47 protein-coding genes, 4 tRNA genes and 4 pseudogenes (1 of these 55 only partly in view) are annotated in these 57671 nt (G+C 70.4%); 34 read left to right on the top strand and 21 right to left on the bottom strand.

The features are described from left to right. From dnaA to ABTX62_RS01180, 11 genes and pseudogenes are all read left to right on the top strand, one after another. A pseudogene (dnaA, locus tag ABTX62_RS01230) lies at window positions 1-472 on the top strand (chromosomal replication initiator protein DnaA) (its annotated part extends 1130 nt beyond the left edge of the window); the annotation flags it as partial. 1026 nt (window positions 473-1498) lie between these two features. Beyond that, a complete protein-coding gene (dnaN, locus tag ABTX62_RS01225; protein WP_352114233.1) occupies window positions 1499-2629 on the top strand; it encodes a DNA polymerase III subunit beta in 1131 nt (376 codons plus the stop codon). A 205-nt stretch (window positions 2630-2834) separates the two neighbouring features. Continuing rightward, window positions 2835-3710, top strand: a complete 876-nt coding sequence (gene gnd, locus ABTX62_RS01220; RefSeq protein ID WP_283972205.1) for a phosphogluconate dehydrogenase (NAD(+)-dependent, decarboxylating) — start codon at window positions 2835-2837, stop codon at window positions 3708-3710. A gap of 31 nt (window positions 3711-3741) precedes the next feature. Next, window positions 3742-4863 carry a DNA replication/repair protein RecF gene (gene recF / locus ABTX62_RS01215; RefSeq protein WP_352114232.1) on the top strand — a complete coding sequence of 374 codons (1122 nt, stop codon included), beginning with the start codon at window positions 3742-3744 and terminating at the stop codon, window positions 4861-4863. Beyond that, a complete protein-coding gene (locus ABTX62_RS01210) occupies window positions 4860-5396 on the top strand; it encodes a DciA family protein (protein ID WP_352114231.1) in 537 nt (178 codons plus the stop codon). Before recF ends, ABTX62_RS01210 begins: the two co-directional genes overlap by 4 nt. Window positions 5397-5804: 408 nt before the next feature. Further along, window positions 5805-7877, top strand: a complete 2073-nt coding sequence (gene gyrB / locus ABTX62_RS01205) for a DNA topoisomerase (ATP-hydrolyzing) subunit B (RefSeq protein ID WP_352114230.1) — start codon at window positions 5805-5807, stop codon at window positions 7875-7877. A 42-nt stretch (window positions 7878-7919) separates the two neighbouring features. Next, on the top strand, window positions 7920-10511 hold the full coding sequence (gyrA, locus tag ABTX62_RS01200) for a DNA gyrase subunit A (RefSeq protein ID WP_352114229.1): 2592 nt from the start codon (window positions 7920-7922) through the stop codon (window positions 10509-10511). A gap of 19 nt (window positions 10512-10530) precedes the next feature. After that, window positions 10531-11319 (top strand): DUF3566 domain-containing protein, encoded by a 789-nt coding sequence (locus tag ABTX62_RS01195; protein WP_352114228.1) that lies wholly within the window; start codon window positions 10531-10533, stop codon window positions 11317-11319. 99 nt (window positions 11320-11418) lie between these two features. Next, window positions 11419-11495, top strand: a tRNA-Ile gene (locus ABTX62_RS01190). 62 nt (window positions 11496-11557) lie between these two features. Further along, a pseudogene (locus ABTX62_RS01185) lies at window positions 11558-11884 on the top strand (UTRA domain-containing protein); the annotation flags it as partial. A gap of 114 nt (window positions 11885-11998) precedes the next feature. Continuing rightward, the gene (locus ABTX62_RS01180; RefSeq protein ID WP_352114410.1) at window positions 11999-12664 is read left to right on the top strand and encodes a YdcF family protein; all 666 of its coding nucleotides are present in this window, start codon (window positions 11999-12001) and stop codon (window positions 12662-12664) included. 472 nt (window positions 12665-13136) lie between these two features. On the opposite strand, the gene ABTX62_RS01175 is transcribed toward ABTX62_RS01180, so the two are convergent. Continuing rightward, complete coding sequence (locus tag ABTX62_RS01175) at window positions 13137-13547, bottom strand: VOC family protein (protein WP_352114227.1); 411 nt, start codon at window positions 13545-13547, stop codon at window positions 13137-13139. 102 nt (window positions 13548-13649) lie between these two features. Between ABTX62_RS01175 and ABTX62_RS01170 the strand changes: the two genes are divergently transcribed. Both ABTX62_RS01170 and ABTX62_RS01165 read left to right on the top strand, forming a co-directional pair. Continuing rightward, window positions 13650-13785, top strand: a tRNA-OTHER gene (locus ABTX62_RS01170). 127 nt (window positions 13786-13912) lie between these two features. Continuing rightward, window positions 13913-14266: a VOC family protein gene (locus ABTX62_RS01165; RefSeq protein ID WP_352114226.1), complete on the top strand. Its 354-nt coding sequence runs from the start codon at window positions 13913-13915 to the stop codon at window positions 14264-14266. A 168-nt stretch (window positions 14267-14434) separates the two neighbouring features. On the opposite strand, the gene ABTX62_RS01160 is transcribed toward ABTX62_RS01165, so the two are convergent. Then, complete coding sequence (locus ABTX62_RS01160; protein WP_352114225.1) at window positions 14435-14797, bottom strand: DUF6344 domain-containing protein; 363 nt, start codon at window positions 14795-14797, stop codon at window positions 14435-14437. A 337-nt stretch (window positions 14798-15134) separates the two neighbouring features. On the opposite strand from ABTX62_RS01160, the gene ABTX62_RS01155 reads away from it, so the two are divergent. Further along, window positions 15135-15263, top strand: a complete 129-nt coding sequence (locus tag ABTX62_RS01155; RefSeq protein ID WP_003999697.1) for a DLW-39 family protein — start codon at window positions 15135-15137, stop codon at window positions 15261-15263. 182 nt (window positions 15264-15445) lie between these two features. After that, the gene (locus ABTX62_RS01150) at window positions 15446-16753 is read left to right on the top strand and encodes a hypothetical protein (RefSeq protein ID WP_352114224.1); all 1308 of its coding nucleotides are present in this window, start codon (window positions 15446-15448) and stop codon (window positions 16751-16753) included. A 90-nt stretch (window positions 16754-16843) separates the two neighbouring features. On the opposite strand, the gene ABTX62_RS01145 is transcribed toward ABTX62_RS01150, so the two are convergent. Both ABTX62_RS01145 and ABTX62_RS01140 read right to left on the bottom strand, forming a co-directional pair. Beyond that, complete coding sequence (locus ABTX62_RS01145) at window positions 16844-18334, bottom strand: serine/threonine-protein kinase (protein WP_352114223.1); 1491 nt, start codon at window positions 18332-18334, stop codon at window positions 16844-16846. Window positions 18335-18583: 249 nt separating this feature from the next. Then, the gene (locus ABTX62_RS01140) at window positions 18584-19132 is read right to left on the bottom strand and encodes a helix-turn-helix domain-containing protein (protein WP_283972196.1); all 549 of its coding nucleotides are present in this window, start codon (window positions 19130-19132) and stop codon (window positions 18584-18586) included. Between the two features lie 181 nt (window positions 19133-19313). Here ABTX62_RS01140 and ABTX62_RS01135 point away from each other — a divergent pair. Beyond that, window positions 19314-19386: transfer RNA gene (locus tag ABTX62_RS01135), tRNA-Ala, on the top strand. A 155-nt stretch (window positions 19387-19541) separates the two neighbouring features. Here the strand turns inward: ABTX62_RS01135 and ABTX62_RS01130 are convergent. Beyond that, window positions 19542-20243: a DUF5324 family protein gene (locus tag ABTX62_RS01130; protein ID WP_352114222.1), complete on the bottom strand. Its 702-nt coding sequence runs from the start codon at window positions 20241-20243 to the stop codon at window positions 19542-19544. Window positions 20244-20581: 338 nt separating this feature from the next. Between ABTX62_RS01130 and ABTX62_RS01125 the strand changes: the two genes are divergently transcribed. Together ABTX62_RS01125 and ABTX62_RS01120 are read left to right on the top strand one after the other, a co-directional pair. Beyond that, window positions 20582-21109, top strand: coding sequence for a peptidylprolyl isomerase (locus ABTX62_RS01125; RefSeq protein ID WP_352114221.1), 528 nt, complete (start codon window positions 20582-20584; stop codon window positions 21107-21109). An 88-nt stretch (window positions 21110-21197) separates the two neighbouring features. Next, complete coding sequence (locus ABTX62_RS01120) at window positions 21198-22088, top strand: rhomboid family intramembrane serine protease (protein ID WP_352114220.1); 891 nt, start codon at window positions 21198-21200, stop codon at window positions 22086-22088. A 254-nt stretch (window positions 22089-22342) separates the two neighbouring features. Here ABTX62_RS01120 and crgA read toward each other — a convergent pair whose 3' ends face one another. Continuing rightward, window positions 22343-22597 carry a cell division protein CrgA gene (gene crgA, locus ABTX62_RS01115; RefSeq protein WP_352114219.1) on the bottom strand — a complete coding sequence of 85 codons (255 nt, stop codon included), beginning with the start codon at window positions 22595-22597 and terminating at the stop codon, window positions 22343-22345. Window positions 22598-22735: 138 nt separating this feature from the next. Here crgA and ABTX62_RS01110 point away from each other — a divergent pair, with 138 nt between their 5' ends. From ABTX62_RS01110 to ABTX62_RS01085, 6 genes are read left to right on the top strand one after another with little or no spacing between them, the layout of a single operon-like run. After that, complete coding sequence (locus tag ABTX62_RS01110; protein ID WP_352114218.1) at window positions 22736-23515, top strand: DUF881 domain-containing protein; 780 nt, start codon at window positions 22736-22738, stop codon at window positions 23513-23515. Between the two features lie 22 nt (window positions 23516-23537). Then, window positions 23538-24215 carry a class E sortase gene (locus tag ABTX62_RS01105; protein WP_352114217.1) on the top strand — a complete coding sequence of 226 codons (678 nt, stop codon included), beginning with the start codon at window positions 23538-23540 and terminating at the stop codon, window positions 24213-24215. Window positions 24216-24232: 17 nt separating this feature from the next. Next, the gene (locus ABTX62_RS01100; RefSeq protein ID WP_175430195.1) at window positions 24233-24430 is read left to right on the top strand and encodes a hypothetical protein; all 198 of its coding nucleotides are present in this window, start codon (window positions 24233-24235) and stop codon (window positions 24428-24430) included. After that, window positions 24427-25065 carry an aminodeoxychorismate/anthranilate synthase component II gene (locus ABTX62_RS01095; RefSeq protein WP_352114216.1) on the top strand — a complete coding sequence of 213 codons (639 nt, stop codon included), beginning with the start codon at window positions 24427-24429 and terminating at the stop codon, window positions 25063-25065. The genes ABTX62_RS01100 and ABTX62_RS01095 overlap by 4 nt, the downstream gene beginning before the upstream one ends. Further along, window positions 25062-26261, top strand: coding sequence for a class E sortase (locus ABTX62_RS01090; RefSeq protein ID WP_352114215.1), 1200 nt, complete (start codon window positions 25062-25064; stop codon window positions 26259-26261). The genes ABTX62_RS01095 and ABTX62_RS01090 overlap by 4 nt, the downstream gene beginning before the upstream one ends. 13 nt (window positions 26262-26274) lie before the next feature. After that, complete coding sequence (locus tag ABTX62_RS01085; protein ID WP_352114214.1) at window positions 26275-27024, top strand: class E sortase; 750 nt, start codon at window positions 26275-26277, stop codon at window positions 27022-27024. 211 nt (window positions 27025-27235) lie between these two features. Here ABTX62_RS01085 and pknB read toward each other — a convergent pair whose 3' ends face one another. From pknB to ABTX62_RS01055, 6 genes are all read right to left on the bottom strand, one after another. Then, window positions 27236-29260, bottom strand: a complete 2025-nt coding sequence (pknB, locus tag ABTX62_RS01080; protein WP_352114213.1) for a Stk1 family PASTA domain-containing Ser/Thr kinase — start codon at window positions 29258-29260, stop codon at window positions 27236-27238. Window positions 29261-29428: 168 nt separating this feature from the next. After that, on the bottom strand, window positions 29429-30907 hold the full coding sequence (locus ABTX62_RS01075) for a peptidoglycan D,D-transpeptidase FtsI family protein (protein WP_352114212.1): 1479 nt from the start codon (window positions 30905-30907) through the stop codon (window positions 29429-29431). After that, entirely contained in the window at window positions 30904-32361 is a 1458-nt protein-coding gene (locus ABTX62_RS01070) for an FtsW/RodA/SpoVE family cell cycle protein (RefSeq protein ID WP_352114211.1), read from the bottom strand. Before ABTX62_RS01070 ends, ABTX62_RS01075 begins: the two co-directional genes overlap by 4 nt. A gap of 22 nt (window positions 32362-32383) precedes the next feature. Further along, the gene (locus ABTX62_RS01065) at window positions 32384-33937 is read right to left on the bottom strand and encodes a Stp1/IreP family PP2C-type Ser/Thr phosphatase (protein WP_352114210.1); all 1554 of its coding nucleotides are present in this window, start codon (window positions 33935-33937) and stop codon (window positions 32384-32386) included. Window positions 33938-34077: 140 nt separating this feature from the next. Continuing rightward, on the bottom strand, window positions 34078-34587 hold the full coding sequence (locus tag ABTX62_RS01060; RefSeq protein WP_283968366.1) for an FHA domain-containing protein FhaB/FipA: 510 nt from the start codon (window positions 34585-34587) through the stop codon (window positions 34078-34080). A gap of 10 nt (window positions 34588-34597) precedes the next feature. After that, a complete protein-coding gene (locus tag ABTX62_RS01055) occupies window positions 34598-35461 on the bottom strand; it encodes an FHA domain-containing protein (RefSeq protein ID WP_352114209.1) in 864 nt (287 codons plus the stop codon). Between the two features lie 471 nt (window positions 35462-35932). On the opposite strand from ABTX62_RS01055, the gene ABTX62_RS01050 reads away from it, so the two are divergent. Next, window positions 35933-36019: transfer RNA gene (locus tag ABTX62_RS01050), tRNA-Leu, on the top strand. A gap of 273 nt (window positions 36020-36292) precedes the next feature. On the opposite strand, the pseudogene ABTX62_RS01045 reads toward ABTX62_RS01050, so the two are convergent. Beyond that, a pseudogene (locus ABTX62_RS01045) lies at window positions 36293-36581 on the bottom strand (flotillin family protein); the annotation flags it as partial. Window positions 36582-36655: 74 nt separating this feature from the next. Then, a pseudogene (locus tag ABTX62_RS01040) lies at window positions 36656-36910 on the bottom strand (hypothetical protein); the annotation flags it as partial. A 359-nt stretch (window positions 36911-37269) separates the two neighbouring features. Between ABTX62_RS01040 and ABTX62_RS01035 the strand changes: the two are divergent. Beyond that, complete coding sequence (locus ABTX62_RS01035; RefSeq protein ID WP_352114208.1) at window positions 37270-39222, top strand: NAD-binding protein; 1953 nt, start codon at window positions 37270-37272, stop codon at window positions 39220-39222. A gap of 155 nt (window positions 39223-39377) precedes the next feature. Here ABTX62_RS01035 and ABTX62_RS01030 read toward each other — a convergent pair whose 3' ends face one another. After that, a complete protein-coding gene (locus ABTX62_RS01030; protein ID WP_352114207.1) occupies window positions 39378-39743 on the bottom strand; it encodes a hypothetical protein in 366 nt (121 codons plus the stop codon). Window positions 39744-39777: 34 nt separating this feature from the next. After that, window positions 39778-40284 carry a hypothetical protein gene (locus tag ABTX62_RS01025; protein WP_352114206.1) on the bottom strand — a complete coding sequence of 169 codons (507 nt, stop codon included), beginning with the start codon at window positions 40282-40284 and terminating at the stop codon, window positions 39778-39780. Window positions 40285-40753: 469 nt separating this feature from the next. Between ABTX62_RS01025 and ABTX62_RS01020 the strand changes: the two genes are divergently transcribed. Beyond that, a complete protein-coding gene (locus tag ABTX62_RS01020; protein ID WP_352114205.1) occupies window positions 40754-42334 on the top strand; it encodes an alpha/beta hydrolase in 1581 nt (526 codons plus the stop codon). Window positions 42335-42452: 118 nt separating this feature from the next. On the opposite strand, the gene ABTX62_RS01015 is transcribed toward ABTX62_RS01020, so the two are convergent. Both ABTX62_RS01015 and ABTX62_RS01010 read right to left on the bottom strand, forming a co-directional pair. Beyond that, complete coding sequence (locus ABTX62_RS01015; RefSeq protein WP_352114204.1) at window positions 42453-44891, bottom strand: FtsX-like permease family protein; 2439 nt, start codon at window positions 44889-44891, stop codon at window positions 42453-42455. Beyond that, entirely contained in the window at window positions 44885-45610 is a 726-nt protein-coding gene (locus tag ABTX62_RS01010) for an ABC transporter ATP-binding protein (RefSeq protein ID WP_352114203.1), read from the bottom strand. The genes ABTX62_RS01015 and ABTX62_RS01010 overlap by 7 nt, the downstream gene beginning before the upstream one ends. 156 nt (window positions 45611-45766) lie before the next feature. Here ABTX62_RS01010 and ABTX62_RS01005 point away from each other — a divergent pair, with 156 nt between their 5' ends. The 3 genes from ABTX62_RS01005 (at window position 45767) to ABTX62_RS00995 (ending at window position 49402) form a co-directional block, all read left to right on the top strand. Beyond that, window positions 45767-47038 carry a sensor histidine kinase gene (locus ABTX62_RS01005; RefSeq protein WP_352114202.1) on the top strand — a complete coding sequence of 424 codons (1272 nt, stop codon included), beginning with the start codon at window positions 45767-45769 and terminating at the stop codon, window positions 47036-47038. Then, window positions 47028-47687 (top strand): response regulator, encoded by a 660-nt coding sequence (locus ABTX62_RS01000; protein ID WP_352114409.1) that lies wholly within the window; start codon window positions 47028-47030, stop codon window positions 47685-47687. Before ABTX62_RS01005 ends, ABTX62_RS01000 begins: the two co-directional genes overlap by 11 nt. Window positions 47688-48076: 389 nt before the next feature. Further along, entirely contained in the window at window positions 48077-49402 is a 1326-nt protein-coding gene (locus ABTX62_RS00995; RefSeq protein WP_352114201.1) for a cytochrome P450 family protein, read from the top strand. Here ABTX62_RS00995 and ABTX62_RS00990 read toward each other — a convergent pair. Next, on the bottom strand, window positions 49350-50270 hold the full coding sequence (locus ABTX62_RS00990) for an NAD-dependent epimerase/dehydratase family protein (protein ID WP_352114200.1): 921 nt from the start codon (window positions 50268-50270) through the stop codon (window positions 49350-49352). The two genes, ABTX62_RS00995 and ABTX62_RS00990, sit on opposite strands and share 53 nt — an antisense overlap. Continuing rightward, on the bottom strand, window positions 50267-51475 hold the full coding sequence (locus ABTX62_RS00985) for a ScbA/BarX family gamma-butyrolactone biosynthesis protein (RefSeq protein ID WP_352114199.1): 1209 nt from the start codon (window positions 51473-51475) through the stop codon (window positions 50267-50269). The genes ABTX62_RS00990 and ABTX62_RS00985 overlap by 4 nt, the downstream gene beginning before the upstream one ends. A 265-nt stretch (window positions 51476-51740) precedes the next feature. On the opposite strand from ABTX62_RS00985, the gene ABTX62_RS00980 reads away from it, so the two are divergent. From ABTX62_RS00980 to ABTX62_RS00965, 4 genes are all read left to right on the top strand, one after another. After that, entirely contained in the window at window positions 51741-52421 is a 681-nt protein-coding gene (locus ABTX62_RS00980; RefSeq protein ID WP_352114198.1) for a ScbR family autoregulator-binding transcription factor, read from the top strand. A gap of 250 nt (window positions 52422-52671) precedes the next feature. Then, window positions 52672-54111, top strand: a complete 1440-nt coding sequence (locus tag ABTX62_RS00975; RefSeq protein ID WP_352114197.1) for a DUF2252 domain-containing protein — start codon at window positions 52672-52674, stop codon at window positions 54109-54111. Between the two features lie 262 nt (window positions 54112-54373). Continuing rightward, window positions 54374-55201: a hypothetical protein gene (locus ABTX62_RS00970; protein WP_352114196.1), complete on the top strand. Its 828-nt coding sequence runs from the start codon at window positions 54374-54376 to the stop codon at window positions 55199-55201. Window positions 55202-55289: 88 nt separating this feature from the next. After that, entirely contained in the window at window positions 55290-55619 is a 330-nt protein-coding gene (locus ABTX62_RS00965; RefSeq protein ID WP_352114408.1) for a rhodanese-like domain-containing protein, read from the top strand. 46 nt (window positions 55620-55665) lie between these two features. On the opposite strand, the gene ABTX62_RS00960 is transcribed toward ABTX62_RS00965, so the two are convergent. Continuing rightward, a complete protein-coding gene (locus ABTX62_RS00960; protein ID WP_352114195.1) occupies window positions 55666-56799 on the bottom strand; it encodes an acyl-CoA dehydrogenase family protein in 1134 nt (377 codons plus the stop codon). Between the last annotated feature and the right edge of the window lie 872 nt (window positions 56800-57671).

Here is a 57671-nt window from a genome sequence, read left to right as displayed (position 1 = left end):
GAACGCTCCGCCGGAGGTGCTGGAGTTCATCGCGTCCCGGATCTCGCGGAACATCCGTGAGCTGGAGGGCGCGCTGATCCGGGTCACGGCGTTCGCCTCGCTCAACCGGCAGCCGGTGGATCTGGGGCTGACGGAGATCGTCCTGAAGGACCTCATCCCCGGTGGCGACGATTCGGCGCCCGAGATCACGTCGACGGCCATCATGGGCGCGACGGCGGACTACTTCGGTCTGACGGTCGAGGACCTGTGCGGCACCTCGCGCGGCCGGGCCCTCGTCACCGCCCGCCAGATCGCCATGTACCTGTGCCGTGAGCTGACGGATCTGTCGCTGCCGAAGATCGGCGCGCTGTTCGGTGGGCGCGACCACACCACCGTCATGCACGCGGATCGCAAGATCCGCAATCTGATGGCCGAGCGCCGCTCCATCTACAACCAGGTCACGGAGCTCACCAACCGCATCAAGAACGGCTGACGCGAGGGCGCAAGGTCGCTGACGGTGCAAGACCCATGAGGCCGCTGAGACCGCTGAAGCCGTGAGGCCGTTAGGCCGCCGCTGAGGGGCGCTCCCGGATTCTTCCGGGAGCGCCCTTCTCGTTTCCGGGCCCATCGGCGCCAGGGACCCCGGATCCGGGGTCCCTCCCGCGGCCGTGCGGACCGGTTTCCGAGCCCTCGGGGCGGTCCAGCGACCCTCGCGTCACGCACCGAGCCGCAACCCGGTGTTCGATTAGTCGCCGGGTTACGGCCTCCCTCCACAGATTCGGGGACTTTCTGCCGTCCACATCCTGGGGACTGGGGAGTTGTCCAGATCGTGTCCACAGGCACCGCTGTTGAAAGACCATCAGACCAGCTCAGGTGCCTGTGGATTGGTGGACGAAGGATCTCCACAGACTGTGGACGAGGGAATGATCCACAGGCTGTGCACCGAGTTGTCCACCGGCCGCCCACAGGCTGGGGGCGGTTGTCCCCAGCGATCGGCCCCTTCTCCACATGCCTGTCCACTGTTCGGCAACGCGACGCGCCTCCTCACCGGGTCGAGTGAAAGGCGTCACATGAAGGTGCCGGATTGGGCTGTGGGAAACGTGGGTAAACCTGGGGACGACGTTGGGGAGAACTCGCCTCACCCTGTGCACGGCGTGTGCAGAACTTTCTGTTCTCCACAGATACGCCCGGTTGTCCACCGCCTCCACCCACAGGGTCCGTGGACAAAATTCCCGCTCTGAGCTGGGCAAACGAGGTTATCCACGGTATCCACAGGCCCTACTACTACTCCCAACTAGAGAGAGCTGGGAATCCGTTTCGAAGCGGGCCCTGTGCACAACTCGCTCTTCGGTGCCCGGCCGCCCCTCGTCACGACTTGACCCCGAGAGGCACCTACTGTCAGTGCCGTGCGTCAGACTGGTCCCCGGTGTCCTCCCCCTCACAGGGACCGTCGACACCACGACAGACGACGAGGGCCAGGCAGAGCGAGAAGCGCCGGCAACAGCAGGAGGCGGCAACAGTGAAGATCCGGGTGGAACGCGACGTACTCGCGGAGGCAGTGGCCTGGGCGGCACGCAGCCTCCCGGCCCGTCCGCCGGCGCCTGTCCTCGCCGGCCTGCTGCTGAAGGCCGAGGAAGGCCAGCTGAGCCTGTCCAGCTTCGACTACGAGGTCTCGGCGCGGGTGTCCGTGGAGGCCGAGGTCGACGAGGAGGGCACGGTCCTGGTCTCCGGCCGCCTGCTCGCGGACATCTGCCGCGCGCTCCCCAACCGGCCGGTGGAGATTTCCACAGACGGTGTACGGGCGACCGTGGTCTGCGGCTCCTCCCGGTTCACACTCCACACCCTGCCTGTGGAGGAGTACCCGGCCCTGCCGCAGATGCCGAACGCGACCGGCACGGTCCCCGGCGAGGTCTTCGCCTCCGCCGCCGCCCAGGTCGCCATCGCGGCCGGCCGTGACGACACGCTGCCCGTCCTCACCGGTGTCCGCATCGAGATCGAGGGCGACACCGTCACGCTGGCGTCCACCGACCGCTACCGCTTCGCGGTCCGCGAGTTCCTGTGGAAGCCGGAGAACCCGGAGGCCTCCGCGGTCGCCCTGGTCCCCGCCAAGACGCTGCTGGACACCGCCAAGGCCCTGACCAGCGGCGACCAGGTGATCCTGGCGCTGTCCGGCGGGGGATCGGGCGAGGGCCTGATCGGCTTCGAGGGCGCGGGCCGCCGTACGACGACCCGCCTGCTGGAGGGTGACCTCCCGAAGTACCGCTCGCTGTTCCCGACGGAGTTCAACAGCGTCGCCGTGATCGAGACGGCCCCCTTCGTGGAGGCCGTCAAGCGCGTGGCCCTGGTCGCCGAGCGCAACACCCCGGTGCGGCTCAGCTTCGAGCAGGGCGTGCTCATCCTGGAGGCCGGTTCCAGTGACGACGCACAGGCTGTGGAAAGGGTTGACGCCCACCTGGAGGGCGACGACGTCTCGATCGCCTTCAACCCGACGTTCCTGCTGGACGGCCTGAGCGCCATCGACTCCCCGGTGGCCCAGCTGTCCTTCACGACGTCCACCAAGCCCGCGCTGCTCAGCGGCAAGCCGTCGCTGGACGCCGAGGCGGACGAGGCCTACAAGTACCTGATCATGCCGGTGCGCCTCAGCGGATGAGCCCGCCCGACGGTCGGCGGGACGCCGTGGATCACTTGCTCTGTCCCCAGGCTGAGGACAAAGCCGCAGGTGAGGGCCTACGAGTGAGCGCGTATGCCCACAGATGTGCGCGAGCGTCCGGGTTTAGGCTCGGACGCGGGTACGAAAGTGCCTGGCGGTACGCACGTGCCGCCACGCCACGTCGCAGAACCTAAGGACACAACTGATGGAGCTCGGTCTCGTCGGCCTCGGCAAGATGGGCGGCAACATGCGCGAGCGGATTCGCCGCGCAGGTCACACCGTCCACGGATACGACCGCAACCCGGACCTCGCCGATGTCCACAGCCTGGAAGAGCTTGTGGGCAAGCTCAGCGCTCCGCGCGTGATCTGGGTGATGGTCCCGGCGGGCGAGCCCACGCAGTCCACCATCGACGAGCTCGCCGAGCTGCTGGAGCCGGGCGATGTCGTCGTGGACGGCGGCAACTCCCGCTGGACCGACGACGAGAAGCACGCCGAGGAACTGGCGGCGAAGGGCATCGGCTTCGTCGACTGCGGTGTCTCCGGCGGCGTCTGGGGCCTGGAGAACGGCTACGCGCTGATGTACGGCGGCGACAAGGAGAACGTCGCCAAGGTGCAGCCGGTCTTCGACGCCCTCAAGCCGGAGGGCGACTTCGGTTCGGTGCACGCCGGCAAGGTGGGCGCGGGTCACTTCGCGAAGATGGTCCACAACGGCATCGAGTACGCGATGATGCAGGCTTACGCCGAGGGCTGGGAGCTGCTGGAGAAGGTCGACTCGGTGACGGATGTCCGGGAGGTCTTCCGCTCCTGGCAGGAGGGCACGGTCATCCGTTCCTGGCTGCTCGACCTCGCGGTCAACGCGCTCGACGAGGACGAGCACCTGGACGAGCTCCGGGGTTATGCACAGGACTCCGGCGAGGGACGCTGGACTGTGGAAGCCGCCATCGACAACGCGGTGCCGCTGCCGGCGATCACCGCGTCGCTGTTCGCGCGGTTCGCCTCCCGGCAGGAGGACTCGCCCCAGATGAAGATGATCGCGGCGCTGCGGAACCAGTTCGGCGGCCACGCGGTCGAGAAGAAGTAACCGAGCACCTAGGGAGGTCGGCGAAACGACCATGCACGTCACGCATCTGTCGCTGGCCGACTTCCGCTCGTACCCCCGGGTCGAGGTCCCGCTCGACCCCGGGGTGACGGCCTTCGTCGGGCCGAACGGGCAGGGCAAGACCAACCTCGTCGAGGCCGTCGGCTATCTCGCCACCCTCGGCAGCCACCGGGTCTCCTCCGACGCCCCCCTGGTCCGCATGGGCGCCGATCGCGCGATCATCCGGGCCCAGGTCCGGCAGGGCGAACGGCAGCAGCTCGTCGAACTGGAGCTCAACCCGGGCCGTGCCAACCGGGCTCGTATCAACAGGTCCTCGCAGGTCAGACCGCGTGATGTGCTGGGGATCGTCCGGACGGTGCTGTTCGCTCCCGAGGATCTCGCACTGGTCAAGGGCGACCCCGGTGAGCGGCGCCGCTTCCTCGACGAGCTGATCACCGCCCGCTCCCCGCGCATGGCAGGGGTCCGTTCCGACTACGACCGGGTCCTCAGACAGCGCAACACTCTGCTGAAGTCGGCCGCGCTGGCCCGTCGGCACGGCGGCCGCACCATGGACATGTCCACCCTGGACGTGTGGGACCAGCATCTCGCGCGCGCCGGCGCCGAGTTGCTCGCCCAGCGCCTGGACCTGATCGCCACGATCCAGCCGCTGGCCGACAAGGCCTACGAGCAGCTCGCCCCCGGCGGCGGCCCGATCGCGCTGGAGTACAAGCCGTCCGCGCCGGGCGAGGCACACACCCGTGAGGACCTCTTCGAACAGCTGATGGCGGCGCTCGCCGAGGCCCGCAAGCAGGAGATCGAGCGTGGCGTCACCCTGATCGGCCCGCACCGGGACGACCTCCAGCTCAAGCTCGGCCAGCTCCCCGCCAAGGGCTACGCCTCCCACGGCGAGTCCTGGTCCTACGCGCTGGCGCTGCGCCTGGCCTCGTACGACCTGCTCAGGGCAGAGGGCAACGAGCCGGTGCTGCTGCTCGACGACGTCTTCGCCGAGCTGGACACCCGTCGCCGGGAGCGCCTCGCCGAGCTGGTCGCGCCCGGCGAGCAGGTCCTGGTGACGGCCGCCGTCGACGACGACGTACCGCACGTGCTGTCCGGGACGCGGTTCGCCGTGTCCGAGGGGACGGTGGAGCGCGTATGACGCAGAACACATCCGGGGGCTCCGGGAAGACCCCCGAGCCCTCCGGTGTCGACCTCGCGCGCGTGGCGCTGCGGGCCGCCAGGGAAGCCGCACGCGCGCGTGGGGACGCGGCACAGCAGAAGAAGCAGGCGCGCCGCGGCGGTCTGCGCTCCGGTGCACGCGCCGACGGGCGCGACCCCATGGCGCTCGGGTCCGCGATCAACCGGCTGATCACCGAGCGGGGCTGGGAGGCTCCGGCCGCGGTGGGCGGGGTGGTGGGCCGCTGGCCGCAGATCGTCGGCGAGGACGTGGCCAAGCACTGCGTCCCGGAGAGGTACGACGAGGACGAGCACGTCCTGACGGTGCGCTGCGACTCGACGGCCTGGGCGACGAACCTCCGGTTGCTCGCGCCCACGCTGGTCGCGCGCCTCAACGAGGACCTGGGGCACGGCACGGTGAAGCTGATCAAGGTGCAGGGGCCGGGCGGCCCCGCGCGCCGCTACGGCCCGCTGCGCGCCCCCGGCAGCACCGGTCCGGGCGACACCTACGGCTGAAGCGGCACCGGTTTCCCACCCGTCGACAGCACGTGACTGACTTCACATCGAAGGCTTGTGCCGGCTCGTTCGGAGCGTCGGCGGCCCTTCCGTCGGGTGCCCGCACACGGTTGCGAATCGCGACCTGACTCCTAAGTAGCCAAGGGTTGACGGCCGGAAGCGCTGAGTGCCTCCGTGAGCCTCTTGGAGCCCCCATCCGTATATCGGGAGTCGGACAAGACCCGTCGAGGGCGGCACATGCGGACTCAGGTACCGGCAAACCCCCATCAGTGTCAGTGCTACCGGTAGACTGGAAGCAATCCCGCCCCAATCGTGGGGACCGTCCGGGAAAAGCTGAGCAACGCTGATCAAGGCTTACCAACGCAACATGCCGCAGCCGCTCCGGCAACCCGCCGACGAGCCTGGCTCGTGCTGTGCCAGAAAGGGCGCTTCGTGGCCGATTCCGGCAACCCCAACGAGAACATCCCGTCCACCGAGGCCCCGGCCGGAGTCGCCGAGGCCTCAGTAACGGCGTCGTACGACGCCAGCGCCATCACCGTCCTCGAGGGTCTGGACGCGGTCCGCAAGCGACCCGGCATGTACATCGGCTCGACCGGTGAGCGAGGGCTGCACCACCTCGTGTACGAGGTCGTCGACAACTCGGTCGACGAGGCGCTGGCCGGCCACGCGGACACCATCGACGTGACGATCCTCCCCGACGGTGGCGTCCGGGTCGTCGACAACGGCCGTGGCATCCCGGTGGGCATCGTCGCCTCCGAGGGCAAACCGGCCCTCGAGGTCGTGCTGACCGTGCTGCACGCGGGCGGCAAGTTCGGCGGCGGCGGCTACGCGGTCTCCGGTGGTCTGCACGGCGTGGGCGTCTCCGTCGTCAACGCGCTGTCCTCAAGGGTCGCCGTCGAGGTCAGGACGGACGGCCACCGCTGGACGCAGGACTACAAGATGGGCGTCCCCACGGCGCCGCTCGCCCAGCACGAGGCCACCGAGGAGACCGGCACCTCGGTCACCTTCTGGGCCGACCCGGACATCTTCGAGACCACCGACTACTCCTTCGAGACGCTCTCGCGGCGCTTCCAGGAGATGGCGTTCCTCAACAAGGGCCTCACGCTCAAGCTCACCGACGAGCGTGAGTCCGCCAAGGCCACCTCCGGGGCGGACGAGGCGGGCGCGGACGAGACCGCCGAGGTCAAGACGGTCACGTACCACTACGAGGGCGGCATCGTCGACTTCGTGAAGTACCTCAACTCCCGCAAGGGCGAGGCGGTGCACCCCACCGTCATCGACCTGGAGGCCGAGGACCGGGACAAGCACCTGTCCCTCGAAGTCGCCATGCAGTGGAACGGCGGCTACACCGAGGGCGTGTACTCCTTCGCCAACATCATCCACACCCATGAGGGCGGTACGCACGAAGAGGGCTTCCGCGCCGCGCTGACCTCGCTGATCAACAAGTACGCGCGCGACAAGAGGCTGCTGCGCGAGAAGGACGACAACCTCACGGGTGACGACATCCGCGAGGGTCTGACGGCGATCATCTCGGTCAAGCTGAGCGAGCCCCAGTTCGAAGGCCAGACGAAGACCAAGCTGGGCAACACCGAGGCCAAGACCTTCGTCCAGAAGGTCGTCTACGAGCACCTCGCGGACTGGCTGGACAGGAACCCGAACGAGGCCGCGGACATCATCCGCAAGGGCATCCAGGCGGCCACCGCGCGCGTGGCGGCCCGCAAGGCCCGTGACCTCACCCGCCGCAAGGGCCTGCTGGAGACGGCGTCCCTGCCGGGCAAGCTGTCCGACTGCCAGTCGAACGATCCCACCAAGTGCGAGATCTTCATCGTCGAGGGTGACTCCGCCGGCGGCTCGGCCAAGTCCGGCCGCAACCCGCAGTACCAGGCGATCCTCCCGATCCGCGGCAAGATCCTGAACGTCGAGAAGGCGCGGATCGACAAGATCCTGCAGAACCAGGAGATCCAGGCGCTGATCTCGGCCTTCGGCACCGGAGTCCACGAGGACTTCGACATCGAGAAGCTCCGCTATCACAAGATCATCCTGATGGCGGACGCCGACGTCGACGGCCAGCACATCAACACCCTGCTGCTGACCTTCCTGTTCCGCTTCATGCGGCCCCTGGTCGAGGCCGGGCACGTGTACCTCTCCCGTCCGCCGCTCTACAAGATCAAGTGGGGCAAGGACGACTTCGAGTACGCGTACTCCGACCGCGAGCGCGACGCCCTGATCGAGATGGGCCGCAACGCCGGCAAGCGCATCCGCGAGGACTCGGTCCAGCGCTTCAAGGGTCTCGGCGAGATGAACGCCGAGGAGCTGCGCATCACGACCATGGACCAGGAGCACCGTGTCCTCGGCCAGGTCACCCTCGACGACGCCGCTCAGGCCGACGACCTGTTCTCGGTCCTCATGGGCGAGGACGTCGAGGCCCGCCGCGCGTTCATCCAGCGCAACGCCAAGGACGTCCGCTTCCTCGACATCTGAGTCGGTCTCAGCTGACCGCATCAGGAAGGATCTTCACCAGCAATGACCGACGAGAACACTCCCGTGACGACGCCCGAGGGTGACGCCCTGGCCATGCGCGTCGAGCCCGTCGGGCTCGAGACGGAGATGCAGCGCTCGTACCTCGACTACGCGATGTCCGTCATCGTCTCGCGTGCGCTGCCGGACGTCCGCGACGGCCTCAAGCCCGTCCACCGCCGTGTGCTGTACGCCATGTACGACGGCGGCTACCGCCCCGAGCGCGGCTTCTACAAGTGCGCCCGCGTCGTCGGCGACGTCATGGGCAACTACCACCCGCACGGCGACTCCTCGATCTACGACGCGCTGGTCCGCCTCGCGCAGCCGTGGTCGATGCGCATGCCGCTCGTGGACTCCAACGGCAACTTCGGCTCCCCGGGCAACGACCCGGCCGCGGCCATGCGGTACACCGAGTGCAAGATGGCGCCGCTGTCGATGGAGATGGTCCGCGACATCGACGAGGAGACCGTCGACTTCACGGACAACTACGACGGCCGCTCCAAGGAGCCGACCGTCCTGCCGGCCCGCTTCCCGAACCTGCTGATCAACGGCTCGGCGGGTATCGCGGTCGGCATGGCGACCAACATCCCGCCGCACAACCTGCGCGAGGTCGCCGCCGGCGCCCAGTGGTACCTGGAGAACCCCGAGGCCTCGCACGAGGAGCTGCTGGACGCGCTCATCGAGCGCATCAAGGGCCCGGACTTCCCGACCGGCGCGCTCGTCGTCGGCCGCCGGGGCATCGAGGAGGCCTACCGCACGGGCCGCGGCTCGATCACCATGCGCGCGGTCGTCGAGGTCGAGGAGATCCAGAACCGCCAGTGCCTGGTGGTCACGGAGCTGCCGTACCAGACCAACCCCGACAACCTCGCGCAGAAGATCGCCGACCTGGTCAAGGACGGCAAGATCGGCGGCATCGCCGACGTGCGTGACGAGACCTCCTCGCGCACCGGCCAGCGCCTGGTCATCGTGCTGAAGCGGGACGCGGTCGCCAAGGTCGTGCTGAACAACCTCTACAAGCACACCGACCTGCAGTCGAACTTCGGCGCCAACATGCTGGCGCTGGTGGACGGCGTGCCGCGCACGCTCTCGCTGGACGCGTTCATCCGCCACTGGGTGACGCACCAGATCGAGGTCATCGTCCGGCGTACGCGCTTCCGGTTGCGCAAGGCCGAGGAGCGGGCCCACATCCTGCGCGGTCTGCTGAAGGCCCTGGACGCCATCGACGAGGTCATCGCGCTGATCCGGCGCAGCGACACCGTCGACATCGCCCGCGGCGGCCTGATGAGCCTGCTGGAGATCGACGAGATCCAGGCCAACGCCATCCTCGAGATGCAGCTGCGCCGACTGGCCGCCCTGGAGCGCCAGAAGATCGTCCAGGAGCACGACGAACTCCAGGCGAAGATCAACGAGTACAACGAGATCCTCGCCTCCCCGGTCCGCCAGCGGGGCATCGTCAGCGCCGAACTGGCCGCGATCGTCGAGAAGTTCGGCGACGACCGCAAAACGACGCTGATCCCCTACGAGGGCGACATGTCCATCGAGGACCTGATCGCCGAGGAGGACATCGTCGTCACGGTCACCCGGGGCGGCTACATCAAGCGCACCAAGACCGACGACTACCGCGCCCAGAAGCGCGGCGGCAAGGGCGTGCGCGGCGCGAAGCTCAAGGAAGACGACATCGTCGACCACTTCTTCGTGTCCACCACGCACCACTGGCTGCTGTTCTTCACCAACAAGGGCCGCGTCTACCGCGTCAAGGGGTACGAGCTGCCCGACGCCGGCCGGGACGCGCGCGGCCAGCACGTGGCGAACCTGCTCGCCTTCCAGCCGGACGAGGCGATCGCCGAGATCCTGGCGATCCGTGACTACGAGGCGGTTCCCTATCTCGTTCTGGCCACCAAGGCCGGACTTGTGAAGAAGACGCCTCTGAAGGATTACGATTCACCTCGTTCCGGCGGTGTGATCGCCATCAACCTTCGCGAGGGTCAGGACGGTTCGGACGACGAACTGATCGGAGCCGAGCTGGTCTCGGCGGACGACGATCTGCTTCTGATCAGCAAGAAGGCGCAGTCGATCAGGTTCACGGCCTCGGACGACACCCTGCGGCCCATGGGCCGTGCCACCTCGGGTGTCAAGGGCATGAGCTTCCGCGAGGGCGACGAGCTGCTCTCGATGAATGTTGTTCGACCCGGTACGTTCGTGTTCACTGCCACAGACGGCGGGTACGCGAAGCGGACCAACGTCGACGAGTACCGCGTCCAAGGTCGCGGCGGCCTCGGCATCAAGGCTGCCAAGATCGTCGAGGACCGTGGATCCCTCGTCGGCGCGCTGGTGGTCGAGGAGACCGACGAGATCCTCGCCATCACGCTGTCGGGCGGTGTGATTCGTACGCGAGTCAACGAGATCAGGGAAACCGGCCGTGACACCATGGGCGTTCAACTGATCAATTTGGGCAAGCGCGATGCCGTCGTGGGCATCGCTCGCAACGCCGAGGCGGGACGCGAGGCGGAAGAGGTCGACGGCGACGTGGTCGTCGACGAGACCGCCGAGGGTGCCGTGACCGGCACGGACGAGGGTGAGGCGCCCTCGTCCGAGTAGGCACGAGGAGTGAGTCAGCGTGAGCGGAGCCACGGGCGCCGGACCGGCCGGTACCTCAAGGGGTACGGAAGCGGACGACGGCGGTCGTGGCTCCGCCGCACGTGCGGCGGACCCGCATACGACCAACCTGAAGGCGATCAAGTCCCCGACCAAGGACGCGCCCTCGCCTGACGCGCAGGAATCACAGGGGGGAACTGTGACGGACACCCGAGGTCCGCAGGCCCAGCAGCACAAGGCCGGCGCGGGCCCGTCCGCCTCCGGCGCACAGCCGCAGCCGACCGCCCAGGAGCCGGGCACGGCCTCCCCCCTGCCCGGGGACCGGCAGGCGCGGCAGGCCGCCGGGCCGTACCACCCGCCGCAGGCCTACCCGGCGCAGCAGGCGGCCGAGGGTGCCGGTACCGCACGGCGTCCCCGTACGGGGGCACGTACCACTCCGCGTGTCCGCAAGGCGCGGCTGCGGGTGGCGAAGGCCGACCCGTGGTCGGTGATGAAGGTCAGCTTCCTGCTCTCCATCGCCCTGGGCATCTGCACGATCGTCGCGTCCGCCGTGCTGTGGATGGTCATGGACGCGATGGGCGTCTTCTCGACGGTCGGCGGCACGATCTCCGAGGCCACGGGCTCGAACGAGTCCAACGGCTTCGATCTGCAGGCCTTCCTGTCGCTGCCGAACGTTCTGATGTTCACGTCGATCATCGCGGTCATCGATGTCGTCCTGGCGACGGCCCTCGCGACGCTCGGCGCGTTCATCTACAACCTGTCCGCGGGCTTCGTGGGCGGTGTCGAGCTGACGCTCGCCGAGGACGAGTGACGTCCTTTGACGTTGTCCCGACAACCGATTTTGGGACTGCGCATGTCGTGCGCTAATCTTCAGGAGTCAGCGCGCGGGACGCACACCGCAGAGCGCGGCGGGGCTATAGCTCAGTTGGTTAGAGCGCATCCCTGATAAGGATGAGGCCACAGGTTCAAATCCTGTTAGCCCCACCAGCGAGAAGACCCCCAGTCGGTAGCGGCTGGGGGTCTTTGACATCCATGGCTGACATCAGCCGATGAGTGGATCTTCCAGGGTAGCGGCCGCACATGGGCTACCGGAAGGTGCCGAGGTCTACGCCCGCGCGCGACTGGTCAAGGAAGGCGACCAGCCGACGCACACGCTGACCAACTACTACCGTCCCGAGCACGTTGAGGGAACACGCCTGGTGGACCCCACTCCGGGTCCCGCCGGCCGGGGCGGCGGATTTCGTGTGCTGTACGACGCGGGTTACGGGATCGATCACATGAAGGAGCGACTGTTTGCCCGTGCTGCGACACCGGACGAGGTCAAGCAGTTGCAGCTACCGCCGGGCGAACCGGTCGTCGAGCTGCACCGAACGACGTACACGGCCGAGGGCACCGTCGTGGAATTCGCCATCGGGGTGCACGCGGCGTCGCGCTTCGCATGGGAGTACGACTTCGATGCCCGACTCGGCGAAGGACAGGGAGGGGCAGCAGTGATCTCGACACAGGATTGGGCAGACGCCCGACGCGTGTGGGACTACCACCAGATGGGTCACTCACCCCGGCCGTGCTCGGTGGCCATCGGGCTCGGCAGCCACGACCTGGGCGTTGCTGACACGGCAGTGGACCTGTACAAGCGCGGCATGGCCCCTCTGCTCCTCTTCACCGGTGCCACGAGCCCCACGACACGGGAACGCATGCCCCGCGGCGAGGCCGTCCGCTACCGGGAGCGGGCAGTGGAACTCGGGGTCCCCAGCAGTGACGTTCTGGTCGAGCCTCGTGCCCGCAACACGGGCGAGAACATCCGCTTCTCGCGAGAGTTGTTGGAGGAGGCCGGGGTGGAGGTGTCCTCGGTGCTCCTGATCAGCAAGCCGTACGAGGAGCGGCGGGCGTACGCCACCGCGCGGAAGCTCTGGCCCGGAGTCGAGGTTGTCAGCGCCTCCAGCCCTATGACGCTGGACGAGTACGTCGACTCCATTGGTGACGCCCGTCTGGTGATCGACATGCTGGTCGGCGCGCTTCAGAGGTTGATGATCTACCCGGAGCAGGGATTCATGATCGGCCAGCCACTACCTGCCGACGTGCTCGAAGCGTACGAGCGCCTTTGCCGAGCCGGATTCACGAGCCGACTCCTGACCACCGACGCACCTTCAGCCTGACCAGGCCTGAGCGAAGCTGTTACAGGTTTCTCTACCTCATCAAGCCCCGGCTGCGCTCCGCTCCGCCGGGCGCGCTTCCCGGCTCTGGCTGCGCCCGCGCTCCTGCCTTCGGCCCGCTCGGCGCTGCCGCCGCCGACGCGCGCCCACATGTGGATAGGGCCGGTGGCCATGAGTCGATCACCGTACAGAGCGGCCATCGGCCAAGACGGTGCCTCCGGCGGGGGATCGGCCGGCACCGGGATGGAGGGGGCGCCGTTCCCGACCGCGGGCCCGTAGTGGCGTGCGCGGGGAGCTCCCATCCCGTCCACCGCCGACCCAGGCAGAGCCGAGCAGACGCGGCCCATGGCGTCCAGGTCGTTCGTACAGTGGCGCGCTCCACCTGGACGCCATGAACCACGCCCGCTCCACGGTGTGTGGGTCGACGGCGGACGGGATGGGAGCTGGGGAGAGTGGTGGGGACGTGGGCGGCTGATTAGTCTCGCTTGGGCCAGATCGGGCCCTGGTCGGTCCAGATGACGCCCTTGTTACGGCACAGGCAGAAGGGGTGGCCGATCGGGTCGGTGTAGACCTGCCAGCCGTAGCCGTTGGGGCCGATGAAGTCCTGCCTCAGCGTCGCGCCGAGGTCGAGGACGCGGCGCTGCTCGGACTCGATCTCGTCCACTTCGAAGTCGAGGTGGAACTGCTTGGGGTGCTCGCTGTCGGGCCACTGCGGAGCGCGGTAGTCGTCCACCCGGATGAATGCCAGCTCGATTTCACCGAACTGGATGCCAGCCCAGTTCTCGGAGCTGCCTTCCTTGATCGGACGGCCCGTGACCTCGGAGTAGAAAGCCGCCAGGTTCATCGTGTCCGGGCAGTCGATAATGAAATCGGTGAGTCGCAGCATCCCGCGATCTTGGCACAAGCTCACACCCGACTTCGAGACAGGCCCTGTACTGGGTTTGTCAAGAGCGCCCCTCATCGCTGACATCACCGGCCGACATCAACAGGGGCGAACGGCAGCGGTCAGCGCCGAACACCGACGGACGATCCATCGAGGCTCAGAGCGAGTTGGCCGACGTCCATGACCCCACATGATCGACCTGATAAGGATGAGGCCACAGGTTCAAATCCTGTTAGCCCCACAGCGACAAGAACCCCGGTCGAGATCGGCTGGGGTTCTTCGCTGTCCAGGGCCGCCATCAGCCACCGTCCGGTTCTCCCACCCGGCGACTCGAACCGCCTGGCCGTCCCCGTGCCCAGACTCGGTCAATGACCTTGGAATGGGAACAGGTAATCGTTCACGCGGTGGATCCGGTGGCCCTGGGGCAGTGGTGGGCCGACGCGCTGGGCTGGGTGGTGGTGTACTCGTCCGACGATGAGTTCGAGATCCGCCCCGAGCCGGATCGCATGCCAGGGCTGGATTTCGTCCGCATCGCGGAAGCCAAGCAGTCCAAGAGCCGGCTGCACCTCGACTTCAGGCCCGACGACCAGGCCGCCGAAGTGGCTCGCCTCGAGGCGCATTGCGCCAAGCGGGTCGACATCGGCCAGGGCGATCAGTCGTGGGTCGTCATGGCCGACCCGGAAGGCAACGAGTTCTGTGTTCTCGGCCGGCGCAAGCAGTGAGAAGCGCACCGGCGCGATGACCCCCGACCGGTGACGGCCGGGGGTTTTCCGTCTCTCCGGTGTGCCCTGATGCGGTCGGTGGCCGGAGGGCCGGGACATGCGTGAGCCCGGCGGCTCTGTCGAGCTGCCGGGCTCTGTACGCGGGATCGCCAGGATGTGGTGCCGGGTTCAGCGCTGCAGGGGCGTGAGATGGTCCGCCTCGGCGTCGGGGTCCTCATCGGTGCAGTCGGTGCCGGGGGAGGTCGCCGTGTCCGCGGGCGAGCGGTGCCGGCAGCGGGGGGTCTTGCCATGGGCCTCGGCGCGGATGCGCTGCTTCATCGTGGGGGGCAGGGCCTTGGGGGAGGTCCAGGGGAAGGCCGCCGGTGCCGCTGTCCGCTGCTGCGGGATGCTCGCGCCGCCGCTGTTGCTCTTCTGCTCGCTCTGCGGTACCGCCGCGGCGGCGGTCGTGGTGACGAGTCCGAGCGCCGTGCAGAGCGCCAGGAAGGCGGTGACGATGGTGGTCCACAGCGTCATGACCTTGTTCCGGGCCATGGCCCCTCACTTTCGGGTTGGGCGATTTGCGTACTTTCCTCATGATGTGTATGCGGGTCGAGAAGTGGTGGACCCCGACCCGTGGCGCGGCGATGTTCTGATGAACACCACCCGTATGGCGGCAAAGAGGGTGAAAAGGTGAGGAGAGTGGCGAAAGGCGGTCAAAGTAACCGTCCGTCCAGGTGTGATCACCCTCCGATCGGAAGGGTGATCTCCGCTTCTATCCCGGCTTCCGGGACGGGAGTTGACGGCCGACTCAGGTCACCGATCGGTCTCGGTCGGTGTGTATAGTCGGGCGCCAGAGGTCCCCTACGTCAAGGAAAGACGAGGTAGCGCGGTGAAGAAGCTTCTCCTGGTCGCACTGGCCGCCATCGGCGGGCTCCTCGTGTACCGCCAGATCCAGGCGGATCGCGCCGAGCAGGATCTGTGGACGGAGGCGACTGACTCCGTGCCCACGGGTTCGTGAGTCACGACAACCCAGACCGAGCACACCCCGGCCGCCTCGCGGTCGGGGTTTTGTGTGCCGAGGGCCGGTCGTGGACCCGGCCGACGCGGCAGGATGGGGCACGGTTTCACGGGCTCTGTGGTCGGCGACGTGAGGGGTGGCGCGTGAGGGGACGGTGTCGTACGGCGCGGGGACGGCGCGCGGTGGCGTGGCGAGGCCGTCCGGCGGGGGCCGTACGCCTGGGGGCTGTGGCGGTGATGCTGGGGACGACGGCGGCCGTGACGCCCGGCCAGGCCGACGCCGCCGGAGAGGCCTCCGGCGCCCCGGGCCCGTACGCCTTCGCTGTCGGCGCGCAGAGCGTCGAGGGCGCGAGGAGCACCGGGGAGGCCGCCCTCCTGGAGCCCGGCCGGACCTACAAGAGCTCCCTGCCCGGCAGCGGCAAGGTCAGCTACGGCCTCGAACTCGACGCCGCGTCGAACGCGTACGTCTCCGTCACCGCCGTCCCCTCCCCCGGCAGCACCGTCTCCGTCATCGACGGGGTCAAAGTGACCGTGCAGGACGCCGAGGGGAACACCTGCTCCGTCGACAACACCGGCTTCGGGGCCGCCCGCAGCCCTCACCCCATCGCCGCGTGGGGCATGCGCGAGATCTCGCCCGACAAGCCGCTGTGCCGCAAGGCGGGTGCCTACTACGTGTCGGTCGAGCGCGTCGACCCCGAGGGCGAGGGCTCCTCGCCGGACGCCTGGGACCTGGAACTCGTCGCCATGACGGAACCGCGGACGGCGAAGACCGGGGCGACCAGCGCGCCCGAGGTGTGGAACTCCGCCACGCCCCAGCCGGTCCAGGGACAGTCCCGGCGCCGGAAGGGTGGCGCCGGGTTCACCGGTGCCACCCCCCTCGACCAGGGAGTCTGGCGGGACGACATCCGGCCCGGCCAGACACTCTTCTACAAGGTGCCCGTCGACTGGGGACAGCAGGTCTCCGTCACGGCCGATCTCGGCAGCTCCGGCTCCGGCGCCACCGGCTACACCTCCGACGCGCTGAGCCTGGCCCTCTACAACCCGGCACGCGGTCACGTCGCCGACGTGGGTGTCGGTTACGACGGCGGTCAGAAGTCCGGGAGCCTGCGCCCGCTCCCACCGGTCGACCACGCCAACCGCTACGCCGCCACCCCGCAGGTGAGCGCGCTGCGCTTCGCCGGCTCCCACTACCTCGTCGCCCACCTCTCCGAGGCCGTCGCCGACACCTTCGGCGACGGGCCGTTCGTGATGACGCTGCGGGTCCGGGTGAGCGGGGAGGCGCGGAGCGGGCCCGAGTACGTGGGGGAGGCCGAGCCGAAGGGCGTCTTCGAGGTCTCGGACGAGGACCGGGAGGCGGCTGCGCAGGGTGTGACCGGGGACGATGACACCGCGATGAGGGCGCTCGCCGTGGGCGGGATCGGCACCGGCAGCGCGCTGCTGGTGGGGCTCGGGGTGTGGACCCTGGTGGCTCGGCGGAGGAACGCCGCGTAAGAGGGCCGGGCGCACTCGCCGTGTCCGCCGTGTCGCCGCCCTGATCGCCGGGCTCGCCGCGACCGCGGAGCCGGGCGGCCGCCGGCCCGCTCAGATCTGGGTCAGGGCCCAGAAGCCCACGGCGTAGCAGGCCAGCGCCAGGAGCAGCAGTGGCACCGCCACCGTGGCCGGGGGGCCGGGGCGGGAAGGCTTGAGCGCCCGGTGCCGCGACGGCGCCTGGGCGACGAGCGGGGCCGGGGGAGTCCAGGCCGTGTACGAGGCGGTGGAGGTGTCCGTGCGGTACTGCTCCGCAGGAGGGAGGGACGGGCCGGAGTACACCGGGGGGAGCGGCTGGGCGGTGGACAACGGGTGCGTGGGGTCGTAAGGGGAGACCGGAGCCTGCGGGTGCGGGCCCTGCGGGGGTGCGGGGTGTGACGCCCCGGGCGCCGGGGACGTGGTGACGGTGGCCTGCGGAGGCGGCAGCGGGAAGCTGCCGGTGTCCGACATGGAAGACGACTGGGCGGCGGCCGAGGGATCGGTGGTCCGTCGCGGGTCGGACGGCAGCGACGGGGCGCTCGCCTGTGACCAGGCATGGCTCGAGACGTCTCCGCGCTGCCCGCGGGGCACCGGCAGTTCCGCTTCGTCGGCTCCCCGCCGGAATGGTTCGTCGCCCGTCCCGGGGCCGGACGGCTCCGCTTGCCGGCCCAGCCCTTTCGCCCTCTCCAGCGGCCCCTCGGGAGCGAACCCCCGGGGGAGCGGGCCGAGTTGGTCGAAGATCTCGATCAGCTCGTCGTCCGGTCCGGGCTCGGGGAGGAGTTCCGCGGCGGCGGCGAGTGCCTTGCGCGCCCCCGTCGCCGTACGGAACCGGGCTTCCGGGTCCGGCTGGAGCAACATGGCCACCACCTGCCACAGCGGCTCCGAAATGCCCTGGGGCGCACCGGGCGTCCCGTGCTCGGCGAAGTACTGGATGAGCGCCTTGCTGTCCGGCTTGGCGCCCTCCAGCAGATACAGCGCGACCAGCCCTACGGCGAACAGGTCGGCGGGGAAGTCAGGTTCGGCGCCCATCATCTGCTCGGGAGCCAGATAGCCGGGCGTCCCGACGACGAGATTGGTCTCGGTCAGGCGGGGCTCGCCCAGCCGCATCGCGATGCCGAAGTCGGACAGCCGCAGCCGCGGCCGGCCCGTGCCGGTGGCCTCCAGGAGCACGTTGGCGGGTTTGACGTCACGGTGCACCACGCCCTCCGCGTGCACCGCGGCCAGGCCCGCCAGCAACTGGTCGAGCAGGGTGCAGACGAAAGCCGGTGGCAGGGGGCCGTAGTCCCCGACGAGATGGACCAGGGATCCACCTGCCACCAGATCCATGGTGAACAGGACTTTGTCGTCGTCGGCGGCCCAGCTGGTGGGGGCGAGCACATGGGGGTGGTCGATCCGCAGGGCTTGTTCGCGGACGAAGCGCAGCAGGGAGTGCGCGTCGCTCTGGAGCAGGACCTTGGCGGCCACGTAGCGACGGCGGCGGTGGTCCCAGGCACGCCAGACGGCACCGACCCCTCCGCGTCCGATCGGGTCGACCAGTTCGTACCGGCCGGCGAAGACCTCACCCATGGCTGTCCGTCGCTCCTCCCCCTGCGGCTTTCCCCCTTGCTTCCCCCTCGGCGAGCGCTACGACTCCCCGCCGGGCGAAACGGCTCCCCCTGACGCCCCCCGACTCCCCCGATGAGCGATACGTCCCCCTCGCGTCGACCGGTCCCCCGTGCGGCGCACGCCCCCTCGTGCCCGCCCGTACCGTGACGCGTCCCCCGTCACCTCACCCGCAGCCCGCTGCCGAACCCCCTTCGGCGGCCGGGCCGGGGATCAGCTCTGGTGGGACTGGTAGTGCGTGACCGCGTCCGAGGTGCGGCCGGCCCCGTAGACCCGGAGGAACTCTGCCAGCTCCGGATGGGTCGGGGCGAGGGTGTCGGCGGCGTCGATGATGTCACCCGCGGCCGCGACCGACCGCAGCAGCGACTGGATCTCGCGCACGACGCGCTTGACCGTGGGCGCCCCCGAACTGCTGGTGGTCTGTGTGGTGTTGCTGAGCACCGAGCCCCCTTGTGACTTCTTGATCTCCTCCATGCGCTCGGTGGCCTCGGCCGCGCTCACGCTGCCGTCCGCGACCTGCCCCGCCAGGTCCTGGAGCTGCTGCACCCGCTGCACCACGGCCGGGTTGCCGATCTTCGCCCGCTGACCGCTCATCAGCTGCGACAGCATCGGAGCGGACAGTCCCAGAACCCCCGCGAGACGAGCCTGGTTGAGACCAAGATCGTCGATGAGCCTACGGAAGAGCGCCCCCAACGGCTCCCCGTACCAGTTCCGCTGCAGTTCCCGCGCTCTTGCGGTCGCTTCCTGCTGTGCGGCGTCCATTGCGTCTCCCCATCGCTTCCCCATGTACGGCGGTTCGCGGTAGCGAACCACGCCGAGCATCTTACGGAGAGTGGTCGGCGACGGGGACCCCCAATCTTTTTGCGGAACCACGGGGGTGACCCGGTACTCTGGTCTCCGACGCCCGGAGGGACGCGCTTCCTCCGGTGGGATGTCACCTTCCGGGGCCTTAGCTCAGTTGGTAGAGCGCTGTCTTTGCATGGCAGATGTCAGGGGTTCGACTCCCCTAGGCTCCACTCCGGAAATGCCCCCCGAGCTGCGGAAACGCAGCCTCGGGGGGCATGGTGCGTTTCCGGGCGGATCCCGGTGACGCGTGTTTCACGTGAAACAGCACGGCGGGGCGGGAGACCCTCAAGTCTCCCGCCCCGCCGTGCTGTTGAATCCGGCGCCCTCAGGAACGGTCGTCGCGCTGCGCGGCCTCGTCCTCGGCCTGCTTCGCCTCGACCTCAGGATCCAGCACCGACTGGCCCGTACCGTCCACGGAGGACAGGTGCCCCGACTCGGGGACCTCCGTAGCGGCCGGCGGCTCCACCAGCCAGTCCGGGTTGGCCTGCTTGTCCCACCACTTCCACGCGGCGAAGGCACCGCCCGCCACGGCACCCAGGATCACCAGCGTCTTCATGGCTTTGCCGGCCCTGGCCCGCCTCTCGTGCTTGCGGACCAGCTTCTGGATCTCCTTCGACGAGACCTGACCGCGCAGTGCGGCCATGGCGGCCACACTCCGGGCTGCGGCCTCGGTCGTGACAGGCACGGCCGCGGCCACCGCCTGCTCGATCCTCGGCCTGGAGTACTCCGCCGCCTGACGGGCAGCCTTGCGGGTGCGTTCGGCGGCTTCCTGGGCGGCCTGGTCGACCTTCGGTGGCACATGCGTGCGGGCCTGCTCCAGATACGGCTGCACAAGCGTGCCGTACTGGACGCGCGCCTGCCCTGCGGCCTGCGTCACCTTGGGCGCTAGCCGTACGCGTGCCTCGTGTGCGTAGTGCGCGGCCCTGTCCTTGGCCGTGTCGGCGTAGGGCGCCACCACTTCCGCGGCGTGCAGCACGCTGTCCTTCGCCGAACCAGTCGCGGCGCGCACGCTGTCGATGCGGGTCACGGGTTCCTCCTCCTCGGTGGCGTACGGTATTTCGACTTTCCACCCTTTTACGGATCATGCCTCCCGGTGCACGACCAGGCATGCGCGGACGGGCATCCGGGTCACGCGAACCGGCATCCAGCGCCGATCACGTGCAATAGCGGGCGAAATAGGGGGCAACGGGAGCTTGTCGTCGACAATGCCACGGATCCCCGCCGCGCGCCCCCGACCCGGGACTACTCGACCGGTTTTCTGCGAAGCCGGTCGAGGGTTTCCCCCCGCCGCGCCGAGCTCGGGCGACGCCGGGGCCGGTCCGTGCGAGGATCAAGGGGTCACGGAAAGACAACGGAAGGCAGATCGTGGCTGAGCAGCTCTATGCCACCCTGAAGACCAATCACGGCGACATCGAAGTCCGGCTTCTGCCGAACCACGCGCCCAAGACGGTCAAGAACTTCGTCGAGCTCGCCCAGGGCGAGCGGGAGTGGACCCACCCGGAGACGGGTCAGAAGTCCACCGACAAGCTCTACGACGGCACGGTCTTCCACCGGGTGATCAGTGGCTTCATGATCCAGGGCGGCGACCCGCTGGGCAACGGCACCGGTGGCCCCGGCTACCAGTTCGAAGACGAGTTCCACCCGGACCTGCGCTTCGACAAGCCCTACCTGCTGGCGATGGCCAACGCCGGCCCGGGCACCAACGGCTCGCAGTTCTTCATCACCGTCTCCCCGACCGCGTGGCTGAACCGCAAGCACACCATCTTCGGTGAGATCACCGACGCGGCCAGCCAGAAGATCGTGGACACCATCGCCACGATCCAGACGAACCCCCGCACCGACCGACCGCTCAACGACGTGGTCATCGAGTCGGTCGTCGTCGAGACCCGCTGAGCGCGAAGGCTCCCGCAGGGAACCAATCGCCCCGCTCATCCGTAAGGATGGGCGGGGCGGGCTTTTCTCACACGACCTAGGGGAGACCATGGACGACCAGGCTGCGGGCAGCCCGCAGGACGCCCACAGCGTCCCCATGTGCTACCGCCACCCGGACCGCGAGACCGGGATCCGCTGCACCCGCTGCGAGCGCCCGATCTGCCCCGAGTGCATGGTCAACGCCTCCGTCGGCTTCCAGTGCCCCGAGTGCGTCCGCACCGGCTCGGGCACGGGGCACTCGCCCACAGCCGCAGTGCCCCGGACGATCGCGGGCGGTTCCATCGCCGCCGACCCCCGGCTGCTGACCAAGATCCTCCTCGGGATCAACCTGGTCGTGTTCATCGCCGTCCAGGTCCACGAGGCACTGCTGGGGGATCTCGTCCTCCTGGGCGCCTGGCCGCCCGCGCCCTTCACGCCCACCCAGGGCGTGGCGGGAGGCGAGTGGTACCGCATGGTGACGTCGATGTTCACGCACCAGGAGATCTGGCACATCGCGTTCAACATGCTGAGCCTGTGGTGGCTCGGGGGCCCGCTCGAAGCCGCACTCGGCCGCGTCCGCTACCTCGCGCTCTACTTCATCTCCGGACTCGCGGGCAGTGCCCTGGCCTATCTGCTGGCCTCTCCGAACACGGCCACGCTGGGCGCCTCCGGAGCGATCTTCGGCCTCTTCGGTGCCACCGCCGTGCTGATGCGCCGGCTCGACTACGACATGCGGCCGATCATCGCACTGCTGGTGATCAACCTGATCTTCACCTTCAGCCCGGGCTTCAACATCTCGTGGCAGGCCCACATCGGCGGCCTCGTCGCCGGTGTCGTCCTGGGATACGCCATGGTCCACGCCCCGCGGGAGCGGCGCGCACTGGTCCAGTACGGCACCTGCGCCCTGGTCCTGGGAGTGGTCGTTCTGGTGACCGTTCTGAGGACCGCGCAGCTCGTCTGAGCAGGCGTTGTCCACAGCGGGTGCCGGATCTTGTGCACGCTGTGCGGGAACACATGTGCCCCCTGTCGCTGACCCGCGTTTTCGCAGGTCAGACAGGGGGCGAACAGGTTTTCGAGTGCCAGTAGTTCCGTCATACCGGCGTCAACGTTCCGCGAGTTATCCACAGATCGTCTTTCTTTTCCCCATGTGGAAAACCGCTGTGGATAACTCAGCGAACAGCCCTGGGCAGAGCTGCGTTCACCTTCCGGTGACCGCTACTTCCACTGGGTCGAGACGCCGAATCCGGCGGCGATGAAGCCGAAGCCGACCACGATGTTCCAGTTGCCCAGAGAGTCGATGGGCAGCGAGCCGTCGGTGACGTAGAAGACGACGATCCAGGCCAGGCCGATGAGGAACATGGCCAGCATGACGGGCGCGACCCAGCCGCGATTGCTCAGCTTGATGGCGGTCGTCTGCTTGGCGGCCGGCGGCGTGTAGTCGGCCTTCTTGCGGATACGTGACTTCGGCACGAGGGTCTCTCCTGTCGATGCGCTGCGTGGCCGCGCAGGTAACTGGGTCGGTCTGGGGCAGCGTAAGGGGACTCCGATGGCTCCCCCGGGCGTCCGTTAGCGTAGTGCTTCCGCCGCGCCGAAGGAGATAAGGGTACGTTGAGCAATTCTGCCGACTTCCCCGGGACGGGATCCACCCCTGGGCGCGCGCGCCGTTTCCGGCCGGTGCGAGTCCTCACGGCGGCCGTCTTCGCTCTCGCGGGTCTCATCTTCTTCACCAGCTTCGACACCGCCAAGGGCACCAACATCCGCACCGACTCCTCGCTGCTGAAGTTGTCCGACCTCATCCACGAGCGCAGCCGTGAGAACGGCGAGCTGGACGAGACCAACGGCACCCTGCGCAAGGACATAGAGGCGCTCGCCGAGCGCGACGACGGCAGCACCAAGGCGGAGGACGACAAGCTCTCCGCCCTGGAGAAACGGGCGGGCACGCACGAGCTCAGGGGCGACTCGCTCTCGGTCACCCTCAACGACGCGCCGCCGGACGCCACCGCCAAGCTCCCCGGCTACCCCGAGCCGCAGCCCGACTACCTGGTCATCCACCAGCAGGACCTCCAGGCCGTGGTGAACGCGCTGTGGCAGGGCGGGGCCAAGGGCATCAAGGTCATGGACCAGCGACTGATCTCCACCAGTGCCGTGCGCTGCGTGGGCAACACCCTGATCCTGCAGGGCCGTGTCTACTCACCGCCGTACAGGATCACTGCGGTGGGTGACCCGGACAGGCTGCAGAAGGCGCTCGCGGCCTCCCCGGCGATCCAGAACTACATGGTCTACGTCAACGTCTACGGGCTCGGCTGGAAAGTCGAGGAGAACGGCCCGGTGACTCTGCCCGGCTACTCGGGCACAGTGGATCTGCACTACGCGAAGCCCGTGGAGTAGAGGCGAGGCCGGGGAGCCGCCGGTGCGCGTGATCATCAGGACCGTCAGCGAACTCTGCATCACCGCCGGCAGTGTGATCGTGCTGTTCGTCGTCTACGTGCTCTTCTGGACCGGTGTGCGGGCCGACGGCGTCATGGACGACCAGATCGAGCTGCTCCGCAAGGAGTGGTCGAAGCCCCGGACGCCGGTCGGCGACGTCCCGGCGGGCCCTCCCGAGCCGGCGCCGTACGCCGAGGGCAGGCCCTTCGCGATCATGTACATCCCGCGGCTCGGTTTCACGTGGAACAAGCCCGTGCTCGAAGGCACCGCCGTCGGGACCCTGAAGAAGGGACTGGGCCACTACGCCGAGACCGCCCGGCTCGGGCAGAAGGGGAACTTCGCGGTCGCCGGTCACCGCCGCACCCATGGCGACCCCTTCAAGGACTTCCCCCAGCTCAGGCGCGGTGACGCGGTGGTGCTGACCGACGGCACGACCTGGTTCACGTATCGAATCGACAAAGGCCCGTACAAAACAGTGCCCTCGAACATCGAGGTGATCGACCCTGTCCCACGTACATCCGGGTACACGCGTCCGGGACGGTATCTGACGCTGACCACGTGCGAACCGGAATGGGGGCACAGCCATCGGCTGATCGTCTGGGCGCACCTGGACTCCACCCAGCCCGTGGAGGCCGGGAAACCAGCGGCGCTGCGCCGTTAGTCTGGTGGCTGTACGGCGTGGGTCTGGTGCCGTGGTACGACGGAAGGGACGGCATGTACGGCTGGATCTGGCGGCATCTGCCGGGGAACACGTGGGTGAGGGCAGTGATCTCACTCGTCCTGGTCGTGGCCGTGGTCTACGTCCTCTTCCAGTACGTCTTCCCGTGGGCGGAGCCGCTGCTGCCCTTCAACGATGTGACGGTGGACAACCAGTGAGCGCGCGCATTCTCGTCGTCGACAACTACGACAGCTTCGTCTTCAACCTGGTCCAGTACCTGTATCAGCTGGGCGCCGAGTGTGAGGTCCTGCGCAACGACGAGGTGTCGACGGCGCACGCCCAGGACGGCTTCGACGGCGTTCTGCTCTCCCCGGGCCCCGGCACGCCGGAGCAGGCCGGGGTGTGCGTCGACATGGTCCGGCACTGTGCCGACACGGGTGTCCCGGTCTTCGGTGTCTGTCTCGGCATGCAGTCGATGCAGGTGGCGTACGGCGGTGTGGTGGACCGCGCGCCCGAGCTGCTGCACGGCAAGACCTCGCTGGTCGAGCACGGCGGTGGGGGCGTCTTCTCGGGCCTGCCCTCTCCCTTCACGGCGACGCGCTACCACTCGCTGGCCGCCGAGCCGGCGACGGTCCCCGCCGAGCTGGAGGTCACGGCCCGTACGCACGACGGCATCGTGATGGGACTGAGGCACCGCGAACTGCCGGTCGAGGGTGTGCAGTTCCACCCCGAGTCGGTGCTGACCGAACACGGGCACCGGATGCTGGCCAACTGGCTGGTGGAGTGCGGCGACCAGGGCGCGGTGGCGAGGTCGGCCGGGCTCGCCCCGGTGGTGGGCAGGGCCACGGCGTGACCGCGCTGCGCCCCGAGCGCGAGTCCGACACCTCGTACGGGCAGCAGTCGTACGGGGTGCCGGGGGCGTTCGAGGAGTGGCCGGGCGCAGGGGCGTACGGCGCGACCCCGCAGCCGCAGCCGTATCCGGCGGGGCCGGGCGGGCAGCCGCAGCCGGGTCCGCCGCAGCCGGAGCCTTACGCGGCGTACGAGCCCGCTTCGGACGAGCGGTATCTGCCGCCGGTCGACGAGGAGACGGTGGCGCTGCGGATACCGGATCCCCCGCCGGGGAGCGGCGCCGCCCCAGCCGGCTCTGCGGCTTCCTCGGCCTCCCGGCAGGACGGATCCGCCCCGGAAGGCCGCGCGGCCCGTAGAAAGGCCGCCAAACGCCGTCACGGGCGTCGTGGCGGCGCCTCGGACGCCCCGCCGGACGCCCACTACGCCAGCGGCACCGGCAGCGACACCCACGGCGACTCCGGCACGGGGAGCCGGTCATCGGCGCCGCTGTCGCGGGTGGAGGCGCGGCGCCAGGCGCGGGCGCGCAAGCCGGGCGCCGCGGTCGTCGCGAGCCGGGCGATAGGAGAGGTCTTCATCACCGCCGGTGTGCTGATGCTGCTGTTCGTCACCTACCAGCTGTGGTGGACGAACGTGCGGGCGCATGCCCAGGCCGGCCAGGAGGCCAGCAGCCTCCAGAACGACTGGGCGAGCGGCAAGCGCAGCCCGGGAGCCTTCGAGCCGGGCCAGGGTTTCGCGATCCTGCACATCCCCAAACTGGACGTGGTGGTCCCGATCGCCGAGGGCACCAACAGCAAGGGCGTGCTGGACCGGGGCATGGTCGGCCACTACGCCGAGGGCGCGCTGAAGACGGCGATGCCCGGGGACAAGACCGGTAACTTCGGGCTCGCGGGCCACCGCAACACCCACGGAGAACCGTTCCGTTACATCAACAAGCTCGCTCCGGGCGATCCGATCGTCGTGGAGACGCAGGACGAGTACTTCGTCTACAAGATGGCGTCGATCCTGCCGGTGACGCCGCCGAGCAACACGAGCGTCCTGAATCCCGTGCCCACGGGATCCGGATTCACCAAGCCCGGCCGCTACATCACGCTGACCACGTGCACGCCGGAGTTCACCAGCAAGTACCGGATGATCGTCTGGGGCAAGATGGTCGAGGAACGGCCGCGCAGCAAGGGCAAGCCGGATGCGCTCGTCAGTTAAGGGCAGATGACCAGTGGCAGCGACCACCGACACGGACCACGAGAAACACACCGGCGGGGCGTCCCGGCCGCCTGCGGCGCGCCGCGGGCCCGGCCCGATCGCCATGGCGGTCAGCTTCTGCGGGGAACTCCTCATCACGGCGGGGCTGGTCCTCGGCCTGTTCGTCGTCTACTCGCTGTGGTGGACGAACGTGATCGCCGACCGCGCGGCCGGCAAGCAGGCCGACAAGGTCCGTGACGGCTGGGCCCACGACCGCGGCGGCCCCGGAGCGCTGGACACCAAGAACGGCATCGGTTTCCTGCACGTGCCCGCGATGAGCAAGGGCGAGGTCCTGGTCGAGAAGGGCACGTCGAACAAGATCCTCAACGACGGTGTCGCCGGCTACTACACCGATCCCGTCAAGGCGACCCTGCCGATGTCGGGCAAGGACGGCAACTTCTCCCTCGCCGCCCACCGGGACGGCCACGGCGCCGCGTTCCACAACATCGACAAGATCGAGAAGGGCGACCCGATCGTCTTCGAGACGAAGGACAAGTGGTACGTCTACAAGACCTACGCCATCCTTCCCGAGACCTCGAAGTACAACGTCAAGGTCCTCTCGCCGGTGCCGAAGGAGTCCGGCAGGAAGAAGCCCGGCCGCTACATCACGCTGACGACCTGCACGCCGGTGTACACCAGCACGTACCGGTACATCGTGTGGGGCGAGCTGGAGCGAGTGGAGAAGGTGGACGCGGACCGGACGCCGCCGAAGGAACTGGGCTGACCCGGCGGGCGATTCGCCCGGCGCTCGGCTGAACCGAAAAGGGGGGCCTCCCGAGGGACACTCGGGAGGCCCCCCTTCGCGGTTCGCGCTACCGGTCACCCGACGGAGACGGCGGGAAGCGAGCGTGGTGGCGGTCACGCCCTCCCGACGCGGACAGCAGGGCGCCCCGGCACTCTCGGAGTGCCGGGGCGCCCTGCGTCACGAAGCGCGGTCAGTCGTCCTCGCCGCGGCCGATGGCCCCTCCGAAGATGCCGCCACCGCCGTTGTCACCGCCACCGCCGTTGTTGTTGCCGCCGCCGCCCTGGGTGGTCAGGGTGATGGCCTGGCCGCCCGGGTTGTCGACCTCGGTACCCGGCTGCGGATCCTGCTGGACGACCACGGCGTTGTCGTCCTGCGAGCCGGCCACCTGGAGGTTGGTGAACCCGTTCTGCTGCAGGATCTGCTTGGCCTGGGCCAGCGTCCGCAGCCGGACCTCCGGCACCTTCACCTTCTGCTGCTGCTTCGCCTTGCCGACGACGATCTGCACCGACGAGTTCTTGTCGACCTGCTGATTGGCCGACGGCGTGGTGGAGATGACCTTGCCCACCTGGTTGGGGTCGTCGGTCTCCTGCTCGGAGCACTGACCGGTCAGGTCGTTGTCCTCGAGCTGGGACTTCGCCGCGTCACAGGTCTGGCCGATGACGTCCGGCACGGTGGCCTTCTCCTCGGCCTTGGCGACGGTCAGGGTGATCGTCGAACCCTTCTCCACCTCTTCGCCCGTGGTCGGGTCCTGATCGAGCACGGTGCCCGGTGCCTCGGGAGACGTCCGGGTCTTCGTCTCGATCTTGAACTCGTACTTGTCGCCCGCCAGCTTTTCCTTCGCCTCGTCGACACTCAGGCCGGTGACGCTGGGAACCGTCACCTTCGGCGCGCCCGTCGACACCACGACCTCGATGGTGGAGTACCTCTTGACCTCGGTCTTGAAGTCCGGGTTCTGCTCGCAGATGTTGCCCTTGCGCTGGCTCTCGCAGGGCTTCTCCGTGGTGCTCAGCTTCAGGTCGCTGTTCTCGGCCAGCCGTTTGGCGTCATCCAGCGTCTGGCCGACGAGATTGGGGACGGTGGCCGGGTCGTCGGCCGCGCTGTCGCCGCTGAACGCCCACCGGCCGATCAGGATGGCCCCGACCAGGACGAGGATGCCCGCGACCACCAGCAGGATCGTGGAGGTGCTGGACTTGCGCTGCTGCCCGCGGCGCCGGTCGGGGCGGTCGTCGTAGCCGTAGCCGCCGTCGTCCGGGTTCATCGGGGGCAGCATGGACGTGGCGCCGGCGCCGGAGTCCGAGCGCAGGGCCGTCGTCGGCTGGTCGTCGGGGTAGCCGCCGTAACCCGCCGCGCCCATCGCGGCTGTGGCGGCGACCGGCTGGCCGTCGAGGCAGGCCTCGATGTCGGCGCGCATCTCGTCGGCCGACTGGTAGCGGTAGTCCGGGTCCTTGACGAGGGCCTTCAGCACGATCGCGTCCGTCTCGGGCGTGATCTCGGGGTCGAAGACGCTCGGCGCCTGCGGCTCCTCGCGGACGTGCTGGTAGGCCACGGCCACCGGGGAGTCGCCGACGAACGGCGGACGCACGGTCAGCAGTTCGTAGAGCAGACAGCCGGTGGAGTACAGGTCGGACCGGGCGTCGACCTGCTCGCCCTTCGCCTGCTCCGGCGAGAGGTACTGGGCGGTGCCGATGACCGCGGAGGTCTGCGTCATCGTCATGCCGGAGTCACCCATGGCGCGGGCGATGCCGAAGTCCATGACCTTGACCTGGCCGTTGCGCGTCAGCATGACGTTCGCCGGCTTGATGTCGCGGTGGACGATCCCGGCGCGGTGGGAGTACTCCAGGGCCTGGAGGATGCCGATGGTCATCTCCATGGACCGCTCCGGCAGCAGCTTGCGGCCGGAGTGCAGCAGTTCCCGCAGGGTCGAGCCGTCCACGTACTCCATGACGATGTACGGGATCGACACGTTGTCGATGTAGTCCTCGCCCGTGTCGTAGACCGCGACGATCGCGGGATGGTTGAGCGAGGCGGCCGACTGGGCCTCCCGGCGGAACCGGGCCTGGAAGGAAGGGTCGCGCGCGAGATCCGCGCGCAGCGTCTTCACCGCCACGGTGCGTCCGAGGCGGGTGTCATGCGCGAGGTAGACCTCCGCCATGCCACCACGCCCGAGCACCTGGCCCAGTTCGTACCGGCCGCCGAGGCGACGCGGCTCTTCCATAGCTACCTACCAGCCCTCTCCGTCGGTCCCGACCGGCACGCTTGTACGGTCGAGGCTGCCGTCCGGGCCTACCGTACCCGGCTCGCTTTGTGTGACCTGGCCAAGCCCGTCAGCCGATACAGGACCGGTATCGCAACGTGCACCGATGTGAAGCAGACGTGAGCGGGGTCACTTCTTGCTGTCGATGACCGCCTCCATCACGCTCCTCGCGATCGGCGCCGCGAGACCGCCGCCGGAGATGTCGTCACGGACGGCGTTGTCGTCCTCGACGACGACCGCCACCGCGACCGGCGAGCTGTCGTCGGCGTCCTTGGCGTAGGAGATGAACCACGCGTAGGGGTTCTCGCTGTTGTCCACACCGTGCTGGGCCGTACCGGTCTTGCCGCCCACCTTGACACCCTCGATCCTGGCGTTGGACCCGGTGCCCTTGTCGACGACCGTCTCCATCATCGACTGCAGGATCTGCGCGTTCTCCGCCGACAGCGGCCGGCTCAGCTCCTCGGGGTCGGTCTTCTCGATCGGGTCGACACCGGACGACTGGAGCTCGTCGACCATGTACGGCTTCATCAGCTTGCCGTCGTTGGCGACGGCCGAGGCGACCATGGCCATCTGCAGCGGGGTCGCGGCGGTGTTGAACTGGCCGATGGAGGACAGTGCCGTCTGCGAGGGGTTCATGTTGTCGGAGAACACCGAGGCGTTGGCCCGGACCGGCGTGAACTGCTCTTCGCCGAAGCCGAACTCCTCGGCCTCCTTCAGCATCTTCTCGTTGCCGAGGTCGGCGCCGATCTTGCCGAAGACGGTGTTGCAGGAGTACTGCAGGGCCACGCGCAGCGTCGCGTTCTTGCAGGGGATGTTGCCCTCGTTGGGCAGCTTGGTGGTGGTGCCGGTCATGACCCAGGGGTCCGGCGAGTCGGTCTTCTCGTCGGCGCTCGAGTAGAGCCCGTCCTCCAGGGCCGCGGCCGCGGTGACCACCTTGAAGGTGGAGCCGGGCGGGTAGGTCTCGCGCAGCGCCCGGTTGAGCATCGGGTCGTTCGGGTTGTTCTTCTTCTGCAGCTTCTGCCAGGCCTCGGTGTCCGTCGTCGTGGAGTTGCCGGCGAAGGACGACGGGTCGTACGACGGGTAGGAGGCCAGGGCCAGGATCTTGCCCGTGGACGGCTCCAGGGCGACGACGGCGCCCTTGCCGCCCTGCTTCTTCAGCCCGTTGTAGGCGGCCTTCTGCGCGTCGGCGTTCAGCGTCGTGACGACGTTGCCGCCCTGCTGCTTCTCGCCGGTGAGCATGTCCAGGGTGTTGCGGAAGAACAGCCGGTCGTCGTTGCCGGTGAGGATGCCGTCCTCGATGGACTCCAGCTGGGTCGCGCCGAAGGCCTGGGAGGCGTAGCCGGTGACCGGCGCCCACATGGGGCCGTTCTTGTAGGTCCGCTTGAACTTGTAGTCGCTGCCCGGCGTCTCGGCGGAGCCGGTGATCGGCTTTCCGCCGACGATGATGTCGCCGCGCGGGGAGGCGTAGCGCTCGATGGTGACGCGACGGTTGTTCTTGTCGGTCCTGAGCTCGTCGGCCATGACGTACTGGATCCAGTTGTCGCGGATCAGCAGGGCCAGGACCAGCAGGCCGCAGAAGATCGCGATCCGGCGCAGGGGCTTGTTCATGACGGGCGGACCACCTGGGTCATCTCGGCGTCGGGGTTGGCGGCGGGAGCGGGGGCCGGGCGGCGGGCCGTGTCGCTGATTCTCAGCAGGATGCCGATCAGGGCCCAGTTGGCGATCACGGAGGAACCGCCGTAGGCCACGAACGGCAGCGTCATACCGGTCAGCGGGATGAGGCCCATGACACCGCCGGCCACGACGAAGACCTGGAGGCCGAAGGCGCCGGACAGGCCGATGGCCAGCAGCTTGCCGAACGGGTCGCGGGCCGCGAGCGCGGTGCGCACACCGCGCTCGATGATCAGGCCGTAGAGCAGCAGGATCGCCATGACGCCGGCGAGGCCCAGCTCCTCGCCGAAGGTGGCGAGGATGAAGTCGGAGTTGGCGGCGAAGCCGATGAGGTCGGAGTTCCCCTGCCCGAGGCCGGTACCGAGGGTGCCGCCGGAACCGAAGGCCCACAGGGCCTGCATGGCCTGCTCGGAGTGGACGACGCCGTCCTGGACGCCGGCCCGGCTGAGCTCGAACTCACGCATGGGATCGAGCCAGGCCTGCACACGCGTCTGGATGTGCGGCTCGAAACTCGCCACGCCGACGGCGCCGACCGCGGACATCAGCAGACCGAAGACGATCCAGCTGGTTCGCTCGGTGGCGACGTACAGCATGATGACGAACATCCCGAAGAACAGCAGGGATGTACCGAGGTCGGTCTCGAAGACCAGGATGAGGATCGACATCACCCAGACGACGAGGATCGGTCCGAGGTCGCGGCCGCGCGGCAGGTACAGGCCCATGAAGCGACGGCTGGCCAGGGCCAGGGCGTCCCTCTTGACCATGAGGTAGCCGGCGAAGAACACCGCGAGGGCGATCTTCGCGAACTCGCCGGGCTGGAGGGTGCCGAGGCCGGGGATCTTGATCCAGATCTTGGCGCCGTAGGTCGGGGCGCTGAGGCCGGGGATCAGCGGCATCACGAGCAGGAGCAGGGCCGCGGCCATGGAGATGTAGGTGTAGCGCTGGAGGACCCGGTGGTCCTTGAGGAAGATCAGCACCACCACCAGCAGGGCGACGCCCATCGCCGAGTACAGCAGCTGGCGCGGTGCCGCTTCGACGAAGGTTCTGCTCGCCTGGAGCTTCTCCGACTGGTCCAGCCGCCAGATGGCCACCAGACCGAGCCCGTTCAGCAGGGTGGCCAGCGGCAGCATCAGGGGGTCGGCGTACGGCGCGAACTTCCGGACGACGAGATGGCCGACACCCGCGAGCAGCCCGAGCCCGAGTCCGTAGCTCAGCAGGCCCGGAGGCACCGAGTCGTGCAGGGCCAGGCCGACGTTGGCGTAGGCGAACACCGGGATGACTACGGCGAACAACAGCAGCGCGAGCTCGGTGTTGCGCCGGCTCGGCGCGCCGATGGCGCCGATCGTGGACGTGTGGTGCGTCGGCGAGTGCGACGTATTCGTACCGCTCATCGTGTGACAGGGCCTCTCACGGCTACTGCTTACCGCACAGCGAGACGACCTTCTGCTCTTCCTCCGAGAGGCTGGGGCCGGGGCTGGGAGTGGGTGCGGTCGTGGTCGGGGGCGTGGACTTCTCCGGCGCCGAGGGTGAACCCGACGGGTTGGACGGGTTCGGCGTCGGTGTGGCCTTGGACGTGAAGGAGGCGGGAGTGGTTCCCGTGGTGCCCCCGGCCTCGCCTTCGCCGGTCTTGGAGTTGTTCTGGCTCTCGGCTTCGCGCCGCTGCGCCTGCTTCTTGCACGCGGAGGCCTGCACCGACAGTTCCTGGATCTTCGCCTGGGCGTCCTTCAGACCGCCCTCGGGGATCGTCGCCTCGACCAGCTTCCGCTGGTAGGGCGGCAGGTACTTGAGTTCGATCTCGGGGTGGTCCTTCTCGACCTTCGAGAGCGAGACCCAGGCCAGGTCCTGGCTGATGCCCCGGTACAGCGCGACGTGCTCGTCCTCGGCGCCGACGTAGTACTGGGTCTGCGTCCAGCGGTATCCGCCGTACAGACCGCCGCCGATGACGGCCAGCGCGAGGACGATGTAGAGGGATCTCTTCAGCCACCGGCCCTTCTTGCGGGGCTTGGCGAAGTCGTCGTCGCCGTAGTCGAAGCCGCCCGCCGGGATGTAGCCCGTGGTGTCGCCGGAGCCGGGCGGGCCGAACTCGCCGCCCCCGCCCTGGCCGCGCCCCTGACGGCCGAGCCCGGAGGCGCGGCCGGCGGGGGTCTGCATGATGCCGTTGTCGTGCAGCTGGTGCTGGTTCTCCGCGACGGCGCCGACCACCACCGGGGTGTCGGACAGCTGACCCGCGAGGGTGTCGCCGGTGTCCAGGTCGAGGACGTCGGCGATGATGACCGTGATGTTGTCCGGGCCGCCGCCGCGCAGCGCCAGCTGGATCAGGTTCTGGACGGTCTCCTGGGGGCCCTGGTAGCTGGCGAGGGTGTCCTCCAGGGTCTGGTGGGACACCACGCCCGACAGGCCGTCGGAGCAGATCAGGTAGCGGTCGCCGGCGCGGACCTCGCGGATGGACAGGTCGGGCTCGACGTGGTCGCCGGATCCGAGGGCGCGCATCAGCAGCGAGCGCTGCGGGTGCGTGGTGGCCTCCTCCTCGGTGATGCGGCCCTCGTCGACCAGGCGCTGCACCCAGGTGTGGTCCTGGGTGATCTGCGTGAGGACGCCGTCGCGGAGCAGGTAGGCGCGCGAGTCGCCGACGTGGACCAGGCCGAGGCGCTGGCCCGTCCACAGCAGGGCGGTGAGGGTGGTCCCCATGCCCTCCAGCTGGGGGTCGTCCTCGACCATCGAGCGCAACTGGTCGTTGGCGCGCTGCACCGCCGTGCCGAGCGAGGTGAGGAGGTCGGAGCCGGGGACGTCGTCGTCGAGCGCGACGATGGTGGAGATGGCCTCGGAGGAGGCGACCTCACCGGCCGCGGCGCCGCCCATGCCGTCGGCGATGGCGAGCAGGCGCGGGCCGGCGTATCCGGAGTCCTCGTTGCCCTCCCGGATCATGCCCTTGTGCGATCCGGCCGCGAAGCGCAGTGACAGACTCATGCGCACCTCGCCTGTCGGCTCCGGGTACAGCCGGTCGTGTCGAGCCACACTGCCCACCCTCCGGTCGGGAGCGCGCCGGGGGCCGGGGTGAGGCCCGCCGCTGCGTGCTCGCTCCGCTCGCGCCTATCCATGATGTAGCACTACTTCCGCAGCTCGATGACGGTCTTGCCGATGCGGATCGGCGCGCCCAGCGCAATCGGTGTGGGAGTCGTCAGCCGGGACCGGTCCAGGTACGTGCCGTTGGTGGACCCGAGGTCCTCGACGATCCACTGGCCGTCGCGGTCCGGGTAGATCCTGGCATGGCGGCTGGAGGCGTAGTCGTCGTCCAGCACGATCGTCGAGTCGTGCGCCCGGCCCAGGGTGATGGTCTGGCCCTGGAGCGCGACCGTGGTGCCCGTGAGGGTGCCCTCGGTCACGACCAGCTTGGTGGGGGCGTTACGGCCGCGCCGGCCGCCGGTGGGCTGCTGGCGCTGGGGTGGCGGCGCCTGGCGGGCGGCCTGCTGCTGCCGGCCTGCCTCGCGGCGCGATCCGCGCTGGGTGACGCGCGTACCGAACAGATCGCTGCGGATGACCTGCACGGCCACGATCACGAACAGCCACAGTACGGCCAGGAAACCCAGCCGCATGACCGTGAGGGTCAGCTCTGACATTGCCCCCGCTTCACCCTTCGGCTTGCCGGTAAATGATGGTGGTGCTGCCCACGACGATCCGCGAGCCGTCGCGGAGCGTAGCGCGGGTGGTGTGCTGCCCGTCCACCACGATGCCGTTGGTGGATCCGAGATCCTGGATCGTCGAGGGCGTTCCGGTCCGGATCTCGCAGTGCCGGCGGGAGACGCCGGGGTCGTCGATCCGCACGTCGGCGTCGGTGCTGCGGCCCAGCACCAGCGTGGCGCGGGAGATCTGATGGCGGGTGCCGTTGATCTCGATCCAGTGGCGGGTGCGTCCGCCGGCGGCCGGGGCGGCCGGGGCGGCCGGGGGCCGCTGGGCGCTCGAGGCGGGCGGGTAGCCGTACCCGCCGGGGCGGCCGCCGGGGGGCGGCGAGGCAGGCATGGGCGGGGCGCCGCCGGGCGCGGCGGACGGCGGGTAGCCGTAGCCGCCGGGGCGTCCGCCCGGCGCGGCGCCGCCCCCCGGGCCGCCCTGCTGGCTGCTGGAGGAGGCGAGCGTACGGCTGCGCACCCGGTACAGGCCGGTGTCGAGGTCGTCCGCCTTCTCCAGGTGCACCTTGATCGGGCCCATGAAGGTGTAGCGCTGCTGCTTGGCGTAGTCGCGGACCATGCCGGCCAGCTCGTCGCCGAGCTGGCCCGAGTAGGGGCTGAGCCGCTCGAAGTCCGGGGTGCTCAGCTCGACGATGAAGTCGTTGGGAACGACCGTCCGGTCGCGGTTCCAGATGGTGGCGTTGTTGTCGCACTCACGCTGGAGAGCTCCAGCGATCTCCACGGGCTGGACCTCGGACTTGAACACCTTGGCGAAGGTGCCGTTGACCAGACCTTCGAGACGCTGCTCGAACTTCTTCAGGACTCCCATGGGGCACCTCCTCCGTCGCTGCCGTCCTGTGTACTGCCCTGCGGGCCACTTGCCTGGTACTGCTTACTGATCGTATCCACGCGCCGCTCGATCGGCTGGTTCCCCCTGTCAGCTCCGCCGACGGGTGTCGACGCAGGACGAAGTTCCCTGTGGAGCTCGTCTTCGAACTCCTCCGGTGGTTCTGCTGCGCGTGACCGCCTCGCGTATGCCTGACATGGATCGTAGAGGCGGTCGTGGACCAGTGTCCCGCACCCGACTGTGGACCCGGGCCCCCTCCTGCGGAGACGGCGGGTACCGGTACGAGGTTGATACGTGGACCGGTACGCCTGATACGTGGCGGGGACATCGAAGGTTCCGCCGGGGGTCTGCCTGCGGGGACAAGGGATGTGAACCCACCCCTTCCAGCGTGCTAATGTTCTGGGTGTCGGAAGGCGCCCGCCCCAAGGGGCAGACGCCCAGGACACACCCAATGCGCGGGTGGCGGAATAGGCAGACGCGCTGGATTCAGGTTCCAGTGCCCGCAAGGGCGTGGGGGTTCAACTCCCCCCTCGCGCACCACGGAGCACCGACGAAAGTGCTCTGGTTGCACCGACGGAACGGGCGGCATCGCGATGGCGATGCCGCCCGCTTCTGTTGTGCGGTGTGATGTCCGTCTCTGGGCCTGGGCCTGGGTCGTCGGTGGTCGCCTCCGTGTTCGTGTGTGGATCTTGCTTGAGCAGCTCTCGGGATGTGCGCTCTGTGAGGAAGGTCTCAGCGCTGGGTGATGTGGCCCTCGGGGGTCCATGTTCGGTCAGCCGCGCCTGCTCGGCGACCCTGCGAGGGCGACGCCCCCAGGTCGGCCTTCACGCCCCGCAGGGTGACCGCGCCGCGCACCGCGAGGGGGACGTGCCGCGAGCAGAGGTCGAGGATGCGCCTCCACTGCACGAACGGCACGACGAACACGCCGCCGCCGACCACGGCCTTCCGGCCGCTGTGGACCGTGGGCACCCGCCCGGTCTCCGGATGGGTGCCTTCTTGCCGCGCCGCCCGGTGACGATGAACGCCTCGCTGGGACCGGCGACCTCGCACCGGCTGACGACGACCGGCGCGAGCAGTCGAGGAGGCCGAAGACTCCTCCCACCGCGATGGCGACGGAGCTCGTGGCGTGTCCCCTCAGCCCTAGGCGGACCGGCCGGTGAGGACACGGGCCGGCACCCCGCTCACCGCGGCCCTCACCGCGGCCCTCACCGCGGCCCTCACCGGGGCCGGTCCGGCGGTCCCCATGACGATCGCTTCTGGGAAACCGAGCATGGACGAGAACCCGGCGATCACCGGCAGGGGCAGCAGCCCGTCGAGCCGGCCGTCCACCACGGTCACTCCGTCGAGCGGTCCCTCGAGGACGCCGTCAAGGGAAAACGACAGGACAAGGAGGATGACCCCCGCTGTGCCGAGCCCCAGAAACCAGGCCATCCGCGCACACCGCCCTCCTTGCCCTCCCCCCGTTGCCGCAGGCATCGTCACACGCGGGCAACGGGTGAGGCATTGCCTGATTCCGGCAATCTTCACGCGGCTGCAGTGCCGCACCCCGAACAGTCGGACGGTCGGCGGGCGAAGCTGCGCCCGATGCCCTGTGACACCACGTCAGGAACCTGTACCGTTCCCAGCGGTGTGCCGGGAAATCCGATCGGCGATCTTGGCGGAAGAAGCCGGAGAAGCGTCGCCGAACGGGGGCCCGACGTGGTGCTCATGACGGTCTTCGGAGTGGTCCTTGGTGCGGTACACGCCCCTGCGCGGCTTCTCCTCCGCCTGATCGGGAGGTGCCGTACGGCATGATCACGTTCCCTCAGCCCGCGTCCGGCGTGCCGCAGTCGGGCCACATGATCGTGTGCGGGGACGACGCGCTCGCGGAGCGGCTGGCCGCCGAAGTCGCCACGGTGTACCGGGAGCGGGTCACTCTGGTCGTACCGCCCTCGCGGCGGTCCGGCGTCACCACCGGAAGGGCACGCGCCGCCGCGCTGCTCGGCCGGATACAGGCCGCCATGAACCGCACGGAGGACTCGGCCGATTCCGGTGCGACCGGCACAACCCGCATCGTCGAGACCCCCGTACTCGACGAAGCAGCCCTGGCCGAGGTAGGCGTGCGTGAGGCCGCCGCGCTGGCGCTCGTGCATGACGACGACGAGACCAACATCCGCGCCGCGCTGGCCGCCCGCCGTCTCAACCCCCGGCTGCGCCTGGTCATCCGTCTCTACAACCGCAAGCTCGGACAGCACCTGGAGGAACTCCTCGACCAGGCCGCCACCCTCGCCGTCCCCGGCCTGGACCCCGAGGCCCTGGACACCTCCACCACCGTCCTGTCGGACGCCGACACCGCGGCACCCGCACTCGCGGCCACCGCCGTCGCGGGCACCAGCAAGGTCGTCCAGGCCGACGGCCTGCTCCTGCGTGCCGTGGAACGCACTCCACCCGGTCACGGCCGGGTCGCCGATCCAGGCCTGTGTACCCTGGCGCTGCTGTCGTCGACCACCAACGACCCGGCCGGAGCGGAGGGTTCGGACGCCAGCGGCCGGGAGGCGCCGATCCTCCTCCCGGACGACGACACGGTCGCGGGCGCCACCGGGCGCGGCACGGTGGTCCTCGAAACTGTCACGCACACAGCTTCCGGTCCCGCACCTCGACGGCTGGCGGGGCGTGGACTGCCGCTGGGCTCGCTGTTCTCGCGCCGGCTGCGCTGGTCACTGGCCGGGCTCCTGGGCTGCGTCCTGGGGGTGGCCGTCGCGACCTGGCTGACCACCGAGCACCACCCGCTGCACGCCGCCTACCTCACCTTGCTCGACCTGTTCGCGATCGGCGACCCGGCTCTCGACGAGCCCACCGCGCGTCAGGTGCTCCAGCTCCTCGCCGGACTGGCCGGTCTGCTGCTGATGCCCGTTCTGCTCGCGGCCGTGCTGGAGGCGCTGGGCACGTTCCGCACGGCATCCGCGCTGCGCCGGCCGCCCCGTGGCCTGTCCGGCCACGTCGTCCTGGTCGGCCTGGGCAAGGTCGGCACCCGGGTGCTGGCCCGTCTGCGGGAGCTCGACATCCCCGTGGTGTGCGTCGAGGAGGACCCGGAAGCGCGCGGCATCCCGCTCGCCCGCCGACTGCGCGTCCCCACCGTCCTCGGCGACGCCACCCAGGAGGGCGTGCTGGAGGCCGCGAAGATCCACCGCGCGCACTCCCTGCTGGCCCTCACCAGCCACGACACCACCAACCTCGAGTCCGTCCTGTACGCACGGTCCGTCAAACCGGACCTGCGGGTGGCCCTGCGCCTGTACGACGACGCCTTCGCCACCGCTGTCTACCGCACCCTGCGCACCGCCCACCCGCGCGCCCTCACCCGCAGCCGCAGCGTCTCCACTCTCGCTGCCCCCGCCTTCGCCGGGGCCATGATGGGCCGCCAGGTCCTCGGGGCCATACCCGTCGAACGCCGCGTCCTGCTCTTCGCCGCCCTCACTGTCGCCGGGCACCCGCAGTTGGAAGGGCGCACCATCGCCGAGACGTTCCGTCCGGGCAAGTGGCGCGTTCTGGCGCTGGACACGGCGGAACCGGGCGAGCGACTGCCGGACCTCGCCGCCACACCGGCGCACCACGGCGCCGACCGTCCCGGCAAACTCGTATGGGACCTGCACTCCGGCTATGTCCTACGGCCCGAGGACCGCGTGGTACTCGCCGCGACGCGCCACGGCCTGGCCGAACTCCTCGGCCGCCCGTCACGGATGGGGGTGCGAACCACTGACGCCTAGCCTCGCCGTCGCGGCCGGGGTGATGAGGCGTCGTCCAGGGGCAACCACCGGGTGCCGACGCCATTCCGGTGTCCGGACATGGTGGAGACCCGGCGCGGTGGTCGCGTTCTCGCGTCCGCTCCGGCCGGCCGCGCGGCGCAGCGGCCTGGCTCTGTTCACCGCTCGGCAGACCGTCCCAGGCTCTTGATCTTCTCGAACGGGTAGGCCCCCACGATCACCACGGCCAGGCCGTAGAGGGCGAGGACCACGAGTCCCCAGGTGCCGACCGTTCGGCCACCGCCGCTCATGATGACCGTGCCGACCGGCACCAACGGAGCGAAGCTGAGCACCGCGGCCCCGGTGCACCAGAAGGCCACCAGGTCGTTCGCCCGTTTCCTCAGGCCCGGGTCGGACTTCACCTCCGCAGGGACCTCGTACCCGTCGGACCGGTCACAGACCTTGCCGCGGTACCCGGTGCGTGCGGCCAGCGAACTGGCCACGCCCAGCAGGAGGAAACAACCGAAGATGAAGAGGTAGGCCATGGGTGCCCCAGGGTTCGCGCGGTGCCGAGCAACGTCAGCGGATGTACTTGATGATGAAGGCGATCACCATGTTGACGGCCTTGTTCTTCACCCAGCCCGGCAGGAACTTCCAGACGACGCCCCCGATCTCGCCCCCGAGGCAGCCGATGACGGCGTTCCTGACGTAGGTCTTCTTGCCGGATGCCTTGCCCGCCGCGATGTCGCTGAGCACCGAGGTGGGAATGCTGGCCAGCGCCCCCTTCGCGCACCATGCCGCGGCACCGATGGCCGCCGCGGCGATCGGGAAGGCGAAGCCACCGGACCGGCCCATGGCCTTCTCGATCTCGGCCAGCGCCTCCGGGCCCATCTCCTGCTCGATGAACTGGCTTTGCTCTGCGGTCAGTTCAGGGGACTGCGTCGCGGCTGAGGCAGTCCCGGCGCGAACCGTTCCCCGGCTGCCGTCGGCGGCCGTGGCGCTGGGAGCCGCGGTGGCGAGCAGGGCGGCACTGGTGACGGCGGCTATTCCGGCCAGAGAGACGCGGCGTGTGGTGGTCTTACGCATGCTGGATTCCCCATGAGTCGTTCATTCGTCTCCAGGTCACGGAGACGGTTCCGTGGTCTTCACCTCCAGGTCACGGAGGTGATCACGGGCGAGACTCTGACATCCCGAGGGAGGTCCGGCATAAGAGAAGAGGCGTGAAAAGGATCACGACCGCCGACCGGAACGTCCCACTTGAATCAGGCCTCTTGTCGAAGACGCCGGTGGAATCACGACGGGCATCGCAAGCGAGCGAAGAAATTCCTTGAAACGCGAATCATTTGGGATGGTACACGACTCAACTTTATTTCGGCACACCATTTGAGGTGGACGGCAAAGAGCCAGCCTCGGTTGTCCGACTCCAGCACGATCCGCCTCAACTCCCCGTACGTCCAAGGTGGGAGAAACACTGCCCCGTGGAGTGATCAATCGGCATTCCGCGCGCGGCAGGGTGGGTGCGTCCCCTACGCATCGACCCAAGGACCCAACGCGCGTGCGCAACAGTCGAATAGCCCTCTTCCTGGCGGTCAGCGCCGTCACCACGCTGGTCCCCGCGCTGACCCCCGCCACGGCATCCGCGGCGGAGAACCCCCTGCGCCCCTACCTCCAGCAGAAACCGGCCTGGCACCGCTGCGATACGGCGCTGCCCGCCTCCTTTCAGTGCGCCACCATCAAGGTGCCGCTCGACTACGGCAGACCGGGCGCCAAGAAGCTCGACCTCGCGATATCGAGGATGAGGACGAGCAGCAAGAAGGAACGGCGCGGTGTCCTGCTGCTCAACCCGGGTGGCCCGGGCGGGCCGGGCGCCGACATGCCGCCGTACATGGCCGACGAGCTGCCGAAGTCCGTGAAGGACAAGTACGACCTCGTCGGCTTCGACCCGCGGGGCATCGGCCGGAGTTCACCCGTCGGCTGTGGCCTGACGTCCGACGAGCGGAACTGGGAACGGCCTTACAAGGCCGAGACGTTCACCAAGGACGTGAAGTGGGCCCGGACCGTCGCCGAGAAATGCGACAAAAGGCAGGGCGGCAAGCTGCGCCACATCACCACCCGCAACACCGCCCGGGACATGGACGTCATCCGCGCCGTGCTCGGCGAGAAGAAGATCTCCTACCTCGGATACTCCTACGGCACCTACCTCGGTGCCGTCTACACGCAGATGTTCCCCAAGCGCTCCGACCGCTTCGTGCTGGACAGCGCCGTCGACCCGGCCCGGGTCTGGCGCGGGATGATCCAGGTCTGGGCGGAGGGCGCCGAGCCCGCCTTCACCAGATGGGCCGAGTGGACCGCCGCCCGGCATGCCACCTACAAGCTGGGCCGGACTCCCGAGGCGGTCCGCAAGACCTTCTACGGCCTGGTCGCCCAGGCCGACCGCAAGCCGATCGACCTCGACGGCACGCTGTTGACCGGCGACGACATCCGCCACGGCCTGAGGGGCGCGTTCTTCGGCACGCGCGACGCCGCCGAAGTGGTCGCCGAGCTGAGGAAGGCCGCCGCCGGGGCTCCCTCGTCCGCCGACCGGAAGCTCAGGACGTCCGAGCCCGTCCCGCCGTCCTTCGGCCGGACCGTGCCCGAGGACAACGGCGACGCCGGCTTCTGGGCCGTCGTCTGCGCCGACACCCGCGCCTGGCCGCGCGATCCCGAGCAGTACCGCAAGGACGCGATCCGGGACAAGGCCAGGTACCCGCTGTACGGCGACTTCGCCTCCCACATCAAGCCCTGCGCCTTCTGGAAGAAGAGCGGCAGCGAGCCCGCCACCAGGATCGGCAACCAGGCACGCGCGCTGATCCTCCAGAACGAGTGGGACTCCCAGACGCCGCTGACCAGTGGCGAAGGCCTGCGTCGGGCCATGAAGGGCGCCAAGATGGTCACGGTCGCCGGAGGTGTCGGACACGGTATCTACGGCACCAAGTCGTGCGCCGACAAGACGGCCACCACCTACCTGACCACCGGCAAGCTCCCCAGGAAGGACATGACCTGCAAGGCCGTTCCGGCCGCGGACGAACGCAACGCCCCCAACCGGCTGCCGCTCCCGACACCCCCGGGCATCCCGGGGATGGTCAGCCGCTTCTGATCGTCAGGGGCCCCTGGGAGACCGTCCACCTGCACGAGGACACCAGCCGACGCCGGCTTCCACTGTAGGGGGCCCTTCCCTGGCTGGTCTCATGATGAGATCGACCCGGGCGGAGGGCCTACTCGTGTACCCCGGCCACGACCGCCGGGCGGCGGCGCAGGGCGAGGGTGGCGGGGACCGTCGCGGCGGCCACGGCCAGCAGGGCGCAGGCGCCCGCCGTCGTGCCGAGGGCCTCCCACGGGAGGGTGAGGGTGGGCCGCACCGACAGCAGGGCGAGGGCGCTCCACAGGCCGGCCAGGTTGACGCAGGTGACCAGCACGCCGAGGAGAGCGCCGGCCGCGACCGCCGTCAGGGCCTCGGCGCCGGTCAGCCGCAGCAACTGCCACCGGGTGGCTCCGGCCAGCCGCAGCACGGCCAGGTCGCGGACCCGGTCGGCGGCCGCCATGACCGTGGTGTTGACCACGGAGATGCCCGTGTAGAGCAGGGCGATGCCGAGGACCAGGAAGAGGCCGAGGTGGGTGGTGCGGTCGGTGTCGGGACGGGTGGCGCGGAGCCATGCCTTCCGGGTGAGGATCCGGCCGTCCTCCGCGCCGAGTGCCTCGCGCAGGGCCGGGGCCACGGTGGCCGGGGGCGTGCCGTCCTCGACCGCCACGTCCACGCGGTCGACCCTGGCGCCGGGGGCGTTGCGCGGGGTGACGTAGACGCCGTTGCCGCCGGTGCCGGTGGGCATCACCGCGGCGACGCGGAGGGTGCGCGGCGTCCCGTCACCGAGCCACACCTCGACCCGGTCGCCCACCCGGTGCCGCCGCCACTCCTCATTGACGATGATCGAGTCGTCGTCGAGGTCGCCCGGTCCGCCCGCCACGAGCGGAAGGCGCGTGGTGGCCGTGAGGTCGCCGGGGTTCGCGGCGCGGGCCTCGGAGCGGATCAGGGCCACGCCGTCTTCGAGGACGTGGATGGCTGTCGAGGACGTCGGGGAGACCCGCGCCCCCGGTACCGCACGCAGTCTGCGCAGGGTGTCCGCGTCGAAGCCCGCTCCGGCCACCGGGGTGACGATGAAGGCGGCGGTGGTGCGGTCGCTCGTCTCGGTGGCCTTCGCCTGCCGCAGGGTGGCGGTGGCACCGAGGAGTGAACCGGCGAGCGCGACCGTCACCAGGACGGGGGCCGCGAGCGCGGCGGTCCGGCGGACTCCGGTGGCCGTGTTCTCCCGGACCAGCATGCCCACGGCCGAGGGGAGGCAGGTCAGCAGCCGCGTCAGCGGGCGCAGCACGAGGGGCGCGAGCAGGGCGGTCGCGGTGATCAGCAGCATGGGGCGGCTGATGTACGTCTTGCGGTGGAGCAGGTCGGACGGATCGCCGACCAGGGAGAGGGCCGTCAGCACGGCAGCCGTGAGCAGGAGGATCGCGCCGCACAGCAGGCGGCCGCGGGTCAGGGGCCCGCTGTCCACGACCGCCTTGCGCAGGGCCTCGGTGGGGGCGGTGCGGCCTGCTCGCCATGAGGCCGCGGTCGCCCCCGACAGGGCGACGAGCAGGCCCGTCCAGAAGGCCGCGTGGTACGGCCAGGTGTGCTCCCCGATGGTGAACCAGGCGGGGGCGAGGCCCTCGTCGACCAGCCGGGCCGCCAGCAGCGGTGCCCCCCGGGCGCCCAGCGCGCAGCCGGTGGCCGAGGCGAGGACGCCGACGGCGAGGGCCTCCGCGAGGACGCTCCGGCGGATCTGGGCCGGGGCGGCCCCGGCGGTGCGCAGCAGGGCGAACTCCTTGCGGCGCTGGGCGACCGCGAAGGCGAAGGTCGACGCCACGACGAAGACCGACACGAAGGCGGTGACGCCGCCGGCGGTGCCGAGCAGGGCGTTCATCGCGGTGAGCGCCTCGCGGTCCCGGCCGGCGTCGGCGTCGGCGAGGCGACGCGCGTCGCCGGTGAGGACCCGGGCGCTGCCGCCGACCGCCTTCCGTACGGACGCCGGATCGGCATGCACGACCAGTTGGGCTGTGGAGCCCCCCAGCCGGGCGGCACGGGCGTCCGTGAAGAAGACGGCGTTCTCGGAGCCGCGCGGGGTAAGGGTGCCGACGACGCGTACGGTGCCGTGGCCGGTGCGGATCCGCTGGCCGGGGTGTGCCCAGTCGCCGGTGACGACGGCCTCGTCGGCCGTGCGCGGTGCCCGGCCGGTGGCGAGGTCATAGCGGGCGTACGCGGCGGTGGACCAGGGGTGGCCCACCAGGTCGGCGGGCCCTCCCTCGGCCCGGACGGGGAACGAGCGGTCCTCGACGACGGGGCCCAGTCGCCGCAGCCGCGCGACGGTCGTGGCCGGTACGGGGCGTGGGTGGGCGAGGGGGGACGCCCGGGTGCCGAGCGGGGTCGGGACGCGCAGGATGTCCAGGCCCTTGACCACGACCGGGGCGGCCGCGAAGCGCTCGGGGCCCCGCTCCGGGGCGGTGACCGTCGAGGCCAGGGCCAGGCCGGTCACGGTGAGCAGGGCCACGCCCAGGCAGAGTGCGAGGAAGCTGCCGGTGAAGGTGATCCAGCGGGTGCGCAGGGTGCGCAGGGTGACGCTCAGCACGGCAGGGCCTCCGGACGGTTCATGCGGGTGGCGATGGTGTCGGCGTCGGCGCCGGTCAACTCCCCGCTCACGCGCCCGTCGACGAGGAAGACCACACGGTCGGCGTACGCGGCGGCCACCGGGTCGTGCGTGACCATGACGACCGTCTGGCCCTCGCGGTCGACCATGCCGCGCAGCAGTCCGAGCACCTCGCGGCCGGTCCGGGTGTCCAGGGCGCCGGTCGGTTCGTCGCCGAACAGCACATCGGGCCGGGTGATCAACGCGCGGGCCAGGGCGACGCGTTGCTGCTGGCCGCCGGAGAGCTGGGACGGTCTGTGCCGGGCCCGGTCCGCGAGACCGACCTGCCCCAACGCCTGGCGTACCCGGGCCGCCGGGACGCGGTGGCCGGCCAGGCGCAGGGGCAGGGCCACGTTCTGCTCGGCGGTCAGTGAGGGCAGCAGGTTGAACGCCTGGAAGACGAACCCGACGCGCTCGCGCCGCAGCAGGGTCAGCCGGCGTTCGCTCAGCCCGGTCAGCCCGGTGCCGCCCACGGTGACGGATCCGGAGGTGGGCCGGTCCAGGCCGGCCGCGCACTGGAGCAGCGTCGACTTGCCGGAGCCGGAGGGCCCCATGACGGCGGTGAAGGTCCCGGCCGGGAACGCGAGCGAGACTCCGCCGAGTGCGGTCACGGACCCGTACGTCCTGGTGACGGCGTCGAGCCGGACGGCGTCATGTGTCATGGGTTCCCCCTGGTGTCGGTGTCGCTTCCACGAAACCGCGCGGGGGCGGGCCGGCGCAGTGCGGCGGGGCCCAGACCCGGGGTAGGGCCAGGCATACCCCCGGGCCTCCGGCAGAGCCCATGGCCGGGGACGCGGCCCGCTTCTACGGTGATCCCCATGCGTCCTCGGAATGTGTGGCAGGCGCTGTCCCGCCCCGGATACCTGCTGTCGGCGTGGCCGTGGCGGTCGGCCGGGTACCTGCTCACCGGCGCGGTGACCGGTGCCGTCGTGCTCATGGGGATCGTGCTGTCGGTGGCGGCCGGCGGGGTGCTGGCACTCGCGCTGGTGGGGTTGCCGTTGCTGCTCGGGACCGCTCTGACGGGCATTCCGGTGGCGGCGGTGGAGCGGGCGCGGCTGCGGCTGGTCGACGCGGAGCCGGTGCCCGACCCGCACCGGGCGCCCGGCGAGCCGGGGCTGCGGGCCTGGCTGTCGACCCGCCTGCGGGAGCGGGCCACCTGGCGGGAGCTGGGCCACGCCCTGCTCTTCGCGGGGCTGTTGTGGCCGGTCGACGCCCTCGCGTTCACCGTCCTCCTGCTGGGACCGCTCTCCGTGGTGGCGACCCCGCTGCTCATGGCCGTCCTCGGTGAGGCAAAGGTCCTCAAGGTGTGGCCGGTCACCACCTGGCCCGCTGCCGCCGGGTGCGCCGTCCTAGGGGTGGTCCTGCTCGCGCTGGGCGCCTGTCTGCTGGGCGTGGTGGCCGGCGCCCGGGCCGGGCTGGTACGGCTGCTGATCGCGCCCCAGCAGACCGATCTCGGGGCCCGGGTGGTCGAACTGGCGCGGTCCCGGGTGCGGTTGGTGGACGCCTTCGAGGCCGAGCGGCGCCGCATCGAGCGCGATCTGCACGACGGGGCGCAGCAGCGGCTCGTCGCCCTGACGATGACGCTCGGGCTGGCCCGTCTCGACGCCCCGCCCGGACCGCTCGCCGACCGGCTCGCCACGGCGCACCAGGAGGCGGGCGCGGCCCTCGCGGAACTGCGCGAGCTCATCCACGGCATCCACCCCAAGGTCCTCGCCGACTACGGCCTCGAAGCCGCCGTCGCCGACGCCGCGGACCGCTCGGCCGTGCCCGTGGACGTCGACCTGGACCTGCCGGGGCGGCTCTCCCCGGCGGTCGAGGCCGCCGCCTACTTCGTGGTGTGCGAGGCGCTCGCCAACGTGGGCCGGCACAGCGGCGCAAGCCGGGCCGAGGTGAGCGGCGGGCACCGCGACGGGCGGTTGCTGCTGCGGATACGCGACGACGGGCGCGGTGGGGCACGGGCCGGGGAGGGCAGCGGGCTGACCGGGCTCGCCGACCGGGTGTCGGTGCTCGATGGCAGACTCTCCCTGTCCAGTCCGCCCGGCGGACCGACCCTGCTGCGGGTGGAGATCCCTTGTGACCCTGCGAGTTGAGCGGCCGCTGCGGGTCGTCCTGGCGGAGGACAGCGTGCTGCTCAGGGACGGGCTCGTCGGACTGCTCACACGCTGTGGGCACGCGGTCCTCGGGGCCGTGGGGGACGCCGAGGCCCTCGTGGCGGCCGTCGGGGAGCACGACCCGGACGTGGTCGTCACGGATGTGCGGATGCCGCCCGGCTTCCAGGACGAGGGCCTGCACGCGGCCGTGCGGCTGCGCGAGGAGCGGCCCACGCTGCCCGTGCTGGTCCTCAGCCAGTACGTGCAGCGCCGCTACGCGGCCGAGCTGCTGGACTCCGGGGACGGCACGGGCGTCGGCTATCTGCTCAAGGACCGCGTCGGCCAGGTCGAGGAGTTCGTCGAGGCGCTCGGGAAGGTGGCGGACGGCGGCACGGTCGTCGACCCCGAGGTCGTACGGCAGTTGCTGCGCCGCCGCCGCGACCCGCTGGAGCGGCTCTCCCCGCGCGAGCGGGAGGTGCTGGCGCTGATCGCCGAGGGCAGGTCCAACAGCGCGATCGCCCGCGAACTGGTCGTCTCCGAGGCGGCCGTGGGCAAGCACGTCTCCGGCATCCTCACCAAGCTGGACCTGCCTCCGGCGGACGCGACCCACCGCCGGGTGCTGGCCGTGCTGGCGTATCTGCGCGCCTAGGGGGCTTCTGATGGATCTACGTGGAAGAAGGAGCGGCGTTCGGTGCGTGCGATCGGCGTGCGGCGAGCGTGCGTGCCGGGCGTCGCGACGCCGCGGAGATCCATCAGAAGCCCCCTAGTGCCCCAGCAGGTGTCCGCAAGGCGCCGCTGTCGTCGACGCGCTGAGGGCACCAGCGAGTTGGTGTTCTTGCGTGGCCATCGGAGCCCTGCGGGGGAGCCACGGGTGACCGAACGGTTCCGGGCCGTCCGGACCCGTCTCGCGCTGCGGTGGCCACCCACCCCTGGCCAACAGTGGGTGAAGCAATGGCCAAAACAAACCGGTTGGCAAGTTTCGCCGTCGGCCGGATCGCACCATGGTCCCCCAGCCTCTGGACCGAGGAGCGATGAGTCATGGCACAGCAGGCCTGCCCCTTCCTGTCGATCGACCCGTCCGGTCAGGACCTCTACGGCGAGATATCCCGGATCCGTGCCCGGGGCCCGGCCGTGGAGGTCGAACTCCCCGGCGGTGTGAAGGCGTGGTGGATCACCGGCCTGGAGCTGAACAAGCGGCTCCTGGCCGGCCCCGAGACGAGCAAGGACGCCTACCAGCACTGGCCGGCCTGGATCAACGGCGACATCTCCCGCACCTGGCCGCTGGCCATCTGGGTCTCGGTGCGCAACATGGTCACCGCCTACGGATCCGACCACAGCCGGCTGCGCAAGCCCATGGCCGCCGCCTTCACCAAGCGCCGGGTCGACGCGCTGCTGCCGCGCGTCCAGGAGATCGTCGACCGGGCGCTCGACGCCCTGGAGGACGTCCCGGAGGGCGAAGTCGTCGACCTGCGAGCGGCGTTCGCGGCGCCGATCCCGCACGAGGTGGTGTGCGAACTCTTCGGCGTACCGGCCGGCGAGGACGGCCCGCGCGCCGCCCTCTACCGCATCATCAACCGCTTCTTCGACACGGCGATCACCCTGGAGGACGCCCAGGCCAACGCGGTCGACCTCTACGGCACGCTGACCGCGTTCCTCCAGTACAAGCGGGAGCACCCGGCCGACGACCTGACGACCGCGCTCATCGCCGCACGGGACGAAGGCGGCCTCAGCGAACAGGAGTTGATGGACAACCTGATCCTGCTGCTCACCGCCGGGTTCGAGACGACCGTCAACCTCATCGACAACACCGCGCACAGCCTGCTCGCCCACCCCGACCAGCTCGACCTCGTCCGCTCCGGACGGGTGACCTGGGAGGACGCCTTGGAGGAGTCGCTGCGCTTCGAGGCACCGGGCGCCATGTCGGGCTTGCGCTACGCCGTCGAGGACATCGAGATCGAGCCGGGCCTGACCATCCCCAAGGGCGACCCGCTCGTGGTCTCCTTCGCCGGTGCCGGGCGCGACCCCGAGCGGCACGGGCCGGACGCCGAACGGTTCGATGTCACGCGAGCCACCAGCCGCGACCACGTCTCCTTCGGCCACGGCGTGCACCACTGCCTGGGCCGGCCCCTGGCCATGGCCGAGGCGACCGTGGCCCTGACGTCGCTGTTCGCGCGTTTCCCGCGACTGGCCCTGGCCGACCCGTCGCAGCCGCCGAAGCGGCTTCGCTCCATCATCTCCACCGGCCACGAGGAGCTGCCGGTGCTGCTGCACGGCGGGGGCCCGGGCCCCCGCCCGGAAGAAGCGGAGGCGATCAGGAAACCCGGCCCTGGAGGAACGCGCGGTACCAGGGCGCCGCGAGGCTGAACGCCGCCCCGAACCCCTCGCCGGGCGAGCAGTCGACGTCCTTCCAGAACGCGTCGTCCACGAACCAGTGGTCGACCGTGAGCATGCCGAGATGATGGAGGGCGAGCGGGGACCCGGCAGCCCGCTCCAGGGCGGTGGCGACGTCCACGGCCGCACCGCGCCCGGGCTCGCCCAACTCCCGGCCCACGGCGGCCAGCAGGTCGGGAACCGTCACCGGCTCGGGGTGGCCGACGTGGCGCACACCGCCGCCCGGCGCCGGGGAGAGGGCGGCGGCCACCACGGCACGGCCCAGGGTGTCGACGTCGATCATCGACTGGAGCGCCTCGCAGCCGGTGAGGGTGGCCGACAGCTCGTTCATCAGCCACACCACCCCGGGGATCACCCAGCGGTCGCCCTCGCCGTACACGAGGTGGGGGCGCAGCACCAGACCGCCGGCGTCGACGACGTGCCGTTCGGCGGTGGCCCGGGTGCGGCTGGTGGGCGACGCGGGCGCGATCGGCACCTCCCCGGGGCGCACGCCGGGGAACGGGCCCCGGCCGAGGACGGCGGCCGTGCTGACGTACACGATTCGGCGCACTCCGGCGCGCAGGGCCTCCTCGACCAGGGCCCGGGTGCCGTGGTCGTTGACCGCCCGGACGGTCTCTTCGGCGCCGCCGATTCGCGAGGCGCAGTGCACGAGGACGTCGGTGTCGGCGCACGCGCCGCGCAGGGAGGGCGGGGCGCAGAGGTCGCCGTGGACGTATGCGGGGCCGGGCGGTGCGTGCCGGGACAACAGGCGGACGTGGACGTCCGGTCGCCGCCGGGCCGTGGCGGCGACCCGGCCGCCCACGAAGCCGCTCGCGCCCGTGATCAGAAGGTTGACCGTCACGACAGGGACCGTGCCGGCGCCGGACGGGCACAGGTCAGGGTGGCGGTGAAGACGGACTCGCCGTCCTGCCGTCCCGCCACCCGGACGGTCGTCTCGCCGGGGTGTTCGGTGCGTACCTCGGTCTCTATCCGGCAGGGGCCGTGCAGTTCGGCGTACCGGGTGAAGCCGGCCGTCATGGTGCTCGGCAGGAAGGGGCGCAGGCCGGACGCGGCGGTCGCGGCCTGGCGGGCCGCCTCGAACAGGACCATGCCGGGGACGTGGTCGTTGGTTCGCTGGAAGAGGACCGGGTGGCCGGTGTCGAGGCGCAGGTGCCAGACGCCGGGCTGTTCGGTCGGGGCGAGGACGACGTCCTCCGGGCGGGCCCGTCCCGCGGCCCGCGGCGGTATGCCGGGCAGCAGCGGCACCGGCGTGTCTGTGGCGTTCAGCTTCGCCGCCCGCAGGCGCCGATAGGCGCGCGACGAGGTGCAGCCGGTGCTGCCGGTGCCGCGGGCGACGAGCCGTCCCGCGCGCCGGAACTCCATCGTGGTCCGCATGCTGTGCAGGCCGCGACCGCGGCGGCGGATCTCGGAGCACACGACGTCGACCTCGACCGGTTCGGCGGCGTCCGCCAGCAGCAGCGCGGACGGGTCGACGCGGACCGTCAGGTCCCACATGACGAAATGTGTGTCGGCCGGGGCGCCGAACTCGGCGTGCGCCAGCACCAGCGAGGCCTGCCGCAACGTTTCGCCCACGATCATCGGGTCCTGGTGCCGGTCGTCCACGGGGCCGAAGAAGGAGTGGTCGGCCGGCCAGTGCGCGGTGAACCGGAAACGCGTGTCGGAGATTCGGGTCCACCGGGCGGGGAAGACGTCCGTCTCTCTGGTGCGGTGGGCGAGTTCCTTGGTGACGGCGGTGTGGACGTGGGGGGCGAGGTGTTCGGTGACGAGGGAGGGTGGCGGCGACGACGGCGCCGGTTCCGCGGCGACCGGGGGCGAACCCGCGGGTTTCGCGGCGGTGGTGGCCGGTGACGGGGGTTGCCCGGCGGTGGTGGCCGGTGAAGCGGGTTCCTCGGCGGTGGTGGCCGGTGACGGGGGTTGCCCGGCGACCGCGGGCGACACCGCGGGTTTCGCGGCGGCGGTGGCCGGTGATGCGGGTTGCCCGGCGGCGGTGGCCGGTGAAGCGGGTTCCTCGGCGGCGGGACGCGGTGGCGCGATCCCCCGGTGCACCACGGCATGTGGCGAGTTCTCGACGGTCGTAGCGGTTTCGTTTGCCGGACGGCCCCCACGTCCGGTCTGATCGTCAGTGAGTGCGCTCAAAGGCCCTGTCTCCGGCATGAGAACCCCCAGGATCGGCTGCCTGACCGCGGTCGACGCCTGACTAAGATACGGACGAACCGGTTATTTCCAAAGTGCGACAAAGCACTGGGACAGGCTCTCGCGCCCTCGCCACGCAGCGACTTCACAGGCATCGACGGAGATCAGGAGGCACCCGATGGCGCGACAGGAGCGCGCGATCCGCACCCGGCGGACCATCCTGGAGGCGGCAGCGGCCGTCTTCGACGAACGCGGCTACACCTCGGCGACCATCGGCGAGATCCTGGACCGGGCCGGCGTCACCAAGGGCGCGCTGTACTTCCACTTCGGCTCCAAGGAGGAACTGGCGGTCGGGGTGTTCGAGGAGCAGCTCGCGATCACGCTCCCGCCGCAGTCCAGCAAGCTCCAGGAACTCGTGGACTCCGGTCTGGTCATGGCGCGTCGGCTGCGGTCCGAGCCGCTGGTGCGGGCCAGTGTGGGACTCGCCCTCGACCAGGGGGCGATGGACCTCGACCGTACCCCAGCCTTCCAGATGTGGGTCGACCAGAACGTGCAGCTGCTGGCCGAGGCGAAGACGCGGGGCGAACTGCTCCAGCACGTCGACGTGGAGGAGACGGCGGAACTGCTGGTCGGCAGCTTCTCCGGGGTGCAGCTGCTGTCCCAGCTGCGCTGCCAGCGGCGGGATCTGGAGCGCCGTGTCGTCGTCCTGTTCGAGCACTTCCTGCCCAGCATCACCGTGCCCGCGGTGCTGGCCCGGCTCGACATCACGGCGGACCGGGCCGAGAAGGTGCTCGCGCAGGTGCGGGCGGAGGAGGAAGCGGCGGTGGCCGTGGAGACCTCCGTGCCCTCGGGGGCGTAACGCGCCCCACCGCACGGCCCCACCGCACGGCCCCACCGCACGGCCCCACCGCACGGCCCCACCGCACGGCCCCACCGCACGGGCCCGCCGCACGGCCCCACCGCACGGGCCCGCCGCACGGGCCCGCCGCGCGGCCCCGCCGCAGTTGCCCACAGCTGTGGAGTTGTCCACAGGGTCTGACGCGTTTCCGCCGCCGGTTGTACGGTCGGCACGAGTTGATGTTCGTGCGCGTGCGGGGGAGGCGGTCGGTATGACCAGGGATGGATCTCAGAACGAGGGCGGGACCACAGCGGGGGACGGGGCGCCGCGCCGGCTGCCCCGGGTGCGCGGCTTCGCCGCATGGCCGGCCGAGGGCTCGCCCAAGGACGAGGGCAAGGCGCTGCGCAAGCGGATCCCGCGCAGCGCGCACGCCACGCTCGACCTGGACGCGTCCCGGCCCGACGCGGTGAGCGCGGTCGAGGAGTCGGGCCGCGGGCGACTGCCCGAGCTGGCCCCGATCAGGGTCGGCCGCATGACCGCCACCCCCTTCGCGTTCCTGCGCGGCGCGGCGGGCCTCATGGCCCACGACCTCGCGCGCACGCCCATGACCCGGATCCGGGCCCAGATCTGCGGCGACGCCCACGCGGCCAATTTCGGCCTGTACGGCGACGCGCGCGGCGGACTGGTCATCGACCTGAACGACTTCGACGAAACGGTCCCCGGCCCCTGGGAGTGGGACCTCAAGCGGCTCGTGACCTCCCTGGTGCTCGCGGGCCGGGTGGCGGGCGCCGACGAGGACCAGTGCCGCAAGGCGGCGTACGACGCGGCCGGTGCCTACCGCAGGACCATGCGGCTGCTGTCCAGACTCCCGGTGCTGGACGCGTGGAACGCCATCGCGGACGAGGAGCTCGTCTCCCACGCGGACGCCCATGATCTGCTCGGCACGCTGGAGCGGGTCTCCGAGAAGGCCCGCCACAACACGAGCGGCCGTTTCGCCGCCAAGTCGACCCAGGCCACCGAGGACGGCGGGCGCCGCTTCGTCGACGCCCCGCCGGTGCTGCGGCGCGTCCCGGACGCGGAGGCCGCGGTGGTGGCGGCGTCCCTGGAGGAGTACGTCGGCACCCTTCAGGAGGACCGCCTGCCGCTCCTCGCCCGGCACGCGGTGCAGGACGTGGCCTTCCGCGTCGTCGGCACGGGCAGCGTCGGCACCCGGTCCTACGTCGTGCTGCTCCTGGACCACCGCGGCGAGGCGCTGGTGCTGCAGGTGAAGGAGGCGCGGGCGTCGGCGCTGGTACCGCATCTGACGACGGCCGGCTTCGAGGTGCCGGACGCCGGTCACGAAGGCCGGCGGGTCGTGCTGGGCCAGAAGCGGATGCAGGTCGTGAGCGACAGTCTGCTGGGCTGGACCACGGTCGACGGCTTCGACTTCCAGGTCCGCCAGTTCCGCAACCGCAAGGGCAGCGTCGACCCGGCCGCCCTCGCCCCCGACCAGATGGACGACTACGGCCGCATGACCGGCGCGCTCCTGGCCCGCGCCCACGCACACAGCGCCGATCCGCGGCTCATCGCCGGGTACTGCGGGAAGAACGAGGAGCTGGACGAGGCGATGGCGGCCTTCGCCGTGGCGTACGCGGACCGGACCGAAGCGGACCACGCGGAACTGATGGCCGGGGTGAAGGCGGGGAAGGTAGCGGCGGAGCTGGGGGTGTAGGGCGGCCGGGACGGGGGTGCAGGGGTGAAGGGGTGCGCCGGCCGGGCGGGGCCGTCGGCGGCCCAGGTCTGCCGCTCCGCCCCGTCGGCTGCCGGGCGGGCGCTGTGCTGGGGGTGTCTGTGTTGCGTGGTTGGTTGCCGGGTGGGCGCTGTGCCGGGGTGTCCGTGTCGCCCGGTCGGTTGCGGCGCCGGGTTACGGGGGCGTTTACCGGCCTTGTCCTCCGGGGCGAGGCCCCAGGGGGCTCGTCACCTAGGCTGGTCGGGTGACGACCCCGGAAGCTGAGCAGGATGGCGGCGACGCCGCACGGCCGGAGGCGCGGCTGGAGCGGGCCGTGCGAGCCGCCGAGCAGGCGTTGATCGAGTACGAGATCGCGGTGGAGACCTTCCGCGTCGAGGTCGAGAACTTCTCCCGGCTGCACGAGCAGAAGCTCGGCCCGCTGTACGCGCGACTGGAGGAGCTGGACGCCCGGATCCTCGAAGCCAGAGCCGCCCGCAGCGGCGACCCCGCCGACCGGCAGCGGGCCGAGGAGGCCAGGGCGCGCCTCGCCCCCATCCCCGGCGTCGAGGAACTGCTGCACGGCTGGATGGACGGCAGCGGTCTGTTCCCGGAGGCCTCGGCGATGCTCACGGATCAGCCGGTCCGGCCCCCGCAGCGGGTCCGCCCCAGCGAGGAGGCCCGCAGGCTCTACCGCGACCTCGCCCGCAAGGCCCACCCGGACCTGGCGCAGGAGGAGAAGGAGCGCCAGCGGCGCGAGGAGTTCATCACGCGGGTCAACGCCGCCTACGCCCGGGGCGACGAGGCGGAGCTGCGCGAGCTCGCCGAGGAGTGGGCCAGGGGACCCGAGCTGAAGCGGGGCCCGAGCCGCGCCGAGGAGTTGTATGCCCGCCTCGAATGGCTCGCCCAGCGCAAGGAACTGCTCGCCCTGCTCGCCGGGGAACTGGAGGACAGCGCCATCGGCCACATGCTCCAGCTGGCCCCGGACGACCCGGACCGCCTCCTGGACGAGATCGGGCAGGGGCTGCTCGCCCAGGTCACCGAGCGCGAGGCGGAGCTGGCCGCGCTGCTCGGTGAGGGCGCGGGCGAGAGCTGAGGCGAGGGCGGAGCCGGGGCCGGGCCGTGCCCCGCCCGGTGTTCGGGCCGGTTCCGGTAGCGTCGGACGCATGAGTTTTGGAGCTGGTGTGCCCACGGTCGCGGTCGCGGACCTCAAGGACGGCGACTTCCTGCTGGACGTCCGGGAGGACGACGAGTGGAAGGCCGGTCACGCCGAAGGGGCGCTGCACATCCCGATCAGCGAGTTCGTCGCCCGCTACGGCGAGCTGACCGAGGCCGCCCCGCAGGACGGCCGGGTCCATGTGATCTGCCGTTCGGGCGGCCGCAGTGCCCAGGTCACGATGTATCTGGCCCAGCAGGGCATCGACGCGGTGAACGTCGACGGCGGCATGCAGGTGTGGGAGGCGGCGGGGCGGCCCGTCGTGACGGAGGACGGGCAGCAGGGGTTCGTCCTCTAGACTCGCCTGTCCTGGAGCTTCGCCTGTTCAGGACTCGCCCGTTGCGTCAGGCCGGCGGATGGGCGGCCAGCAGCTCGCCCAGGGCCTCCTCGTGTGCCGCGGCCGGGCCGAGTGACAGTTCCAGGTGCTTGGCCCAGGCGTGGTACCGGTGCAGGGGGTAGTCGACGTCGGCGCCGAACCCGCCGTGCAGATGCTGCGCGGTCTGCACGACCCGGCGGACGCCCTCCGATGCCCAGATCTTGGCGACGGCGACGTCACCGGCCGCCGGCAGGGCGCCGAGGGCCCCGGAGGCGATCCGCCAGGCGGCCTGCCACAGGGTGGCCTCCATCGCGCGCAGGTCGATGTAGCGGTCGGCGGCCTGCACGGCGACGGCCTGGAAGGTGGCGATCGGGAACCCGAACTGCTCCCGCTCGCTCGTGTACTGGCCGGTCATCCGCAGCACCCGCTCCCCGAGACCGAGCGCCAGCGCACACGTCCCGGTGGCCAGCAGGTCCCGCAGCCACTCCCACGCCCCGTCGGTGTCGATCACGTTCCGGGCGGCGAGTCGCGCCGACTCCAGCCGCAGCTCGCCGAGCCGTTCGCCGCTGGTCGAGAACTGCTCGGCGAGGACGGCTCCCTCAAGCCCGCGGGGCACCAGCGCCAGCAGGGTGCGGCCGGTGCCGGTGTGCGCGGGGACGACCGTGACATCCGCGTCGTAGGCCCACGGCACAGCCGTCTGCATTCCGTCCAGCACCCACGTCCCGCCGTCCTGCCGGGCGGTCACGGCCTGCTCGGCCGGGTCGTGGCCGGTGCGGCCGTGCGCGGCGACGGTCAGGACGAGTTCCCCCCGGCCGGCCCGGGCGAGCAGGTCCGCCTTCGCCTCGTCACCGCCGTAGGCCTGGACGGCCGCCGCCGCCGCGCTGTTCTCCAGCAGGGGGACCCTGGCCAGCACGCGTGCCGACTCCCGCAGCACCAGGCACAGCGCGACGGCGTCCAGGCCGGCCCCGCCGTGGCGCGGGCCGAGCAGCAGGCTCAGCAGGTCCGCGTCGGCGAGCCTGGCCCACAGGGCGCGGTCGTACGTCTCGGCGACGGCGCCGGGTGTGAGGGCCGGGCTGGGCACGGCGTCGGGCGCGACCCCGGCGAACACGCCCTTGGCCGCCTCGGCCGCCGCCTGCTGCTCCTCGGTGAAGGTGAAGTCCACGGTGCCTGTCCTTCCGGGTCCCGTTGAGCTGACGGGGCGTCAAGATAGAACAGGTTCTAGAAGAAGGGAATGGTTCTACGGGCGGGCGCCGTAGGGTGTCACTCCTGTGGACACCGGCCGGGCCGCCCTGTGGATAACCTGCGGGAGTCCCCTGTGGACCAGGGGGACGGCGGCTCTCGGGCGGGCGCACGCGCCGTACGGTCGTCTGCGCGGTGTGGCGACGGCCACGGCGGGACCGGCGGACAGGGGCTGTGCCCGGGTGGGCGTCCTGAGTACCGTTCCCGTGCCGATGCCGCGCGCCGGTGCGCGGATGGGGCGACGCCCTCGCGGCCGGGCGGACGGAACGACGGACCGGGATCGTGGAACGGGGCGGAATGGACGCGTACGACGAAGGCTCGAACGCCCGGCACGGTCCGGGCACGCCGAGCCGGCCGGCCTCGCCCACGGAACGGGGCGCACCTGGGGAGTCCGCAGGCTCGGGCGTGCCGTCGGCGTCTGCCGGGGTGGGCGTGTCGTCCGGGTCCGCCGAGCGGGGCGTGCCGTCGGGGTCCGCCGAGCCGGGCGTGCCCACCCCCCGCTCCGAGCCGGTCGGGCCGTCCGAGCCGGTCGGGCCGTCCGAGTCGGTCGCATCGCCGGGACCGGTCGGGTCAGTCGGACCGGGCGCATCGCCGGGACCGGTCGGGTCAGTCGGACCGGGCGCATCGCCGGGACCGGTCGGGTCAGTCGGACCGGGCGCATCGCCGGGACCGGTCGGGTCAGTCGGACCGGGCGCATCGCCGGGACCGGTCGGGTCAGTCGGACCGGGCGCATCGCCGGGACCGGTCGGGTCAGTCGGACCGGGCGCATCGCCGGGACCGGTCGGGTCAGTCGGA

Source organism: Streptomyces sp. NPDC096046, assembly GCF_040303285.1.
Taxonomy (GTDB): Bacteria; Actinomycetota; Actinomycetes; order Streptomycetales; family Streptomycetaceae; genus Streptomyces.
Note: the sequence above shows the minus strand (reverse complement) of the source record. Positions and strands in the feature narration are given on the sequence as shown.

Coding starts and splice junctions, on each gene's coding strand:
- gnd (WP_283972205.1), top strand. CDS start 2,835: ATGGAGCTCGGTCTCGTCGGCCTCGGCAAGATGGGCGGCAACATGCGC.
- recF (WP_352114232.1), top strand. CDS start 3,742: ATGCACGTCACGCATCTGTCGCTGGCCGACTTCCGCTCGTACCCCCGG.
- ABTX62_RS01210 (WP_352114231.1), top strand. CDS start 4,860: ATGACGCAGAACACATCCGGGGGCTCCGGGAAGACCCCCGAGCCCTCC.
- gyrA (WP_352114229.1), top strand. CDS start 7,920: ATGACCGACGAGAACACTCCCGTGACGACGCCCGAGGGTGACGCCCTG.
- ABTX62_RS01175 (WP_352114227.1), bottom strand. CDS start 13,547: ATGCTGCGACTCACCGATTTCATTATCGACTGCCCGGACACGATGAAC.
- ABTX62_RS01165 (WP_352114226.1), top strand. CDS start 13,913: ATGACCTTGGAATGGGAACAGGTAATCGTTCACGCGGTGGATCCGGTG.
- ABTX62_RS01160 (WP_352114225.1), bottom strand. CDS start 14,797: ATGGCCCGGAACAAGGTCATGACGCTGTGGACCACCATCGTCACCGCC.
- ABTX62_RS01145 (WP_352114223.1), bottom strand. CDS start 18,334: ATGGGTGAGGTCTTCGCCGGCCGGTACGAACTGGTCGACCCGATCGGA.
- ABTX62_RS01140 (WP_283972196.1), bottom strand. CDS start 19,132: ATGGACGCCGCACAGCAGGAAGCGACCGCAAGAGCGCGGGAACTGCAG.
- ABTX62_RS01120 (WP_352114220.1), top strand. CDS start 21,198: ATGGACGACCAGGCTGCGGGCAGCCCGCAGGACGCCCACAGCGTCCCC.
- pknB (WP_352114213.1), bottom strand. CDS start 29,260: ATGGAAGAGCCGCGTCGCCTCGGCGGCCGGTACGAACTGGGCCAGGTG.
- ABTX62_RS01075 (WP_352114212.1), bottom strand. CDS start 30,907: ATGAACAAGCCCCTGCGCCGGATCGCGATCTTCTGCGGCCTGCTGGTC.
- ABTX62_RS01070 (WP_352114211.1), bottom strand. CDS start 32,361: ATGAGCGGTACGAATACGTCGCACTCGCCGACGCACCACACGTCCACG.
- ABTX62_RS01065 (WP_352114210.1), bottom strand. CDS start 33,937: ATGAGTCTGTCACTGCGCTTCGCGGCCGGATCGCACAAGGGCATGATC.
- ABTX62_RS01060 (WP_283968366.1), bottom strand. CDS start 34,587: ATGTCAGAGCTGACCCTCACGGTCATGCGGCTGGGTTTCCTGGCCGTA.
- ABTX62_RS01055 (WP_352114209.1), bottom strand. CDS start 35,461: ATGGGAGTCCTGAAGAAGTTCGAGCAGCGTCTCGAAGGTCTGGTCAAC.
- ABTX62_RS01035 (WP_352114208.1), top strand. CDS start 37,270: ATGATCACGTTCCCTCAGCCCGCGTCCGGCGTGCCGCAGTCGGGCCAC.
- ABTX62_RS01030 (WP_352114207.1), bottom strand. CDS start 39,743: ATGGCCTACCTCTTCATCTTCGGTTGTTTCCTCCTGCTGGGCGTGGCC.
- ABTX62_RS01025 (WP_352114206.1), bottom strand. CDS start 40,284: ATGCGTAAGACCACCACACGCCGCGTCTCTCTGGCCGGAATAGCCGCC.
- ABTX62_RS01010 (WP_352114203.1), bottom strand. CDS start 45,610: ATGACACATGACGCCGTCCGGCTCGACGCCGTCACCAGGACGTACGGG.
- ABTX62_RS01005 (WP_352114202.1), top strand. CDS start 45,767: ATGCGTCCTCGGAATGTGTGGCAGGCGCTGTCCCGCCCCGGATACCTG.
- ABTX62_RS00995 (WP_352114201.1), top strand. CDS start 48,077: ATGGCACAGCAGGCCTGCCCCTTCCTGTCGATCGACCCGTCCGGTCAG.
- ABTX62_RS00980 (WP_352114198.1), top strand. CDS start 51,741: ATGGCGCGACAGGAGCGCGCGATCCGCACCCGGCGGACCATCCTGGAG.
- ABTX62_RS00975 (WP_352114197.1), top strand. CDS start 52,672: ATGACCAGGGATGGATCTCAGAACGAGGGCGGGACCACAGCGGGGGAC.